The sequence below is a fragment of the Bradyrhizobium sp. 2TAF24 genome (genome assembly GCF_052115025.1).
GTDB lineage: Bacteria > Pseudomonadota > Alphaproteobacteria > Rhizobiales > Xanthobacteraceae > Bradyrhizobium_A.
In genome coordinates, this window is record NZ_JBFRFW010000012.1 from 1 (window position 1) to 54388 (window position 54388).

A 54388-nucleotide genomic window follows, 5' to 3' on the forward strand; every position below is an offset into this window, starting at 1 on the left:
AGGCCGATCGCGGCTGACGGGCAATACGGCGTGTTCTTCGCTGCCCATCAGGTCGCCACCATCGACTTGACGGGCTCAAAAAGTGTCGGTGATGTCTCCGAACGGGTGTCGGCCATGTCCCCGGACTGAACATCAAGTCCGGCAATGACACCGTGGGGATGAAGCGCCCCGACAATACTATTGCCCTCACTCGAACAACGGCACCTGGGTCATCTGCGGCACCAGCACGAGGCCCCTGTCGGTGATGCGGATTTCGGGGATCACCGACAGCGGGATGAGGTTGAAGCCCATGTAGGGAATGGTGCAGCCAGCCGCGCGCCATTCGACCTTGAGCTGCTTCACTTCCTCCGCAACCTCCGTGATGCGCTTGTCCGAGAGAAGGCCGGCGATCGGCAGCGGCACCAGCGCTTTCACCGCGCCGTCGGCGACGACACAGACGCCGCCTTGACGCTCCTTGATCGCAGCCAGCGCCACCTGCATGTCGGCCTCGTTGGTGCCGGCGATGATGATGTTGTGGCTGTCGTGGCCGACGCTGGAGGCGACCGCGCCGCGCGTCAGGCCGAAATCCTTGAGCAGGCCATGGGCGACGTTACCCGCGGACTTGCCGTGCCGCTCCACCACCGTGACGAAGCACAGGCCATGGCGATCGAACAGCTCCTGCCAGTCGCGTGCCGGCGTGATCGCGACCTTGTCGTGCACCAGCGTGATGCCGGGCAGCGCGGTGCGGATGGCGTTGACGGTGCACGCGCCCGCCGGCAGCTCCGGCGTCAGGCGCACATGTTGCGGCAGCTTCACCGTGGCGTAGGCCGCCCTGGGGTACTGGTAGCGCTGCGACAGCGCGGCATCGAGCAGCGGCGTGATTTTGCCGTCGTCGACCACGAGTTCGCCGCCATACCAGGTCGAGCGCGGCTTGAGGTCGTCGCCCATCAGCACGAGGTCGGCGCGGCGGCCGCCACCGAGACCGCCGACCTCGTTCTCGGCATTGAAGCGCGTCGCGCCATGCAGCGAGCCCATCGCCCACGCCTGCTCCGGCGACATCCCCGCCTTCACCGCCTCGCGCACCACCCAGTCGAGGCCGAACTGCAGGAGGTCGTCGGCGTCGCGATCGTCGGTGCACACGGCGACGCGCTTGTGGGAGGCGCCGAGCTCGGTGATGGTGCGGATCGCCTGCGGCAGGCTGTGCCATGGCGTGGTCGGCGGCCCGCCGCGCAGGAACAGCCAGACGCCGGCTTCCAGCAAATCGTCGGCGATGTCGCGGTCGATCGCTTCATGGGTGTCGGTGACGCCGCTCGCGGCGTAGGCCGCGACGAACTCGCGGCCGTAGACATGGCCCGACACCGGCCGCCCCCGCGACAGCGCCGCGGCAAGGATGGCATGGCTGCGCTCATCCCCCATGGCGACCGGCACGAAATCCATCTTCTCGCCGAGCGCCACCGCCTCGGGCCAGCGGTCGAACAGGCCGGCGATCTTGTCGGCAGTGAGGTCGCCGCCCGCGGTCTCCAGCGCCGCCGAGGTCGCCGGCACGGTGCTCGGCACCGTCAGGAAGATCGACAGCGGCGCCTGCCTTGCATCTTCGAGCATGGCTTCGACACCGGCGACATCCATGACATTGCCGATCTCATGGCTGTCACAGAAGATCGTGGTGGTGCCGTTGAGCAGCGCCGCCTCGGCATAGGCGCAGGCCGTGACCATGGATGATTCGATGTGGAGATGCGGGTCGACGAGGCCCGGCGCGATGATGCCGCCAGCGACATCGCGGACCGTCGCGCCGCCGCCATTCGCCTTGTGCGCGCCGGCCGGCTTGACCGCGGCGATGCGCCCGCCGCTGATCCAGACCTCGCGGCCCTCGAAGATGCGCTCCGAATAGGTCGACAGCACCCGCGCGCCGGTGATGACAAGGTCGGGAACCGCCCGCCCGGACGCCACGTCGGCAAGGCGTCGGGTCATGGTGTGCAGCGGCTGGACGGAGAAACGGGTCAGCCTGGTCATGGAGACACCTCGCTCGTCGGAACGCTTCGGGGATCGGAACTCCGGCGACAGCATTCAATCATCGCACGGGCGGAACAAGCACAAAATTTGGCGCCGATGTGCCCCGATCGGCGGCGGCCGCCCGCGCCCGGACGCGCCGGCGACATCACGCCGCCTCGCGCATTCGTGACCGCCATCATCATGACATGGACCATGACATGGCCCGCCCCATCACCTACAGAGACCGCTCGCGCCACCCGCCTCCGCAGTTCCCACCGCCGACATGACACCTGCCACCTACGCGCCGCTGCTGCGCAAGATCCACTGGGCCACCGCCGTCCTGTTCATCGCCGCGATGCTGATCGGGCTGTATTGCGGGCTGCAGGAGGCGGGCACATCGCCGCGCCGCGAGTTGCTGGAGCTGCACAAGTCGCTGGGCGTCACGCTGTTCGCGCTCGCCATCCTGCGCGTCATCGTGCGGCTGTCGACCCCGGCGCCGGCGGAGCCGGCATCGTTCGGCCCGCTGGTGCGCCTCGCCGCCCGGCTCAACCATGCCGCGCTCTATGTCATCCTGTTCGCCATGCCCGTCACCGGCTACATGTTCTCCTCCGCCGGCGGCTACTCGCTGAAATACTTCTGGACGTTCAGCTGGCCGCGCCTGTTCGCCGGCAACAAGGCGATCGCCGAGGCCGGCGAGATCGCCCATGGCCTGCTCGCCTACATCGTCTATGCCGTGGTCGCGGTGCATATCGCCGCGACGCTGTGGCACGCGCTGGTCAAGCGCGACGAGACGCTGGCGCGGATGTGGCCGACGCAGCCGGACGCATAGACGCCGGACCGCCGCTGCAGCGCGTCAGTGCTTGAACGGAAACGGCTCGGCGCTGTCGCCGGCGAGCAGCAGTGCGGCACCTGGGTCAATGTCCAGGCGGCGCCGGTCGGCGTGGGATCGAGCACCCACACCATGTCGAAACGGTCCGGCCAGTCCGGCACCTTCAGCGCCGCGTCGATCAGCTTGACCATCACCGGAATGGCATGGTGCTCCCATGACACCAGCACGACGCCGGTCGTCTTCAGGATCGCCGCCACCGCCTGCTGCGTCTGGTCGAAGGTCCAGTCGGTGTCGAAGGTCACCTTGCCGCTGGCTTCCAGCAGCTTGACCAGCGGCTTGACAGTCTCTTCCGGCCGCCGGCTGCCGGCCTTGACCTTGTCGTCGCCGGCCGCCGTGTCGTCCTTGTTGTCGTCCTTATCCTTATCCTTGTCCTTGGCCTTGCAGGCGAACACCGTGGTCGGCTGCGAGATCAGCGTGTAGGGCGGCACCGGCGCCGGACCGCCGGGGCGCGGACAGAAGAACCGCGCCAGCGCTCCGGCGCGCTCCCAGCCGCGCACGATCAGGCTGTCCTTGTCTTCCCTGCCTTTCGCGGTGACGCCGACGGCATCGCCGCCCTTCTCCGGCTTCTCGCCATGACGGATGAACATGATGCGGCTGGGGGCCATGGTCTTCTCCTCGCGTTCGGCGGCGCGCGGCCGCGCGATGCCGCGCTTGCGTCGGGATCAGGACAGGCGGCGCCGGATCAACACGGCGCCCGGAATTCAGGCAATCGGCTTGAGATCGAAACAGAAACGACAGCAACAGATGAAGACGACAAACGGATGAAAGGCCTTCGGACCGCCCGGGCGGCAACAGCCGCCCGACGACGACCACGCGTCGAAACGTAGCGGATTTCGCAGACGTTGGGTACGGCGCGGCGACATCACGAGGCGCGCCGAGCGAGACCCGGATGTCCCTGCGCTCATCCAGGCGACGGCAATCGCGACCGCCGTAGCCGTTCATCCTTCGCAGATCGCTTGCGCGCGCCTCTGGAGGACGGATCGGAGCCGGTTCGCGACGCCGCCGGAACGGCGCGTCAGGTGATCAACCGTCCCTGCTCCACCGGAATGACGCCGCCGAGCGCCGCGCTGAGCTCCTGAGCGACGTCGCGCACGATCTTGCCGAGCAGCGGCAGCCGCTCGGTCGGCACCCGCGCGGTGGTGCCGGACACGGAGATGGCGGCGAACGGCTCGCTGCGGTCATCATAGACCACCGCGGAGACGCAGCGCAGGCCGATCACCGCTTCCTCATCGTCGATGGAATAGCCCTGCTCGCGGATGGTCTGCAGCATGCGGCTGAGGTCGCTGGCGCGGACGATCGATTTCGCCGTGAGCTTGGGCATGCCCTGGCGGCGGATCACCGCATGGACGTCGTCCTCGGAATAGGTGGAGAGCACCGCCTTGCCGAGCCCGGAGGCGACCATCGGCGCACGGCCGCCGACCTTGGTCACCGAGCGCATGATCTCGCGGCTCTCGACACGGTTGACGATGACGATGGCGCCGTCGTCGACGACAGCGAGATTGGCGGTTTCCTTGGTGAGGTCGCGCAGCTTGCGAAGAAACGGCAGCGCCTGGGCGGCGAAGCTGCGGCGGCGCAGGAAGGTGGTGCCAACGGAGAAGCACTTGGCGCCGATATGCCAGGTCGACTCGCTGCGATCGAACTGCACGAAGCGGCGCTTTTCCAGCGTGGTCAGCAGACGGTGCACGGTGGACGGCGACAGCCCGCTGCGCACTGCGAGATCGGTGAGGCGGTAGCCTTCATCATCCTCGGCCAGCGTCTCGATCAGCAGCAGCGCACGGTCGACCGACTGCACCCCGCCGTCGCGCGGCTCGGCGTCCGGCTCGGGCGCGACATCGCGCGCCACGCGGGCGTCGGCCGGCTTGCGCTCCGGCCTGCCCACTGGCCTGATTTTCGGTCCATTCTTCTTCATTGCCACCTGCCTCCCGTTGCCAGATGTGAAGGTCGCACTGAATTTTATTGTTATCGGTCGCAGGGCCCTTGGTCCCCTCTCCTCATGGTGAGGAGGCGCGTCAGCGCCGTCTCGAACCATGAGGCCACAGGCCTCGGCCTCATCCTTCGAGACGCAGGCTGCGCCTGTTCCTCAGGATGAGAGGCCTGGCAGAACGCGCCTCCTCACCATGAGGCGTGGAAGCCTCGGTTACGACGCATCAGACTACGCCAGGTCCAACCGCAAGACCTGCCGCCGTTTCGCGAAGACTTTCCAAAAAAGCCGGAGGATGCCGCCCGGGGATCGATGTGGATCCGGAGGCGGCATCCATGATGCAGTGCGGTAGCGGCCGCAACGCGCGGCCGCGCCGCGATCAGAGCAGGCCCGCGCCGCGCGCCCACTTGTACTTGGCGCCGAGCACCTCGACCGGCAGTTCCGTCGAGTAGGCATAGGCCGGGATGCCATTCTGGTAGAGATATTCCGCCGCTTCCTCGACCTCGACGTCGCCGGCGAGCGAGGCGACCATCGGCTTGACGAAGCCCTTGGCCTCCATCTCCTTCTTCACCTCGACCATGTTGCGGGCAAACACCATCGGCGGGGTGACGATGGTGTGCCAGTAGCCGAGGATCAGCGCGTGGATGCGCTCGTCCGACAGGCCGAGCTTGACGGTGTTGACATAAGTGATCGGCGGTTCGCCGCCGGTGATGTCCACCGGGTTGCCGGCGGCGCCGAACGGCGGGATGAACTTGCGGAACGCGGCATCGAGATCCGGCGGCATCGCCATCAGCGACAGGCCGTTGTCGACCACCGCGTCGGACAGCAGCACGCCCGAGCCGCCGGCGCCGGTGATGATCAGCACGTTCTCGCCCTTCGGCGTCGGCAATACCGGCACGCCGCGCGCGAACTCGAGGAGCTGGCGCAGCGAGCGGGCGCGGATGACGCCGGACTGCCTGAGCACGTCCTCGTAGATCTTGTCGTTGCCGGCGAGCGCGCCGGTGTGCGACGAGGCGGCCTTCGCACCAGCAGAGGTGCGGCCGGCTTTCAGCACCACCACCGGCTTCTTCTTGGAGACGCGCTTGGCGGCCTCCGCGAAGGCGCGGCCGTCCTTGAGGTCCTCGCAGTGCTGCGCGATCAGGTTGGTGTTGGGGTCCTGCTCGAAGAACGCCAAGAGATCGTCCTCGTCGATATCGGACTTGTTGCCGAGGCCGACGATCGCCGAGACGCCCATCTTGGCCGAGCGCGAGAAGCCGATGATCGCCATGCCGATGCCGCCGGACTGCGACGACAGCGCGGCGTGGCCCTTGACGTCATAGGCGGTGCAGAACGTGGCGCAGAGGTTGGCCGGCGTGTAGTAGAAGCCGTAGATGTTCGGCCCCATCAGGCGGATGTCGTACTTCTTGCCGACCTCGACGATCTCGGCCTGCAGCTCCGGCGCGCCGGCCTCCGCAAAGCCCGACGGGATCAGCACGGCGCCCGGGATCTTCTTCTCGCCGCACTCGGTCAGCGCCGCGGCGACGAACTTGGCGGGAATGGCGAACACCGCGGTGTCGATGACGCCGGGCACGTCCTTGACGCTCTTGTAGGCCTTGTAGCCGAGAATCTCGTCGGCCTTGGGATGGATCGGATAGATCTCGCCCTTGTAGCCGCCATTGATCAGGTTCTTCATCACCGAATTGCCGATCTTGCCGGCTTCGGCGGACGCACCGATCACCGCCACGGCCTTCGGCATCATGATGCGGTTCATCGCCGCGACGATCTCCTCGGTGGAGCGCGGCGCCGGACGCGGCTTGTAGTCGAAGTCGACGACGATGCGCACGTCGGCGGCGATCGCGTCCTTTTTGGTGGCGAACACCGGGTTGAGGTCGAGCTCGACGATCTCCTGGAAGTCACTGACGAGTTGCGACACCTTGACAATGACGTCGGCGAGCGCCTCGCGGTTGACGGGATCGCCGCCGCGTACGCCCTTGAGCATCTCATGGGCCTGGATGCCGTCGAGCATCGACAGCGCGTCCGCATGGCTCGCCGGCGCGAGGCGGAAGGTGACGTCCTTGAGCACCTCGACCAGCACGCCGCCGAGGCCGAAGGCCACGAGCTTGCCGAACGAGCCATCGGTGATCGATCCGACAATCACCTCGGTGCCGCCGGCCAGCATCTGCTGCACCTGCACGCCCTCGATCCTGGCGTCGGCCTTATAGTTCTTCGCATTGGCGAGGATGGTGTCGTAGGCCTTCTCGGCATCCGCCGCGGTCTTGACGCCGACGATGACGCCGCCGGCCTCGGTCTTGTGCAGGATGTCGGGGGAGACGATCTTCATCACCACCGGAAAGCCCATGCCGGCGGCGATCTTCGCAGCATCGGCGGCCGAGGCGGCAAGACCCTCCTGCGGCACGGGAATGCCGTAGGCGTCGCAGACCAGCTTGCCTTCGGGCGCGGTCAGGCTGGTGCGGCCATCGGCCTTCACCCTGTCCAGCACCTTGCGAACGGATTGTTTGGCGTCGTCTGCGTGATCGATCTTGCGCGCTGCGTCCTGAGCCATGTGGCGTCCTCCTGTGGCGTCCGTTTTGCGGTGCCTGGGACGCGCGAGCCGCGGACGGCCTCTCCCCCGCGCGATCGACGACACATCCGCACGGACGGGAGCACGTCCCGCCGGCGAACCGCCCAGGCGAACCGGTTTCGATCACGGACACCGCTGCGCCGCTGCCGGCCAATCCCCGCGGCAGCAGCGGCATCCGCTATGTCTGGCATTTGGCATACCAAGAACAAGCTTTGTCAAGAGCAATTGCGGCTTGACTTCGCTGACAATCGAGGCAAGTTGACATTGTGGCATCTGGCATGCCAAGAACATAAGATGCAAGGACGTGGTATCCTTCCCTCAGACCTGACAGGGGGAATGATTCACATGAGTGACGAGAAGAGCAGCAGCAGGGGTCAGCCGACCGTGGCAGTGGACGCCGATATCCCGATCATGCGCATCGCGCCTGAGACGAGCTTCAAGACCAAGGCCTACGACGCCTTGAAGGAAGCGATTCTCAAGATGGATATCTACGCCACCCCGGAGCCGGTGATGCTCGACGAGCGCGCCCTCTCCGAACGGCTCGGCGTCAGCCGCACGCCGATCCGCGAAGCCATCGCCATGCTGGAGCAGGATGGCTTCGTGAAGACGGTGCCGCGCCGCGGCATCGTCGTGGTGCGCAAGAGCAAGACCGAAGTGGTCGACATGATCCGCGCCTGGGCGGCGCTGGAGAGCATGGCGGCGCGCCTCATCACCACCACCGCGCGCAAGAAGGACATCTCGGCGCTGCGCAACTTCTTCAAGGACTTCGGCAGGGATCGCCTGCCGCAGGACAACATCGAGGAATACTCCCGGGCCAACATCCTGTTTCACCAGGCGCTGATTGCGCTCAGTGAATCCCAGGTGCTGGTCGACATGACCAACGACATCCTGCTGCATGTGCGCGGCCATCGCCAGCTCACCATCGGCCGGCAGGAGCGCATCGCCAACTCGCTGCCCGAGCACATGGCGATCATCGCCGCGCTCGAGGAGCGCGACACCGAGCTCGCCGAAAAGCTGGCGCGCGACCACACCTTGGGCCTTGCGTCCTATGTGGAAGCGCACGGCGACGAGATCTTCAGTTAAGCCACCAACCACAAAGACGTACAGGGATCAGGGAGACGCCGTGATGTTGAACACCGTTGCCAAGGATGAGGCCCCGGCAGCCGAGCAGGAACTGACCGACGGCTTTCATCTCATCATCGACGCGCTCAAGCTCAACGGTGTCGACACCATCTACGGCGTCCCCGGCATTCCGATCACCGACTTCGGCCGCATGGCGCAGGGCACAGGCATCCGCGTCATCTCGTTCCGCCACGAGCAGAACGCCGGCAACGCCGCGGCGATCGCCGGCTACCTCACCAAGAAACCCGGCATCTGCCTGACGGTGTCGGCGCCCGGCTTCCTCAACGGCCTCACCGCGCTCGCCAACGCCACCACCAACTGCTTCCCGATGATCCTGATCTCGGGCTCGTCGGAGCGCGAGATCGTCGACCTGCAGCAGGGCGACTATGAGGAGATGGACCAGCTCGCGATCGCCAAACCACTGTGCAAGGCCGCGTTCCGCGTGCTGCATGCCGCCGACATCGGCATCGGCGTCGCCCGCGCCATCCGCGCAGCGGTGTCCGGCCGCCCCGGCGGCGTCTATCTCGACCTGCCGGCCAAACTGTTCTCGCAGACCATGGAGGCGAGCGCCGGCGCCAAGTCGCTGGTCAAGGTGATCGACGCCGCGCCGGCGCAGATCCCCGCCCCCGACGCCGTCAAGCGCGCGCTCGACGTGCTCAAGTCGGCGAAACGCCCGCTGATCATCCTCGGCAAGGGCGCGGCCTATGCCCAGGCCGACGACGCCATCCGCACCTTCGTCGAAAAGAGCGGCATTCCCTTCCTGCCGATGAGCATGGCCAAGGGCCTCCTGCCCGACACCCATCCGCAGTGCGCCGGCGCGGCGCGCTCCACGGTGCTCAAGGAGTCCGACGTCGTCATGCTGATCGGCGCGCGGCTCAACTGGCTGCTGTCGCACGGCAAGGGCAAGAGCTGGGGCAAGCCGGGCTCGCAGAAGTTCATCCAGGTCGACATCGAGCCCAAGGAGATGGACAGCAACATCGAGATCGCGGCCCCGCTGGTCGGCGACATCGGCTCCTGCGTCTCCGCGCTGCTCGCCGGCATGGGCGACAGCTGGCCGACGGCCCCCGCCGACTGGACCGGCGCGGTCAAGACCAAGAAGGACGACAACATCGCCAAGATGGCGCCGAAGCTGATGAGCAACGCGGTGCCGATGGACTATCACGGCGCGCTCGGCGCGCTGCGCACCATCATCAGGGAGCGGCCGGACGCCATCCTGGTCAACGAGGGCGCCAATACGCTCGACCTCGCCCGCGGCGTCATCGACATGTACCAGCCGCGCAAGCGCCTCGACGTCGGCACCTGGGGCGTGATGGGCATCGGCATGGGCTTCGCCATCGCCGCCGCCATCGAGACCGGCAAGCCGGTGCTGGCCGTGGAAGGCGACAGTGCGTTCGGCTTCTCCGGCATGGAGGTCGAGACCATCTGCCGCTACAACCTGCCGGTCTGCGTGGTCGTCTTCAATAACAACGGCATCTACCGCGGCACCGACGTCAACCCGAGCGGCGGCGCCGATGTCGCCACCACCGTGTTCGTCAAGGACGCGCGCTACGACAAGATGATGGAGGCGTTCGGCGGCATCGGCGTCAATGCCACCACGCCCGACGAGCTCAAGCGCGCGGTCAACGCCGCGATGGACTCCGGCAAGCCGACCCTGATCAACGCGGTGATCGACCCGACCGCCGGCAGCGAGAGCGGCCGTATCGGCAACCTCAACCCGCAGAGCGTGCTCAGCAAGAAGAAGAAGTAGGAGGCACGGCGCGAGCCAAATCTTCTGCGTCACCACCGGGCTCGTCCCGGTGACCCACGTCTTCGGAGCGTTGCCGCAAAGACAGACGTGGATGGCCGGGACAAGCCCGGCCATGACGAACACTCCCTTGTCGTTCTCAGAGAATCAAAGCCAATCCAGGAGGTAGTTCAACCATGACCCAGGCGCTGAAGGGCGTTCGCATTCTCGATTTCACCCACGTCCAGTCGGGCCCGACCTGCACGCAGCTTTTGGCATGGTTCGGCGCCGACGTGATCAAGGTGGAGCGTCCCGGCGTGGGCGACATCACCCGCGGCCAGCTGCGCGATGTGCCGAATGTCGACAGCCTGTACTTCACCATGCTCAACCACAACAAGCGCTCGATCACGCTCGACACCAAGAACCCCAAGGGCAAGGAGGTTCTCACCGCGCTGATGAAGAGCTGCGACGTGCTGGTGGAGAACTTCGGCCCCGGCGTGCTCGACCGCATGGGCTTTCCCTGGGAGACCATCCAGCAGATCAACCCCAAGCTGATCGTCGCCTCGATCAAGGGCTTCGGCCCGGGGCCGTACGAGGACTGCAAGGTCTATGAGAACGTCGCGCAGTGCACCGGCGGCGCCGCCTCGACCACCGGCTTCCGTGACGGCCCGCCGCTGGTCACCGGCGCGCAGATCGGCGACAGCGGCACCGGATTGCATCTCGCGCTCGGCATCGTCACCGCGCTGTACCAGCGCACGGTGACCGGCAAGGGCCAGAAGGTGACGGCGGCGATGCAGGACGGCGTGCTCAACCTGTCGCGCGTCAAGCTGCGCGACCAGCAGCGCCTCGCCCACGGCCCGCTCACCGAGTACAGCCAGTATGGCGAAGGCGTTGCGTTCGGCGAGGCCGTGCCGCGCGCCGGCAACGACTCCGGTGGCGGCCAGCCCGGCCGCATCCTCAAGTGCAAGGGCTGGGAGACCGACCCCAACGCCTACATCTACTTCATCACCCAGGCGCCGGTGTGGGAGAAGATCTGCGACGTCATCGGCGAGCCGGAGTGGAAGACCCATCCCGACTATGCCAAGCCGGCGGCCCGCCTGCCGCGCCTCAACGAGATCTTCGGCCGCATCGAGCAGTGGACGATGACCAAGACCAAGTTCGAGGCGATGGAGATCCTCAACAGGGACGACATCCCCTGCGGCCCGATCCTGTCGATGAAGGAGCTCGCCGAGGACCAGTCGCTGCGCAAGACCGGCACCGTGGTCGAGGTCGAGCATCCGACGCGCGGCAAGTATCTGTCGGTCGGCAACCCGATCAAGCTGTCGGACTCGCCGACGGCCGTAACGCGCTCGCCGCTGCTCGGCGAGCACACCGACGAGATCCTGAAAGAGGTGCTCGGCTTCTCCGATCACCAGGTCGCCGAAACTCACAAGTCCGGCGCGCTCGACCCGCCGCAGAAGGCCGCGGCCGAATAAGCCGCAGACGATCGCCAAACAGCATGACGCCGCCGGACTCTTCCGGCGGCGTTGTTGCTCCAATGACCGCGGCATCACGCGGAACATGGGTCAGCATTGCATTCTTGACGCCCGCGCCAGAAGTGCTTTGCTGATCCTCGCGCTCCTGAGGGGAGCATTGATCGGCGTCGCCACAGCGCCGATCCGCTCAACGAACGTCGGAGGTGCTGGATGACGCCACCGGGTCCTACCGGCGCAGAGATCGCGGACGCAGTCATTCGGGCGTCCGCGTAGCGGCATCCACGAATCGCACGCCGGGAGCGGCCGACGGGGCCGCATCAGTGAGGCAAGGCCCACCTTGGTCCCCTCCCGGCGCGAATACGATACGGCATGCGGGACATCTTCCTTGGCGCACGCCGCTTGCATTTCCCCTTCTTCAGCGAACTTCCCCCGCCAGCACACGATCCGGCGATGACGCGAGCGCTGCGGCGACGGCCGTGGCACGACGTTGCCAGGCCGTGACGCAAGGGCGGCTGATCCTTCGGGATCGGTCGAAGCATCGGCCTCCTGCCGCGCGCTAAAGCGCGCGTCGACATGTGGAGGATGCGATGCTGACACCAACGATGATCCTGGAGGACATCTCCTTTTCCGGCGGCGTGCCCAGGACGGACGCGATCGAGCGCACCATGACGCTGGCGGGCACCCCCGCCGGCGCCGACACGGCCTGGGAGCCGATGCTGCTGGTGCGTGCGCAGGCGAGCGCGGCGACCGACCCGCACCGCCCCGTGCTCTATGTCCACGGCATGTCGTTCCCGTCCGCCAGCTCGATCATGTTTCCCTTCGACGGCGGGTCGTGGGCCGACCAGTTGAACCAGTCCGGCTTCCTGGCATGCGCATTTGATTTCGCCGGCTTTGGCGGATCAGAGCGTTATCCCGAGATGATCGGAACGGCGCCGCCTGCGGGCGAGCCGCTCGGTGCCGCCGACGACGCCGCACGGCAGATCCACCGCGTGGTGCGCGCCATTCTCGCTCACACCGGCGTTGCCAGGCTCTCGATCATTGCCCACTCGTGGGGGACCATCGCGGCCGGTCTGTTTGCCACGCGCTATCCGGAGCTGGTCGACCGGCTGGTGTTCTTCGGCCCCATCACCCAGCGCCGGCAACTCGCCGGCGTGCCGGAGCTCGGCGCGTGGCGCCTGCTGACCGTCGCCGAGCAGCACGCGCGATTTGTCGAGGATGTTCCGCCCGGCTGCCCGCCGTTGCTGCTGGAGCGCGACTTTCCCGCCTGGGCGACACGCTACCTGAGCTCCGATCCGACCAGCGGGACGCGCAGCCCGCCGTCGGTCAAGACACCGAACGGCCCCCTTGCCGATGTCATGCGGGCGTGGAGCGGTTCGCTGGCCTATGATCCCGGAAAGATCCGGGCGCCGGTCGCCATCATCCGCGGCGCGTGGGACAGCCTGTGCACCAGCGACGATGCCGCATGGCTGATGGCGGCGCTGACGTCAGCGCCCGACAAGCGCGACATCACGATCGCCAGGGCAACCCATCTCATGCATCTGGAAGAGAGCCGCCACGACCTCTATCGCGCCACCAGCGACTTTCTCAGCGAAAGGGAGCAGCCATGATCGCCGTGATTTTCGAAGTCTGGCCGGCGGCCGGCCGCAGGGACGATTACATGGCGCATGCCGCGCGGCTGCGCGACGATCTCGAGCACATCGACGGCTTCATCTCCGTCGAACGCTTCCAGAGCCTGACCGATCCCGACAAGCTGCTGTCGCTGTCGATGTGGCGCGACGAGGCGGCGGTCGCGGCCTGGCGCAACCAGCCGAGACACCGCGCCACCCAGGCCGCGGGCCGCGGCGGCATCTTTCGCGATTATCGGCTGCGCGTCGCCGGCGTGATCCGCGACTACGGCCTCACCGATCGCCGCGAGCAGGCGCCCGACGACAGCCGCGCCGCGCATCCGCCGCGCTGACCCTGCAGCACGGCGATCGCATGGGCGAACAGCCCGGCCGCGTGGGCCGGTCAGGACTCTTCGGTGGAGGATTGTGCGCCGGCGGGCCCTTCGGCCGTGCGCCGGCCTTCGGACGCTTCCAGGATGCGGGTCAGCGCCTGCTCGCGCTCGCGACGCTCGTCGTCGTCGCGCAGCTCGCGTTCCTGCTTCTCGAATTGATCGAGCGCCCCGCGAACCTCATCCATAAAGTTCCCACGTGCCGAAGGCGTACGCGAGCGGCGTTCAGTCATGCAGCATGTCCCTGTGTTGCAAAACCGTCATGAAAACCAATTCGGGCAAATGTGGGGGAGACCGCCCGCTATGTCGACCATTCCCGGGCGGTTTTCAGGCACACGCACCATCAATGCTGTTTTCGTTCCATCCAAAGTGAAGCAAAGAGAATATATCGACTGTTTTTCCGATTAAGTTTGGAAGATCATTTTTCATCGAATGGCAGGCAACGCGGACGCGCCGCCGGAGCAGACCACCGGTCACAGTCGACATTCCTCTTGACGAGACAGACCTGTCTTTCTATATCGACATCATGAGCACCTCAGCCCTCTCCCCTGATCCCCGCACCCGCATCCTCGAGACCGCGGAAGCGCTGTTCTATCGCCATGGCATTCGCAGCATCGGCGTCGATCGCCTGATCGCCGAGAGCGGCGTCGCCAAGGCGACGTTCTACCGGCACTTTCCCTCCAAGGACGACCTCGCGCTCGCCTTCATCCGGGAGCGCGACGCCTCCTGGCGTGCCTGGCTTGCCGCCACCGTGGCGCGGCTTGCCGCCGAGCCGCAGGCGCGGCCGCTGGCGATCTTCGACGCGATCCGCGAACGCTTCGAGGATCCGGAGTTTCGCGGCTGCGCGTTCTCCAACTCGATCGCCGAGGTCGCGCAGGGCGACAGCGCCGTGCACCAGGCCGCCGCCGAGCACAAGCGCGCGGTCACCGCGATGATCGCGGCCTACCTGCGCGACGCCGGCGTCGCCAGCGCGGACCTGCGCGATGAGCTGGCGCGCGCGCTGATGCTGCTGCTCGACGGCGCCATCGCCACCGCCGTGCGCGAACAGAGCCCGGCCGCCGCGGGCGACGCCCAACGCATCGCCGCGACACTGCTCGCCGCCCGCCTGTCCTGACTTTTCACCACCGAAAGGATCTGACCATGTCCCCCCGTTTCGCCATGCTCGACGCCACCACCGCCGACAGCGCCGTCCAGCCGCTGCTCGCGGCGACCCAGAAGCAGTTGGGACGCCTGCCCAACCTCTACAAGGCGATGGCCAACGGCCCGGCCGCGCTCGCCGGCTATCTCGACTTCCGCGCCGCGCTGGTCGGCCCGTCGGCGGTGCTCGACACCAAGATGCGTGAGCGCATCGCGCTGCTGGTCGCCGAACTCAACGGCTGCGAATACTGCGTCTCCGCCCACAGCTTCCGCGGCGGCAAGATCGGCCTGTCGGCGGACGAGCTGGCGCGCACCCGCCGTGCCCACTCGGAGGATGCCGCGGTCGATGCGGCGCTCGCGTTCGTGCGCGATGTCGTCGAGCAGCGCGGCGACGTCAGCGACGAACGCCTCGCCGCGGTGCGCGCCGCCGGCTGGAGCGATGCGGCGCTCGCCGAGATGGTCGCCCATGTCGCGCTCAACCAGCTCTCCAACCTGTTCAACCACGTGGCACGGCCGGAGCTCGATTTCCCGCGCGTGCCGGTGGGAGCGCCGCACGGCGACGCCGCCGCATGAGCACGCCGGTGCGCCTTCAGGAGCGCGCCCTGCCGGCGATCACGGCCGCCGGAGGCGCGCTCGCGACCCTCGGGGCCTGGCAGATCGGCGCGCTTGCCGGTTTTCCGGCCCTGCCGGCCCCGGTCGCGGCCGCCGCGCTGGTGGTGCTCGCCGCCCCTCACGCCCCGGCCGCCCGGCCGCGCGCGGTGGTGCTCGCCCATCTCGTCTGCCTGATCGCGGGCGGCGTCGGCGCGCAGTTGCCGCTCGACGCCAGCCTTGCCATCGCGCTGGCGGTGGCGAGTGCTGCCGTCACCATGCTGATGGCGCGCGCGGTGCACGCGCCGGCGATCGCCCACACGGTGATCATGATCGTCGCGGTCGCGCCGGGGATTGCGACACTGCGCTATGCGGCGGCGACCTTCGCCGCCGTCGGCGTCGTGCTGGCCCTGCGCGCCGCGCTGCTGCGGATGGTGCCCGCGCCCTGAGCGATCAGGCCGGCGCGGCCGCGAACGACAGCGTGTGCGCCACCTCCGGCGGCACGCCGCCCGCCAGCACCTGACGATACGCCGCCTCGATCGCGCCCTTGCCGACGCCATGACTGACGCGCAGCCAGCGGTCGGTATCGGTGACGAATGCGCCCCACGCCTGCGCAAGCCGCGTGCGCAGCTGGTCGGCGCCCCATTCGGTGCGGCGACGGACGATGTGGTCGGGCGTGAAGAACCATTGCGGCGCGGGGCCCGGCAGCGCGTCCTGCGCCGCCGCGCTGTCCCAGTGGGTGGCGCCGACGCGGATGCTCTCAGCGATCGTATCGCCGAGATGGCGATGCACGGCGGCGAGCACCTGCTGATCGCCGGCGATATCGATGACCACCGCCTTCGCGTCCGCAGGCAGTGTCGCGATGGCATCATAGGTCACGACGTCGTCGTAGCAGCCGGCGCGGGCGACGAAGGCGGCATTGCCCGGCGACGTCAATCCGACGAGGCGGACGCCATCCGGCTTGTCCTGCGCCAGCAGGAAGGCGAGCCCCATCGCCGTCTTGCTCGAGGCGCTGGAGATGATGATCTGCCGCGCGCCGAAGCAGGCGCTGTCCTGCAGATGCGCGGCGAGAAAGAACGACAGGGCGAACAGCGGCCGCAGCACCAGGTGCTGGTCGGCGCGGGCGGGATCATAGCCGCGGTCGTGATCGAGCCTGGCATATTCGTTGTAGGTCTGCGGCAACACGGCACGGTGCGGCTGGGCGTCGATAAAGCCGGCGCTGCGCACGCGGTCCGGCGTCACCACAAGGTGGCTCGCCATCGGAAAATAGCCGTACACCCGCTCGCCCTCTACCAGCGACGCATGGCGCGAGCGCACGACCTCGCCGATGCCCCACACCGGGATCTGGCCCCACGGCTCCTCCGTCGGGAAGAAGCGCCAGTACCGGATCTGGCTGTCACCGCCGAACTTGGCGTAGGTGATGTTGTTGGCGGTGAGCGCGAAACGCAGCTGCCGCAGCTCCGCCTCCCCGTCCGCAAGGTCGGCCGGGCGCGCGGTGTCGCGCCAGCACCAGTCCGCGAGGTGATCGCGCTTCACCAGGAAGGCCGAGCCGTGGTCGCGCGGTGATCGCGTGACAGCATCGGACACAGGTGCACGGACGTCGGACATGGCGGACCTCTTTCGGCTGGCGCAGCGCTCGGCCACCGCACATCCTGCTCCGGACTGCTCCGGATCACGCGGCGAGCTTGAGCCAGCCTAGGTGGACGCCTATCATTCCTCAAATGAATTGATTGAATGGCCGGCCATCAGCTCCATGCATCTGTCCCGGATCGACCTCAACCTGTTCCTGGTGTTCGACGCCATCTACAGCGAGGGCGGCGTCACCGCCGCGGCGCGGCGGCTCAACCTGACCCAGCCAGCGATCAGCCACGCCCTGGCGCGGCTGCGCGATCAGCTCGGCGATCCGCTGTTCACGCGCCAGGGCCGCAGCCTCGCGCCGACACCGGCAGCGCGGCGCATGATCGGCCCGGTGCGGCTGGCGATCCAGGGCCTGCGCGGCACCCTCGCCGGCGCCGGCAGCTTCCAGCCGGCGACCGCGCGGCACAGCTTCACCCTCGGCATGCGCGACCTGCTGGAAACCTGGCTGCTGCCGGAGCTCGCCACACGGCTGCACGCAGCGGCACCGCAGATCGATCTCGCGGTGGTCAAGGTCAGCCGGCGCGAGCTCGAGATGGAGCTTGCCGCAGGCACCATCGATGCTGCTGTCGACGTGCTGCTGCCGCTGTCGCGCGCGGTGCAGCGGACGCGGCTCGCCGACGAGCCGCTCCGTGTGCTCGCGCGTCGCGGCCATCCGCGCATCGGCAAGCAGCTGACGCTGAAGCGCTACCTCACCGAGGACCATGTCATGGTCTCGGCCCGCCGCCGCGGCCTCGCGCTGGAAGACCTCGAGCTCGCCCGCGACGGCCACCAGCGTAATGTCCGCCTGCGCTGCCAGCACTACTTCGCCGCGGCACGCGTGGTCGCCGACACCGACCTGCTCTGCACGCTGACGGCTCCCGTGGCGCGCATCCTCGGCGAAGCACTGCCGCTGCAGGTGCTGCGCTTTCCGCTCACGACGCAGCGCTTCGACCTGTTCCTGTACTGGCACGGCCAGGCCGAGGCCGATCCCGCCAACCGCTGGCTGCGCCAGACGGTATTGGAGGCCGCCCGGGCGGCGGCCGGTGCCCGCCCCTGATCGCCCACCTCAGGCTCCGGCGGACGTGGTTCGCCTCCTCCACCCATCACTTACCGCATCGCAACAGATGGATGCTGCCATGCAGAAACGAGGGTTGATGTGGCATCTGGTATACATTAATTCATTCCCATGACGCCGGGCACCCCGGCCACACCAACACACGGGAATACCGCGATGTCCAACACCACCTCACTCGGCAGCCTGCCGTCGCAGAGCCTGTTCGGGCGCCTCAAGACCCTGATCGAGACCGCGCTGGACCGCGTCGCCCTGATCGCCGCGCGCAACGGCGACGTGCCCCCCTTCGGCCTCTGAGGCCACCGATTAGCGTCGACGCCGCAATGGCTTGACGTTGATCTGCGGGCCGCTTGGCGGCTCATTCTTTCCTCCCGAGACGGCCCTCTCCTCCCTGGGCAGTCTCGCGACCTGGGCCCCGGATTTCCGGGGCCTTTTTCTTGTGTCGCCGGCCATCCGCACAGCGGCGGAAATCGCCTCTTGCATATTGGTATATGGCATACCAATATGCGGTCGACGCGCGGCCATGCCGTGGGTTATTCGGCCCTGATTGTTCTGATTTTCTTCCCTGACTTCAAAAGCCCCGATGTTTCGGGGCTTTTTTTCTGCACGCGCACACGAAGGCCGGCGGTAACCGGCACCCGCTGAGGCCCCGGCTGCCGACGCCCCCGCGGACACGATCGGTCAAAACCTGCTTGCAAATTGGAATATAGTATACCAGTCTTCGCGCGGCAGCGCCGGCTTCAAAGCCATAATCAAACGCGCACCGGAGGAAACATGACTGTCAACCAGCAATCGGCACCTGTGCCCGTTGAAGGCGGCGCTTTCCGCTGGCTTCAACTTGCGATGGGCATCGTGTGCATGGCGATGATCGCCAACCTGCAATACGGATGGACGCTGTTCGTCGACCCCATCGACGCCAAGTTTCACTGGGGCCGCGCCGCCATCCAGTTCGCCTTCACGATCTTCGTCGTCACCGAGACCTGGCTGGTGCCGGTGGAAGCCTGGTTCGTCGACCGCTATGGCCCGCGCGTCGTCATCATGTTCGGCGCGGTGATGATCACGCTCGCCTGGGTGCTCAACTCCTTCGCGAGCTCGCTGCCGATGCTGTACGTCGCCGCCGTGGTCGCCGGCATCGGCGCCGGCTCGGTGTACGGCACCTGTGTCGGCAACGCGCTGAAGTGGTTTCCCGACCGCCGCGGCCTCGCCGCGGGCGCGACCGCCGCGGGCTTCGGCGCCGGCGCGGCGCTCACCGTGGTGCCGATCGCCTCGATGATCGCCAGCAGCGGCTATCAGCAGGCGTTCCTCACCTTCGGCATCGGCCAGGGCCTCATCGTGTTCGTGATCGCGCTGTTCCTGCGGCCGCCGTCGCAGGCAGTGCCGGTGCGCAAGAAGAAGCTCAACCTGCCGCAGACCAAGGTCGACTTCATGCCGTCGCAGGTGCTGCGCAAGCCGGTGTTCTGGCTGCTCTATATCGTGTTCGTGATGGTCGCCTCCGGCGGCCTGATGACCGCGGCGCAGATCGCCCCGATCGCCCACGACTACAAGATCGCCTCCGTGCCGGTCAGCCTGCTCGGCTTCCAGATGGCGGCGCTGACCTTCGCGATCTCGCTCGACCGCATCTTCGACGGCTTCGGCCGGCCGTTCTTCGGCTGGGTGTCGGACAACATCGGCCGCGAGAACACCATGTTCATCGCGTTCGGAACGGCAGCGGTGATGCTGCTGACGCTCGCGACCTACGGCCAGAACCCGGTGGTGTTCGTGCTGGCGACGGCGGTGTACTTCGCGGTGTTCGGCGAGATCTACAGCCTGTTCCCGGCGACCTGCGGCGACACGTTCGGATCGAAATTCGCCACCACCAACGCCGGCATGCTCTACACCGCCAAGGGCACGGCATCGCTGCTGGTGCCGCTCGCCAGCGTCGCGGCGGCGACCTGGGGCTGGCAGTCGGTGTTCGTGATCGCGGTGGCGCTCAACGCCACCGCGGCGCTGCTCGCGGTGTTCGTGATCAAACCGGTGCGCGCCGCCTTCATCAACGGCCACCAGGATGCCAGCGCCACCGAGAGCGGCGTGCAGAAGGCGAAGATCGCTTAAAGACGATCGTCGTCGCGGCGCGATCTCCTGATCCCGCCGCCCCTTGCGACAGGCGCGCACCGAAAGGTGCGCGCCTTTTTTGTCGGGGCGAACAGCGCGCTGACGCGTGCGACGGAATGAACCGATCTTCGCGAAGCCGCACGACGCGGCCTGCCTTGATCGGGTCATGAGCGGAACGGGACATGCGCCGGCAGCAGAGTCCGATGCGATGCGCAGCTCTTCTCCCGCCGCCGCACCGATCCCCGCCGCGCGGCTTGACAGCCGCGCCATCTTGCGTTCTGGTATACAAAATACATAATGCCAATTGTCGCTCTGGACGCGCCGCGGGCGCGCGCCGGCGCGGCCAACAGCGGCGGAGGGAGCGAACGCATGAACATTCACGAGTACCAGGGCAAGGCGATTCTGAAGGAGTTCGGCGCGCCGGTATCGCCGGGCGTCGCGGCCTTCACCGCCGACGAAGCGATCGCCGCGGCGCGCACGCTGCCCGGCCCGGTCTATGTGGTGAAGTCGCAGATCCATGCCGGCGGCCGCGGCAAGGGCGCGTTCAAGGAGTTGCCCGCCGGCGCGAAGGGCGGCGTCCGCATCGCGCGCTCGGTGGCCGAGGTCGGCGCGTTCGCAAGCGAGATGCTCCACCACACGCTGGTGACGGTGCAGACCGGGCCGCAGGGCAAGCAGGTCAACCGTCTCTACATCGAAGACGGCTCGGAGATCGCGAAAGAGTTCTACCTGTCGATGCTGGTCGACCGCGCCACCTCGCGCGTCGCTTTCGTGGTCTCGACCGAGGGCGGCATGGACATCGAGGAGGTCGCGCACACGACGCCCGCGAAGATCGTGACCTTCTCGGTCGATCCCGCGACCGGCGTGATGGCGCATCACGGCCGCAAGGTCGCGACCGCCCTCGGCCTCACCGACGATCTTGCGAAGCAGGCCGAGCGGCTGACGCTGCAGCTCTATGCCGCCTTCGTCGCCAAGGACATGGCGATGCTCGAGATCAATCCGCTGGTGCTGACGAAACAGGGCGAGCTGCGCTGCCTCGACGCCAAGGTCAGCTTCGATTCCAATGCGCTCTACCGCCATCCCGACGTGCTGCGGCTGCGTGACCTCTCCGAGGAGGACGACAAGGAGATCGAGGCGTCGAAATACGATCTCAATTACATCGCCCTCGATGGCGAGATCGGCTGCATGGTCAACGGCGCTGGCCTTGCCATGGCGACCATGGACATCATCAAGCTCTATGGCGGCACGCCGGCGAACTTCCTCGACGTCGGTGGCGGCGCCACCAGGGACAAGGTCGCCGCCGCCTTCAAGATCATCACCGCCGATCCCAACGTGCGCGGCATTCTGGTCAATATCTTTGGCGGCATCATGCGCTGCGACGTCATCGCCGAGGGCGTGGTCGCCGCGGTGCGTGAGGTCGGACTTAAAGTTCCGCTGGTGGTGCGGCTCGAAGGCACCAATGTCGAACGCGGCAAGACGATCATCGCCGAGTCCCGTCTCAACGTCGTCTCCGCCGACGATCTCGACGACGCGGCGCAAAAGATCGTTCGCGCCGTGCGCAAGGAGGCCGCGTAAATGTCGATCCTGATCGATGCCGACACCAAAGTGATCTGCCAGGGCTTCACCGGCAAGAACGGCACCTTCCACTCCGAGCAGGCGATGCTCTACGGGACGAAGATGGTCGGCGGCACTTCGCCGGGCAAGGGCGGCTCCACGCATCTCGGCCTGCCGGTGTTCGACACCGTGGCGCAGGCGCGCGAGGCGACCGGCGCCGACGCCAGCGTGATCTATGTGCCGCCGCCGGGCGCGGCGGATGCGATCTGCGAGGCGATCGACGCGGAGGTGCCGCTGATCGTGTGTATCACCGAAGGCATTCCGGTGAAGGACATGGTGCGCGTCAAGCGCGCGCTCGACGGCTCGGCCTCGCGCCTCGTCGGGCCGAACTGTCCGGGCCTGATGACCGCCGGCGAATGCAAGATCGGCATCATGCCCGGCAGCATCTTCAAAAGAGGCAGCGTCGGCGTGGTGTCGCGCTCGGGCACGCTGACCTATGAGGCGGTGTTCCAGACCTCGCAGGTCGGCCTCGGGCAGACCTCCGCGGTCGGCATCGGCGGCGATCCGGTGAAGGGCACCGAGTTCATCGACGTGCTGGAGATGTTCCTCGCCGATCCCCGGACGGAGTCGATCGTGATGATCGGCGAGATCGGCGGCGCGGCGGAAGAGGACGCCGCACAGTTCATCAAGGACGAGGCGAAGCGCGGCCGCAGCAAGCCGATGGTCGGCTTCATCGCCGGCCGCACCGCGCCGCCCGGCCGCCGCATGGGCCATGCCGGCGCCATCGTCTCCGGCGGCAAGGGCGATGCGGAATCCAAGATCGCGGCGATGGAGGACGCAGGCATCCGCGTCTCGCCCTCGCCGGCGCGGCTCGGCGCCACGCTGCTCGAATTGTTGAAACACTAGTGCGACGCTCGCCCCCCACGTCTGCCGCCGCAATGCCCGCGCTCCCCCCGGCGCGGGCATTCGCGTTGCGACGAGGCGTTGAGACGCGCGTGTGAGAACTCAACGTTGTCTCTCAGCACCTCTCCTCGTCCTGAGGAGCCCGCGCAGCGGGCGTCTCGAAGGACGAGGCCACGTGACGAAGCCACCGCGTGCACGCGATGCCTCGGCCTCATGGTGCGAGACGCGCGGCGGTGCGGCGCTCCTCACCATGAGGAAAGGCGCTACGCCATGGCACGCTGCGCTCCCACCCAAAACGTCAGCCTTCCTGCCCCTTCCCCTTTTGACAAAATGACAACCCCACGCCGCCTGAACCACGTTGACTTCTGGCATAATGTATACCAATACTCATCCCCGTCGGACTGAACCGGCCGGCTCCATGGCCAGCCCACGCGAGGGAGGTTGAAATGAAAGTCGGTGACATCCTGCGCACCCGGAAGGGCACCCGCATCGCGACGGTGCGCATGAACGAGACGGTGGCGACCGCCGCCGAGCTGCTGCGGGCCAACAACGTCGGCGCGCTGGTGGTGAAGGACGTTTGCCGCACCGAAGGCAATGTTGCGGTCGGCATGTTCTCCGAGCGCGACGTGGCGCGCGCGGTGGCCGAGCACGGCCCGGCGGGCCTGACCATGAAAGTCGCGGCGCTGATCTCGGTGCAGCAGCTGGTGTCCTGCAGCTCCACCGACACGCTGGAGCATGTCCGCGGCCTGATGCGCGACCATCACATCCGCCACCTGCCGGTGATCGACGAGCACAGCCTGATCGGCGTCATCAGCATCCGCGATCTCGAGCTGATGGGCGACGCGGCGTTCGTGCCCGCCGCCACCCTGACGCCGGCGGCGGTGGCCGCCTCCGCGCCGCAGCTGTAACGGCGGCGCGGCCGACCTGTGAGCCCCGGACCACCTCCGGGGCTCAACCAACAGCCGCGGCATGGCTCATTGCAACACCCACAGGATTTCGAGGCGTTAGGACACCCCATGAAGATTTGCATCTACGGCGCGGGCGCGATCGGCGGCTATCTCGGCGTCAGGCTCGCGGAAGCCGGCGCCGAGGTCAGCCTGGTGGCGCGCGGCGCCCATCTCGCCGCCATGCGCGAGAGCGGCCTCAAGCTGCTGACCGGTGACGAGACGCACGTCGTCCATCCGCGCTGTACCGACACCGCCGCCGAGCTCGGCGTGCAGGACTATGTCATCATCTGCCTCAAGGCCCATTCGATCACCGGCACGCTGGACGCGATGAAGCCGCTGATCGGCGACCACACCCGCGTCGTCACCGCGGTGAACGGCATCCCCTACTGGTACTTCTACAAGCACGGCAACGAATTCCAGAACGTCACGCTGGAGAGCATCGATCCCGGCGGACGGCAGTGGAAGGAACTGGGGCCGCAGCGCGCGATCGGCTGCATCGTCTATCCCGCGACCGAGCTCGAGGCGCCCGGCGTCATCCGCCATGTCTATGGCGACCGCTTCCCGATCGGCGAGCCGTCCGGCGAAATCTCCGCCGATGTCACCAGGCTGTCGGAGATGTTCGCCAGGGCCGGCCTGCAGGCCCCGGTGCTCGACCGCATCCGTGACGAGATCTGGCTCAAGCTATGGGGCAATGTCTGCTTCAATCCGATCAGCGCGCTGACCCACGCCACCCTCGACGTCATCGCCTCCGATCCCGGCACCCGCGCGGTGGCGAAAGCGATGATGCTGGAGGCGCAGGCCATCGCCGAGCGCTTCGGCGTCAAATTCCGCGTCGATGTCGAGCGCCGCATCGAGGGCGCGCGCAAGGTCGGTGCCCACAAGACCTCGATGCTGCAGGACCTCGAGCGCGGCCGTCCGATGGAGATCGATCCCCTCGTCACCGTGGTCCAGGAAATGGGCCGGCTGACGCAGATCCCGACACCGGCGATCGACACCGTGCTGGCGCTGACGGCGCAGCGCGCGAAGGTCGCAGGATTGTATTGAGGCCAGTCCGTGAGGGGTGCAATGCCCCCTCGCCCTCCACCACCGTCATGCGCGGGCAGCGCGATCCGTCTTCGACGGATCGCCATGACTAAGGTCACCCGCGCATCCAGCTTGCTTCGCAAACGACGGTGCAGAAGAAGCTGGATTGCCGGGTCAAGCCCGGCAACGACGAAATTCAACAGCGCCGCGCGAGGACATCTCCATGCCCCACTGGGTCCGCTTTCGCCACGGCGACACCGTCGGTTTCGGCACGCTCGCCGATGGCCACGTCACCGTGCATCACGGCGACATGTTCGACAGCCCTCGCGCCAATGGCACGCGGCTGCCGCGCGCGGATGTCACGCTGCTGGCGCCGACGACGCCGTCCAAGGTGATCGCGCTGTGGAACAACTTCCACGCGCTCGCCGCCAAGCTCGGCGTCGCCGAACCCAGCGAGCCGCTGTATCTGCTCAAGGCGCCCTCCTCGGTGACCGATCCCGACGCCGCGGTCGGCCGCCCCTCGTCCTATGACGGCCGCATCGTCTATGAGGGCGAGCTCGCCATCGTCATCGGGCGGACCTGCAGCAACGTCGGCCCGGACGACGCTGACGCCCACATCTTCGGCTACACCTGCGTCAACGACATCACCGCCGCCGACATCATCACCCGGGACTCAACCTTCGCCCAGTGGGCCCGCGCCAAGGGGTTTGACGGCTTCTGCCCGTTCGGCCCGGTGATTGCGACCGCCGTCGATCCGGCGACACTGGTGGTGCGCACCGTGCTCGACGGCGCGGAGCGGCAGAACTATCCGATTGCCGACATGATCTTCAGCGCGCAGCAACTGGTCAGCCGCATCTCCCATGACATGACGCTGCATCCCGGCGACATCATCTGCTGCGGCACGTCGCTGGGCGTCGGCGCCATGAAGGCGGCGGTCAGCACCGTCACCGTGGCGATCGACGGCATCGGTGAGCTGACCAACACGCTGCATCAACCGGCGATCGCCTGACGGACGGCGTCAGGTCGGCCGACGCGCCGGCATCGGCGCCTGCAGACGCAGCATCAGGCCGGCGAGGCCCCGGATCGGCGCCGTCGCCACGCGCAACACCACACGCCCCGCCCAGTGGATCAACGACCGCAGCGGCAGCGCGGCAGCGTAGCCACGGCGCAGCAGCGCGGCGCCGCCGGCCACTCCCCGCGCGGCGAGCGGCGCGAGCCATCGCCGGACCATCGCCATGCCGGGCAGGACGACGACGTCGCGCAGCGTCACCATGATGCGCGTGGCCACCGCCCGCATGCGGTCGAGCCCGCGCGCTGCCGGATCATAGATTTCGCTGACGACGCAGAGCACGCGATACGCCAGGCACCCGAACAGATAGGCTGCGAGCGCCGGCAATGCCCCGATGAATATCAGGCTGAGCAGGCGGTGGGCGATCTGTTCGGCGGACAGCAGCGTATGCAGCGACGCGACGATCAGGCAGAGCGACGCGATGAGACGTCCGATCCGGTAGCCCGAGCTGCCCCATCGCCCGACGCTCTCGGCGGCCTCGGATCGTTTCGGCTTCTCCGGCACCAGGCGGCGCACGCCGAGATAGCATTCTCTCGTCTTCACCATTGCTGGTCCCCAAACCAGAATGACTGTCCTGCAGATTAGCAGCACAGACTAAACGGCTGGTTACGCAAACGCGCGGCGAAGCGTGCGCGTGCAGCGCTCTGCGAGACATCTGCAGCCACAATCGGCGCGGCGCACAGGTGTCCCGCGTGCGATGATGGCCCGTTGGCCGGTGCTGAGGATTTCAATCCTCAGCACCGCACGCGGACAGGCGGCAGGTGTCAGGTGTCAGGTGGCTAATGTCAGCCGCCGTATCCGCCGCTGCTGCGGCCATTGGCGTTTTCACCGGCGCTGTTGGAGCCGCTCATCGAGTTGGCGTTGTTGCCGCCGGCCGCTGCATTGCCGCCGCTCATGTCGGGCAGCGGCCGCTCGATGCGCGGGTCCGGCATCGGCTGCACCGGCGCGCGCGGCTGCGCCGCGTGATGCGCTTTGGTCTCCGCATGGCCGGCGACCGCAACCGGGGCGAGCGCGGCCACGAGGCCGGCAAGCGCGGCTGCGCAAGCCAGGCGTTGAGGCGTCATCGTTCTGGTCATGGCGATCTCTCCCTGCTCCGCCCCTGCGCCCGTCGCCGGATCAAGCCCGGGGCATGCTTCGCTCGAAAACGCGCTGGCCGCGTGCCGGCGCGCAGTGATTCATGCCGTGCCGAGCCGCGGCCGTCCGGCCTCAACCGGCCGCCTTCTCCACCGGCAGGTCGTGCAGGAAGCCCGCCAGCATGCGGCGGCTGCGGGTCAGCGCGCCGATCCGCTCGTCGAGCTCGCGCACCTCGCGGGCGAGGCCGGCACGCAGCGTGGCGCACGGCGTGAACTCCGGCTTGTCGCTGAGCAGGCAGGGCAGCAACTGGCGGATGGCGTCGAGCTTCAGCCCGGCCTCGCCAAGCAACCGGATGCGCCGCACCGTCACCTCGGCGGCGGCATCATAGTCGCGATAGCCCGCGCCGGTGCGGGCCGGCGCCAGCAGCCCTTCCGTCTCGTAGTAGCGCAGCATGCGCACGCTGACTCCCGTGCGCCGTGACAGCTCGCCGATCTTCATCCGCGCCCTCGCCTCCTGCCGCCATCGGGCCGCTTGACCCTGACAGCGCTGTCAGACTCTAGCATCGCGCACCCTGACGGCCAACCCCATGAGGATACCAGCCATGAAGCTCTACCGCCTGACCCGCGACGCCGACGGTGCCCGCCCCACCCTGACGGAGGCGCCGCTGCCCGAGCCCGGACCGCACGACGTGCGCGTGCGCATCGAAGCCGCGAGCCTCAACTACCGTGACCTGCTGGTGCTCGGCGGCGTGGCGCAAGGCGCCGGCGACGGCCGCATTCCGCTGTCGGACGCCGCCGGCACGGTCGATGCGGTGGGGGCGAATGTGCAGCGCCTCGCGGTCGGCGACCGTGTCGCCGCCACGTTCTTCCGCGACTGGACCGACGGCCCGTTCCAGGCCCGCTACATGAGCTCCGCGCTCGGCGGCAGCGCCACCGACGGCGTCCTCGCCGAACATGTGGTGCTGCCGGAGCATGCGTGGGTGCGTGTGCCCGCAACGCTCGACGCGTTGGAGGCCGCGACCTTGCCGTGCGCGGCGGTGACCGCCTGGCATGGGCTGATCGCCCGCGGCGGTGTCAGTGCCGGCGACACGCTGCTGGTGCAGGGCACCGGCGGCGTTGCGCTGTTCGGCCTGCAGTTCGCCGTGGCGCTCGGCGCGCGGGTGATCGTGCTGTCGTCGTCCGACGACAAGCTCGCGCGCGCCAGGGCGCTCGGCGCCACCGACCTCGTCAACTACCGCACCACACCCGACTGGGACGCCGCGGTGCTCGACCTCACCGGCGGCCACGGCGTCAGCCATGTGCTGGAGCTCGGCGGACCGCAAACCTACCAGCGCGCGCTGAACGTCGTCGGCGCCGGCGGCAAGATCGCCCAGATCGGCGTGCTCACCGGCTTCGGGCCGCAGCCCAATCTGGCGCGGCTGCAGAGCATGAACGCCGACATCATCGGCGTCACCGTCGGCTCGCGCGCGCATTTCGAGGACATGCTCGCCTTCATCGCGGAGCGGCAAATCCGGCCGGTGATCGACCGCGTGTTCGCGTTCGATGCGGTCGGTGACGCCTACGCCCACCTGCGCGCCGCGAACCATGTCGGCAAGGTGGTGATCCGGGTTGGGGGGTAGGAGGCCCCAACAGTCCGGTTCATTGCGAATCCGAGCACATCCAATGCGTCGATCCTGGGCGCCCTCCGGCGGTCCGATTTATTTGCGAGCTCACTACACCCAGTGCGTCATTGCCGGACTTGATCCGGCAATCCAGCTTTCCTGCGACAAGCAGAAAAGTTGAAGCTGGATCACCGGGTCTCGACGCTTCGCGTCGGCCCGGTGATGACGCCGAATATGTGGAACGCCTAAATCTCGGATAGCTGCCGTCACGACGACGTCTTCCCTCATCCTGAGGAGCGGCGCAGCCGCGTCTCGAAGGATGAGGCCGTGACGCCACGGCCTCATGGTTCGAGACGCGCGGCGGTGCCACGCTCCTCACCATGAGGGTCTTGCGTGATGCGGAGACCGCCACGCGACCACAGCGTCATGTTCTGCGCGGTCGCGTTGGCGCGGCGCCATCACGACGATGCCCGGCTCAATCCGCCGACGGCAGCCGGCGCATGGTGAACTCGATCATGTCGCCGGGCAGCTCGCGCCAGTTCTCGACCTCGCTCATGTACGCCGCCTTGGGATAGCGCGCGAGATATTCCTTGGCCTTGGCGCGGGCCTCGGTGCGCGGCAGCAGGAAGCTGTCGCGCTTCATGCCGTCATTCCACGTGCTTCGCTGGAATCGCCGCTCGGCAATCTGGCGCGCGACATCCTCTGGCTTCTGGTAGCGCATGACACCGTCCTGTCCGTTGACCGCCTCCCTGGTCTTGTCCCGCCGCGGACGGCGGGCTGCCAGGTGATTTTCTGTCGACACGCGCCCGAAAGCGGCGGCCCGTTGAGCTGATGACGTCGGCTAGCGGCCGGACGCCTTGCCTCGCGGCTGGGACGCTGATCTTCGGACTGCGGATACCGGCTGCACGCGCGGACGCGCGACTGCAGGCGCGCCGGCCGACGCGCCGCGCGCGCTCTGGCGCAGCGCGTCACGCAGGTCGATCGGCACGCCGTGCTTGTTCAGAAGATCGGCAAACGCCTCGTCGGCGAGCTCCTGCAGCGTCGCCATGCGGTCGCTGCCGAGCTGCTTGAGCTTGCTGAAGGTGTCGTCGTCGAAATCGATCAGCTTGCGCATGGTCATCCCGCCCGCGCCGCTTTCTTCGCCGCCGCCTTGCCCCTCGCCGCCGGCTTTGGCGCAGCCACTGCGGCCGTGTCATTGGCCTTGGCTTTCGCCTTGTCGCTGGCGGCGGCTTGCGGCGCGCCCTCGGCGTCGCCGAGCGAGGCATCATGCGCGGCGGGATCGCCTTCGAGCTCCGGCGGCGGCGCGGCCTTCAGCGCCCGGCCGGACTTGTAGTTGCGATGCTCCCACTCATGCCGGTCGATGCCCATGGCGCGGCTCCGTCAGCCCGCCTTGCGCTGGCGGCCGCCGGCCCGCGGCGCGGGCTTCCTGGCGACCTCGCGCCCTGCTTCCTTCGCCGCGGCCGCCTTGCCGGCGCCCTTGCCCGCGATTGGGAACAACATCTCCTTCTGGCCCTCGATGCGCTTGCGCGGCTTCTTGCCCTTGGCCGGCTTTTGGGCTTTCGCCGCCGGCTGCGCCTTGACGTCGTGGCCGAGGCTCTTGCGCAGCGCATCCATCAGGTCGATGACGTTGCTCTCGCTGGGCGCCTTGCCCCGCGTGATCGGCTGACCGGCCTTCTTGCGGTTGATCAGGTCGATCACCGCGCTCTCGTACGCATCCTCGAACTTGTCCGGCGCGAAGTGGCCGGACTTGCTCTCGACGATATGCTCGGCGAGGTCGAGCATGTCCCTGGTGACTTTCACATCCTGGATGCCGTCGAAATACTCGTTCTCGTCGCGCACCTCGTAGGGGTAGCGCAGCAACAGGCCCATCAGGCCCTTGCCGCGCGCCTGCAGCGCGATGATGTGCTCGCGGTTGGTCAGCACCACACGCGCCAGCGCCACCTTGTCCATCGCCTTGATGGTCTCGCGGATCACCGCGAAGGCGTCATGGCCGACCTTGCCATCAGGCACCAGGTAGTAAGGGCGCACCAGATAGAGATCGTCGATCTCCGCCTTGGGCACGAACGTATCGATCTCGATGGTGCGGCCGCTCTCCGGCTGGATGGCGTCGAGTTCGTCCTGCGTCACCTGGATGTAGCTGTCGGTATCGACCTTGTAGCCCTTGACGATGTCGGCGGCGGCGACCTCCTCGCCGGTCTCGGCGTCCACCTTCATGTACTTGATGCGATGGCCGGTGGCCTTGTTGATCTGGTTGAAGCTGATCTTCTCGGACTCGGAGGTGGCCGGATACAGTGCGACCGGGCAGGTCACCAGCGACAGACGCAAAAAGCCTTTCCAGTTCGGACGCGGCGCCATCTGAAAACTCCAAACGCAACACGCTACCAATCGATCAGTGCCGGGCTGGTTCCCGTCGATCCCGCTGCCGTCATGCTACCCTTTCCTGTGCAACAGTCGATAGGATCAGTCGTTTTTTGCGTGCCGGCTGGTTAAGGCCGGAACAGGCCGGGAACGTTGTGCCGTTTCGGGGACGTGAGCGGCTCACTTGCGCTGCCCAGCACCTTGACTTGGCCGCCTCGAGCGCGAAAGAGAAGGCCTGTTCGCCCGCCCTCCCGCCTGCCCCGCCTCAACTGCCCCGTTCATGTTCCTGCATATCTTCTTCATTCCGGGCCAGTGGCTGCTGGCGCGCTTCAACCGGCTCGACCAGGCCCGCCACCCGCTGATCTGGATCATGGCCCTCGCTGTGCTGATGACCGTGCCGGCGCTGCTGCTGCGCGCCGCTCACCACGAGGAGGGCACCGTGATCGCGCTGGCGCGCGGCGCGCTCGAGGACGGCCACTGGCTGACGCCGTTCCGCTATGGCGCGCGGTTCGCCGAACGGCCGGTGCTGCTGTCGTGGATCATCGCCACCCTCGGCGCGGTGGTCGGCGAAATCACGGTTCCGCTGGCGCGGCTGCCGCACATCGCCTTCCTGATCCTCGGCGGCGTCATGGTCTATGACCTGGTGAAGCCGCTCGGCGGCAAGGCGGCCGGCCTGTTCGGTGCGCTGTGCTGGCTGGCAAGCCCGATGGTGGCGCAGAAGGCGATCACGGCGGAGCCCGACGTCACCACCTCGGTGCTGCTGTTCAGCGCGTTCTGGTTGTGGTGGACAAGCACGGCCGCGGGCCGGCTGACGCTCGGGCGCTGGCTGATGATCGGCGCGCTGATGGGAATTGCCGGCCTCGCCAAGGGGCCGCAGCCGGTCGCCTATGTCACTCTCGGCGTCGGCATCGCGCTGCTGGTTCGGCGCGAGATCGCGCAGCTGCCCGGCTTCGTGCTGGCGAACGCGATCGCCGGGATCATGGTCGGCGCCTGGTATGTCGCGGTGGCGATCCCGTCCGACGTCCATGGCTGGGCGGTGCATTCGCGGCTGCTCGACCTCGGCCACGTCCAGCTCGTGCGCGACCATCTCGATTTCGTCGTCAGCCTCGTCGCCGAGTGGCTGCCCGGCACGCTGCTGCTGGGGCCCGCGCTGGTCATCCTGTGGCGCGGCGCCAGGGGCCTCGACGCCGAGCTGCTGCGCGCGGCGCTGATCTATGCGCTCGCCTGCTCGCTGGTGCTGCTGGCCTGGCCCGGCGGCGTCGCCACGCGCTATGCCATGCCGGCCAATCCGGCGCTCGCGGTGATGTGCGGCGTGATGTTCGCGCGCTGGCGCGGGCCGCATTCGCGGGTGATCGTCTCGACGCTGGTGATCGGCGGCCTGATCGCGACCTATGTGGTGGTGCTCAGCTGGATCGTGATGCCGCTGATGCCGCGGCTGTTCCAGGACGCGCGCATCGCCGGTACCGCCGTGCAGGCGGTGCGCCGCGATGTCGCCGGGCCCGTTTATGTGCTGCCGAGCTCGGCGGAGCACAACATGCTGGCCTATGTCGCCGGGCCGATCCGCGAGGTGCCGATGGCCGCGCTCGCCACCCTGCGCGGCCCCGCGCTCGCGGTGGTGACCCCGCAGGAGCGCGCCGCGCTGGCGCAGCTGGCGCCGGACCTGCCCTGGCACGAACGCACCACCGTGCAAGCCGGCGGCACCGCGCTCGGCGTCTACGAGATCGCGCCGTGATGCGCGTCTGCCGGCAGCGGCGCTGAAAACGATAAATGGCCCGGCACGCCGAGGGGGGCAAGGCGTGCCGGGCCAAGTCGGGAGGAAAGCAGACAGCCGGTCTGCCAGCGGATCCAAATCGATCGCCGATGTCGAACGCCCGTCAGGTCATCTCGCTCCAGCCTCTCGGCGCGGCGCGCCCACTGTCGTGATCATGATGTAATGCTGCGGGTGATTCGATCGATCCGGCAAAGCGCTGTCCTCGCGGCGCGCCATGATACCGCCCGGGCGCGGTTGCTGCGGATCGACGGCACGGCCGGCGCAATTGCGGGACGGAGCACACAGAGCCACGGGCGTCATCGCACATGGCCATGTCAATGCTTGCTGATCGCCAGCCAGATCAGGCCGAGCACGCCCGTCACGATGATCGTCACTGCCGCCCCCAGCCCCTTGCGCTTGACGGTGTCGCTGGCCTCGCGCCAGGCGCGCAGATGGGCGAAGTCCTTCTGCACGGCGATCACCGCCTCGGGATCGTCGGCGTTGACGCCGAGCGCGAGGAAGAACTCCTTCACCGTCGCCCGCGCCGTGGCCTCGGCGATCTCGCGCACCTCGTGGCTTTCCGTCATCCGCCTCTCCTGAAGATGCGCGTCACCCGCTCGACCGCCGTGGCGCCGAAGTACGACACCACGATGGTCTGGAACACAGCCCAGAAATTCGGATCGAGCCGGTCGGTGCTGCCGAGGCCCAGCACCTTGTCCCACACCACCACCTTGAAGGCGAAGATGATGAAGGGCGCGGCGAACAGCGGGCGGATGATCGCGGTGTACCAGCGGCCTTGTTCGGCGATCAGCAGTTTCGTGGCATCCGCGCGCGCGGCGATCTCGGCGCGGATTTCGGCTTCGGCGAGCTCGAGCGCCTTCTGGTCCTGACTGTCCAGCGACTGCAGCCGCGCCTTGTAGGCGTTGAGCAGCCCGGCGATCAGCGGGCCGCCGAGAAATGACAGCAACGCGCCCCACATGGTCAGGCGCCCTTGCGCAGCGAGCGCAGCCGCGCGATCAGCGTGATGAGCGAGATGCCGAGCAGGATGCGCCCCACCGTTCGGGTGTCGCCGATCGCCGCCGTGAGCTGATCCCTCAGCCCGGGATCGCCGAGCGCATCGCCGATGCTGTCGATGGCCTGGAAGACCATGCCGGTGACCGCAAGGGCGTAGGACCAGGCGACCGTGAGGGAATGCAGGCATGCCGCCTTGAGCTTGCGCCAGATCATGGCCGCGCCTCCTGTTTGCGATGCTTGATGAAGAACACGATCGCCGCCGCAAGGCCCGCGACGACGACAACCACCAGCGCCGCCCTGGTGCCGGACGACAGCCCCGGCCACCACGCGCCGGCGCCCGCCGCGGCCGTGGCGGCGGCGATCACCGCGGGCGTTTTCGGTTTCGGCGACGGACGGCCAGCCGCGCGCCGCGCTGCGGGCACGGCCGATGGCGTGGCATCGCTGTGCCCGAGCGCCGCCGCCACGCCGGCGTCGATCTCGGCCATCGCCAGCAGCAGCCCGGCGCAGCCGAGCTGGGCGTCGACAGCGTTGGGATCGTAGACGCCGTCCCGCACATACTTGCCCCGGCTGTACTGATCGGTGCCCGACCACACGTAAGGCGACGGCTGGCCCATGCCGGCGTAGCCGAGGCCGTTGTAGTGCTCGAGCAGGGTCAGGAGGCCGCCGGGCGACCAGTCTTTCCATCGCGCGGCATGCGGCGGGCAGTCCACCAGCGCGTCGACCGCCGCCGCCGCCCATGACGGAAACGGCCCGCGGCCTCTCGGCACATGAGTGCTGACGCGATTCCACGGATCGCCCTGCGCCAATGATGCGTCCCAGCGCTGCGACGCCTCGCGCTCATGAATCACCGCGATCACGAACCATGGCACGCCGGTCTGCCTGGCGACGGCGAGGTAGCGGTCCCTCGCCGCCACCAGCCGCCGCGCCACGGCCCGGAAGGCCAAGCCGCGATCGGCCAGCATGCGGGCGACCGCCCAGCGCCGCGCATTGGCGGCGGTGAGTGCACTCAGCGCCACCATCACAGCCCTCGCTCGATATCGGCCTTGATCTTTTCCCTGATCTTTTCTTTGGCGCTGGCGGCCGCGCCGCGCGCCCACGCGCGGATCCTCGGCCACGACAGCCCGGCGAGGACGCCGAGCGCGAACAGCACCACCTCACCGGCAAGAGCGGCTGAAGTCATCGTCGTTTTCTCCATGAAAAAAGCCCCCGAACGGGGGCCTCACTGGGAAGATGCCGCCTTGATCGGCGGCGGGTTGCAAGTATGATTGCAGGGCTATCAGGCGTTGAAATGTTGCAATTTGTTTCTTAGACTGCGTCACAATGTTGCAGCGTTATTCATGGGCCTTTGACGATGGATATGCCCTCGCTCCGGCGGGCGATACGCACGCGCGATCTCCATCCCGACGCCGGGTCACGAACGCTGCGCCGGACCGTCGGCTCGGGCCGCGACATGCGAGCCGCGGGACATGCGCGCCGCCGGCACGGCGATAGCAGCGACGGCCGCGGCGTGACGAACGTCCGCAGCGATGCACGCCGGCAGGCCGCGCCCGACCATCGCCGCGACAGCTCATGAACGGCTCGGGACTGCCAGTCGCCACCGGTGCAAGCCATGCCCGACAACACCAGGGACCGGCGTGAGCTGTGCCAGAACTTTGACGGTTGAAGCCTGAGTCACGATCCATGCCTTTGAAGGAATTTGACGACCGCCTGATTGTCGAGGACATCGAAGCGGCGGTGAAATCACCGCAGGTCCGCGGCATCCTGAAGGCGCTGCTGATCGGCCTGATGATGCTGTTCTCGGTCAGCACCCTGAACGGCTCGACCTGGAAAGCGATCGCCGCCGGCGCCGTTTTCTTTCTGGTCGGAAGCTTCAACACCTGGCGCAGGTACCTGGAGCTGCCGGTGTTCGTCATTTTCTGCATCGCGACGCTGTATCTGTGCAACAACCACATCCTGCAGGATGTCGTATCCGCGATCGCTCACATCAGGCAGCTGATCACGGAGTAGACGCCGTGAACGCAAGGCCCGTCAGCCCAAAGCCACAACGGCGGGCTGACGGGCGCGCGCGTCACGCCTGGATCAAACAGAAGCTTCGTTGACGCCGGTCGATGGCGACTGCGCCCGGCCGACCGTGAGCCATCGTCCCAGCCGATTGAACGGCATTTCGATCATGGCCCACGAAAGGTAGGCCACAGGAACAGACAGCAGGACGACGGCCAGCGAGCACGCCAGACCAACCTCGATCGGATGCGCCCGCGTGAACTGCAGCGTTTCAGCCCTCGCGCAAATGATCTCCACGAAGATCATGTTGAAGAGATAAAAGCTGTAACTGATCCTGCCGAGGAAATGCGAGATCGGCCGGGCCAGCCATCTGCCGAGCGCTTCGGCCCGCCGATGGTAGATGAGCGCGATCAGCACGGCTATTGCCAGGTGCTGCAGCGTCGACCTGAGAAAGACGACCAGGACCAGAACAACGATCCAGGACGATCGCGGCAGCATATTCGCGACCCACGCGCCAATGCGCGTCGGCACCAGGGTGCCAAACGCAAAGCACAGCCACGCTCCCTCGAAGTAGGGAAACGCCGCCTGCACCGCCGGGATCTTGAGAAGCAGCGAAATCGCGCCCGCAGCAACAACGAGCCCGACCTCTCCTGCGAAGCGATAGCCTGCGAACACCAGCAGAATGAACGCCGGCGCGATCATTTCGGCATTGAGCGTCCAGGTTGCGCCGTTGACCTGAAACCTTGCCAGCGCGACATTCTCGGCAAGCTGCCGAAGGGTGATCTCTCGGACAAGGATGGGAAAAACGATGGCACTGGCCACCAGGCAAACGATCAGCGCCGGATAGATCCTGAAAAAGCGCCTGACATAGAACCGGACCGGAAGCGTCCGCACCGGCTCGTTGTCGGCGATCAGGCTCTTGAACAGAACGGCGCCGCTCAGCGTGAAGAAGATGAAGACCGCCGTCAGTCCGTTGAAGACCGTGAAGAACAACTTTGACATGACGCTGTAGGCGTCATGCAGGCTGTGCCAGCTGGCGGAATGGATGCGCTGGATCTGGGTGGGCTCGACATAGAGGACCGTATGGAAAATCGCGACCACGAGCGCGGCCCAGCCCCGCAGTCCGTCCAGTTCGCCATTCCTGACGTTCACGTTCGCGCGCCCCGCCGTGGCTTCCGTCGCCTCGTCATGCCCCACCCTCCCGACGGGCGACAGCCCCCGCAACGGGAGCGTGATGCGACAGATGAGAGGCCGGCCCCAGCTGGGCGAGATAGGCCAGCAGCTTCATCTCCCGCCGCCCCCGCGTCACCGTATCAAGCACCAGGCCGGAGCTCACCGCCAGCATGGCAAGGATCATGAGGCCGGTGGACAAGACGGCCGTCGGCAACCGCGGCACGATCCCCTCCTCGAGATAGGTCACCGCCAGCGGGATCGAGAGCGCAACGGCGCTGACGGCCAGCACGACCCCGATCGTTGAAAAGAAGCGCAGCGGCTTTTCCGAGCGATAGAGCTTGATCATGGTGTTGAGGATGCGAAATCCGTCACGCCAGGTATTGAGCTTGGATTGAGAGCCTGCAGGCCGGGCACAGTACGGCGTTTCGATCTCGGCGACCGGCAGCGAAAGCTCCAGCGCATGCACCGTGAGCTCCGTCTCGATCTCGAACCCGTCGGAAAGCACCGGGAACGACTTGATGAAGCGCCGGGAAAAAACGCGATACCCCGAGAGAATGTCCGTGAACTGCTGGCCGAACACCGAGGCAAGGACGCCGGTCAGGACGCGGTTGCCCAGCCGGTGGCCACGGCGGTAAGCCGCTTCCTCCTGGCCGACCCGCAGCCCCACCACCATATCGAGGCGCTGATCGCACAGCAGAGCGACCATTCGCGGGGCGCTCCGGGCGTCATATGTCGCATCGCCATCGACCAGCACATAGATATCCGCGTCGACGTCAGCGAACATGCGCCGCACGACATGGCCTTTTCCCTGCCGCCGCTCATGGCCGACAATGGCGCCGGCCTCGCGCGCGACCATCACCGTGCGGTCGGTGGAATTATTGTCGTAAACATGGATTTCGGCGCTCGGCAGCGCCGCACGGAAATCCGTGACGACCCTGGCGATGGCATGCTGTTCATTGAGACATGGGATGAGCACGGCCACCCGTGCGGCCGGAACCGTCATGCTCTCGCACCATCAGCATAAAGCCGCTCCGCATCGCCGAATGACGCGAGCATGATCCATGACGACAGCATCGCCGCCGGCATCAGATAGTAGGGCGTGTAAAGTTGGTGCGTGAAGAAGAAGGCCGCGCTGACGATACAATTCACGATGGCGACCAGCGCCGCGGCCTTGATGCTCGGCAGCTGCGTCCGTGAATAAAGCAGCACCGCACCGACCAGCCCGAACATCAGCAGCCCGCCCTGGGGGTTCTGCATGTAGTAGAGCGCCGCGCTGAACGTCAGATCGGGCGGCGACGCATCGACAGAGCTGTAGGTCGTCGCGAACGGACTGCCTGCGTTGATCCAGTTGGCCGCGAGGGTCGGCGCTGCGCCGACGACAATCGCGATCACAAGCAGCGCGGTCTCGCCCTTGAAGTGCGCAAAACGGCAGCGCACGAGCTCCCGCAGGCACCCTGCGCCAAACCCGGCCGCCAACAGAATATTGGCGATCCGCAGATCGGCGCCGATGCCGAGCAGAAGGCCGATGACTACCGCGGTGACCAGCCGCCACCTGTTGTGCGGCGAGAACAGCAGCGGTGTCAGCACCCCCAGCAAGGCACAGACCGCCATCGACGGAGCGGCGGAATAACTGGCCTTGACCGGATTGACCATCAAATAAACCGAGAGCGCGCCGAATATCCCGCTTGCGATCAACAGGGCAACAGACCTTGCACGAAAGGTCAGGAGCAGCGCGACAGACAACACGACGAGCGTGGACGAGATGTAGAGACCGGCAGCCTGCCGGCCTTCAGGAAAAAGAGCGAGCAGCGCTCCGGTTCCCGGAGGATATTGCAGAACCCATGTGTTGTTGTCCGCAATGAAGGTATGGGTGATCGGCCTGTCCGGATCGCTCCAGGCAAGATGCTGGATGCTGAGGACCGCGTTCCTGAAGAAATGATCGTCGTCCCGCCTGATGTCGGTATTCAGGCCGGCGATGCCGAAGCGCTTGAACAGGTGCGCCTGCCGCAAATAGCCGAGGTCATCAAAAACGCCGCGCCGCTCACCCCAGTGCGCCGCCGACCAAAACACCCCGCAGGCCAGCAAGACGCAGAGCGCCCCGCAGGCCAGCCTCAATGTCAAAAATCCATGCCTTCCACGATTGCCAATAACATCCGACACTGCAGAAGCCCCCTGCAATCTATCGCATAAGCACTCCAAACCAGCCCATCATCATCGCGGACTTCTGCCTCAGCGTCATCCGGCACAGCAACGCTTCAACCTACTCCAGGAACAACGGAATTTACAACCACGGCGAGCTCGAATAAAGAAATGCGCGCGTAACGATCAAAAGTCGGACACTGACGGACCAGACGGAAAGCGACGGCTGCAACGATGCGCTCGCGGCGAGGAAGGCGCCTGCGCATTCGGAGACGGTGTATCACCAGGCGTCGTCAGCGCTTGAAGAGGCGCGGCCTCGGCGGGCTGTTGTGCAACGTCTCTGACGGCTATCAGCCGGGCAGATACCAAGCGCACCCAAGCGCCGCATTGAAGGTACGCCGGGATCAACGCGCCGGGCGGCAAATCAATGCTCGGCATGGATCAGCACGGCACTGAAACTGCCGATGCCTGGCATGCAGGAGCCGGTATTCACCGTTGATGGCGCTCGCTGACGGCACTATAGGACATTGAAATATCGCAAATTACTTCCTAGGTTGTCCCGCTCCCAGGAGACAACCTAGTGCCCGTCGCGATCGTCAATTCCCTGTTCAAGCCACCCAGCGGCGAGGATGTTGCCGCAGCACGGAACGTCGGGCATTTCTATGGGATCGACCTCCTACGCGGCCTCGCTGCTGTCGCTGTAGTGATCTGGCACTATCAGTTCTTTTTCCAAGCTGGCCCGCTCAAGCCGACAGCAGCGCCAGCCGATATCGACCGGACCATCCAGCCGCTGTACTCATTCCTGTGGCCGATCTACGAGCACGGTCACTGGGCGGTGCAGCTCTTTTGGATGATCTCAGGTTTCGTGTTCGCCCATATCTACGCCGGCCATCGCACGACGCTCCCCGACTTCGCGCTACGCCGCTTTGCACGACTATACCCGCTGCACCTTCTCACGCTGATCGTGGTAGCCACCCTGCAGGGAGTAAGCTGGTGGCTCACCGGCGGGTATCAGATCGCGACACGCAATGATCCCTATCATTTCCTTCTGCAACTCTTCATGGCGTCGCAATGGGGACTGCAGGATGGCGTCTCGTTCAATGTTCCGGTGTGGTCCGTGTCGATCGAGGAGCCGATCTATCTGCTGTTCTTCTTCACCGCGGGCGCCATTTTCTCACGAGGCATACTCCGGCCTCTCGTTCTGACCGCCGTCGCTACTGTGTTGACGCACGCGCTGCGCGCTGAGACGCCAAAGCTGTTCGCAATGTGCGTCATGTTCTATTATGCCGGTGTCTGCCTATATTTCCTTGCGGGCAAGCTGCGCAGCCATCTCCCCCTCACCGTCCTGATCGCTGCGGCTGGAATCGGCTCGGCATTACTCCTGTCCGAGCTGCGGATCGCCGGCCGCGCGCTTCCGCCGTATGACGTGGGCCTCGTGCTATTTGCGCCCATGATCTTGTTGCTTGGCGTCACGGGCTATCGGGGAGCCGCCAACGTTGCTGTATCAAGCTTTCGATGGCTCGGCGACGCTACCTATTCGATGTATCTATGGCATTTTCCGCTGATCGTGCTTGGCTGCATCATCCAATGCACGACCGCGTCAGGCGACGGCATCTTACGAAGTCCGCTCACGCTGGCGGCGTGGGTCGCCTGCATGATCGTCGTCGGCGTCCTGTCCTTCCGCTGGATCGAGCGCCCCGCACAAACCGCAATTCGAAAGATCGGCGCTAAATCACTCGCAAGAGCATCGGCAGAACGATCGTTGGCTGCACCGTCCAAAGAGCAGCCTGCGGAGTGACGTTACCGTTGATCGACGCCGTCACACCCGGGATGCTGTTGCTGCTGGGGTTAACGACGACGGTTCGCGGCGTGCCGCCCGCATTTAGTGCCATCACGGTTCCCGCACCGCCCCCCGGGGGCAAAGGCATCGCCTGAAACTGCTCGCCGATGCTGGTGCCTGTCGAGGTAAAGGCGCGGTTGTCCGTGACGGTCACTCCGAGCTGCACGTTCGGCAGATTGGCCTGCGCAATGGCAACGTTCTGGTTTCCACCTTTCGCCCCGTAGGCGGTGCCAGTGATGCCACACCCGCCCGCCGTAAGCAGCCCGAGCACTGACGATCCCCCCATGCCGTCAAGACCGGCGATGACCCGCCCGCGCAGATCAGGGACATTGAAGGTTGTCGAGCCATCGCCGGGCCCATAAGCCGTGCCGACAGATGCGAAAAGATTGGCGTAGATCGTGCGCGAGATCGGCTGTCCATAGGGGAACACGAACGCGGAGTTCGGCGGGGTCCCGATGATGTACGGCATCAGCCCCCCCAGCGGCACGCTGAACGGATTGCCGGCCAGCCCGCGCAGGATGAACTCGTTCGCGCCGAAGAAGTAGGTCGCCACATAGGGCGTGCCCTGCACCAGCGTGCCGGACGGCAGGTCGACACCCGGCTGATAGTGGATCGGCGCGGCAGGAAGCCCGTCGACCGACAGCGTGCAGGCCCCCGTATTCGTCAGGTGCGGCACGAACGCAATCTGCTGGCTGTCGAGGTGGCCCGCGCTGTCGAAGCCCTGATACGACGTGAGCGAATATGCCGATGCGCCGCCCGTCGCGAGGTTCGCGCCGGCAATGTCGTCACGGTACTTCGCCGCCGCCGCCATCATCGCGCGCGTGCCGTCATTGAGCGCGGACGGGCTCATGCCCTCGGGAAAAGGGCAGCTCGGATCGGCGTTGGCGTTGTTCGCCGCGGTGCGGCTCCATTTCCAGAAGGTCATGCTCTGTCCTCTCGACTGAAGATCAAATTGGATTGTCGATGCACGAACACCGGCGCCCCGCGCCGGAGAGGCCGCACTGCCGCACGTTTTCCGCGTCGCAAAAGACAACATGTCGCATGCGGCGGTGGGCGCACCGCGCATCGTCGCCACAATCCCGCCGCGCCGGCGCGGCCAGATGAAGCGGAAATCAGCGGTCCAAGGGAGGCCGCGCCATGAACACGACGCCGCGCACGTCCGCCCCAGCCAGGCCGCCGACCGGCCCGATCGCCGCCGTCTTTCTCATCGCCTGGTCCGGCGTCGTCATCGTCGACCTGCCGGCGCTGCTCGTCAGTATCGCCGCCACCGCGGGAATCCTGCTCACGGCGTCATTCGTTGTCATCCCGGCCACGAGCGCCGTCCATCACCTGATCGTGGATCCCGACGCCAGGCCGCTCGCGATAATCCTTGGACTGTGGGCAATCATCGTGCTCGTGAATGTCGCCTGGGAGATCAGGCATCGCATCCGCGTCAAACAGCGACGGTCGCGCCTCCGAACCCCTGCGGACGACCGACGAGCATCGCCATGGGCTTGATCGCCATCACCTGGTCCATCGCCGCGCCGCTGCTGTTTCTGTGCGGCCTTGCGTTCGAGTGGTTCACCTTTCCCAGCAGCTGGCCCGGAATGGTCATCTATGCCGTGGCCATGCTGTGCTGGTATGCGTCGCTCGCCTGGGTCTACCGTGCGTTCTTCCGATGGGCCGAAGCGCACTGGCCGCGGGCGACGATCATCCGTCAGATCCTGAGTGCGGTGCTGGCTTCTCTGCTCGCGATAGGCAGCAGCAGATCATAGAACCAGATGCTCCCAATAATGCATGCACCGCTTTCCCTCGCAGACGCGATCGACTTGAACGGAAACCGGGACACGCGGAAGTTCGAGCTGCCCAGCCCCGGTGAGAGTTGAGCTATGAGACAGAGCACCCTGCAGCAAGAACCTGCCACCGACGCACAGCGCCCTGCGGAGCCACCAGCCTGGCTCATCCACCATCAGGTACGGGATGATGTCCTCCATCCCGACGACGTGTACGGACTTCCGCCCGAGGGCTTCATATCCTACTACGGACGCATGACCCTCAGCTTCGTGATCGAAGCAGCGAAAATTGCGACCCGGCTCGTTTTCGAATCGCTGTTCTGGGTGGTGTTCGCACTGATCAGCTTGATTGGGCGGTGAGATCAATAACCATAGAGCCGCTGCTGTCGCCTCATCATATCGAACACATCAGGCCACATCCAATGGCGAAATTTATATAGGCCGCCGCCGCCCAACCCACCTGTAACCATTCCAAGCGCGGCATCCTTTGTACCTTCCTCCAGTCGATCACTCCAATCTCCGTCCGTTCTAATCGCGCCGGCAACTCCGTGCTTTATTGCCCCATTCAACATTCCCAGTCCGACAGCACCGGCGAGAGTTGCTGCTTTAGGGATTCCAAAGACCTTTGTTACCGGCAGTGCAAGCCCCGCAACCGTCCCAATTGCTTGGCCAGCCAGAGCCCTCTCGGGATACTCCTTCTTGTATCTCGACATACCCTCTCGCTCTTCCGCCAGAAATCGAGGATATGAATCCTGATAGCTTCCCCCATGGGAGTATTCATTGACCGCTCTTGCGGCAGCTAAGATCTGATTCCATGTCCCCATCGTGAGCCCGTCCATAAGAGGCCCCGTGAAATTTGAAGACAATGCCCCGCTGCGGTCCGTTCGATTTTCTGCCGCAACTGGAGCATTTTCTCCGCGTTTCACCCAGTCGCGGCGAACCGCCAACTCATCACGATACGCGCTGCTTGGGTTTTCGCCATGTTGCAACGCATCCGACATCGCATCACGAAAAGCGAGGACCTGATCCGTTAGACCGTGCGTGCCCCGACTCCACATGACATCATCCGCTGTCGGTGGGGCCCAATCTCGGTGACCTCGAAATGCCGTCGCATTGGCGATCTCGTCATAGTTGTTCCGATGGCCATCACTCAACATTTTTTCCCAGACCGCGCGATTAATTTGCTCACGCGTCGGTGCCGGAGCGGGCGCAGCACGCGCTGCGAGCTCCGCTTCGTAGCGCGGATCAAGGCGAATACTTCCGTCCCCAGCACGCCCCATGACCACACCACCGAACTGAGACGCACTATTGTTAGGAAGCCAATCCTCGATCTTACGAGGCCCCTCGGGAAGCGGCGTGGCACGGAATCTGTTCAAATCTCGAATCGCCGCATCGGACCGTTCGTCGAAGCTCGGCATTCCCGGTCCGGCAAACCCGAATGGCGCGGTACCCGCTGAAAACACGGCATCACGATCTAAACGCTCGCGTAGCGTCGCTTGTGGCGGCCTCCTTGCGAAGGCGGAAGCGAGCTGCGTTTCATACCGTGGATCGAGGCTAAGGCTGCCATCTGGAGCGCGATCGACACGAACACCGGCCGGTGGAAACGAGGCATTGCTGTCGGCATCCAACAGATCGTCGAACATCAGGGCGCGATTTGACGGCGTGGGCATGGCATATCCTTTAGGTTCACCCGATTGCGAAAGCCGGGCGCGTGAAATGACGTGGGAGGCTAGATTCCCGAGGCATCAATGCCGTAAGCGCGCAGCCGGGCGATCACCGCCCCACGGATCTCGGGGTGAGCTGCAACTGCTGCCTTCGCGTTGGCGATCGTGGCCGCTACGACGCTGTCTTGCGGTCGACCGTTCGCCGATTGGCTCGGAAATGCTGTTGCGCCCGCCGCGCGACCACTTTGCGGTGGAGCATTGCCCGGAGCCGGTGCGCCATTTGCCGGTGGCCCCGAAGGCAAGCGACCGGAGCCGAACGGAAACGGCCTAGCCTCGCCCGTTTGCGTATCGAACGCGCCGTAGATGGGTTGGCCGCCGCTGTTCCTGCCGATCGTCGAGGCCGTGAAGCGTTCCTTGCCGTAGTATCGGTTGAGCAGCTGTTGCAGAACATCAGGGCTGCGCGCCGCGGCGGCAACGTCTTCCGGAGAGGCACCTCTGGCAAGCAGTGCACGCGCAGTGAGCGTCTCCGGCGTCTGTCCCGTCACCAATCCCTGAACACCGTTCGATACCGCGCCGAGAAAGCCCTTGGCGTTGGCGAAGCCCGACAGTCCTGCGAGTAGACGATCGCCAAGACCCGGGCTCGCCGCCTGAGGCTGAGGTCCGCCGGGCGGCGACCCCGCTGCGGGCGAACGCGGAGGCATCGGGGCTCCATCGACAGGATCAGGCGCATTCGGAGCCGGCCCGGTCGGGGCATTCAATCTCGGCGCCCCTGCGTTGGCCGGCGCGGAGGTCGGGCTGACGACATTGGTCGCTCCGGACTGCGCCGGTATCGCCAGTCCAACGCCAAAGCCCTCCGGCTTCGGCGAGCCGTAGGCACCGAAATCAAATGACTGCCGCCCCAGAGCCGTCGCGATGCCGGGGTTCGTCTGATCCGGCACAGGGAACGGGGTGTAAGGCTCGGAAGGCCCGCGCGTCAGCCCGGGCGCACTGTCCGCCGCCGTTCGGGCATCGATCTGATCCCAGATCGCCCGAGGATCGGCCTGCGGGTCAGCCGCCGGAAATCCTCCACTCGTCCCACCCCAGGTCCAGGGAATTCCGCTTTGCGTGTACAGATCATCAAGCAGTCCCATTGCTCACCCCCACAAGAATTTGCTCAGGTTTCCCAGTCCGCCAGCGATCGTTGCGAATTGCTGCGCACCCGACATCTGGCTGTTCGTCGTGGAATTCCCCGTCTGTGTGCCGAACGCCTGCGCCACCGGAGAGATCGATCCCAGCAGCGTCGCGAGATTTTGCATCGGGATGCCGCGCCGCTGCGCCTCCGCGGCGAGTTGCTGGTTGGCGCCCCAGTTGTTGGCGTCGAGCGCGGCGGAGCCGACGCCGGCGCCGGCCTGGGCGTTGGCGTTGGCGGCCTGCTGGTTCTGGTTGAGAAGGCCGTAGGTGCTGTTGCCGGCGCCGTAGAGGCTGTTCGCGGCGTTGAGCTGGTTGGCGACGTCTTGATTGTATTGCCCGGCGATCACAGGGGCTGTGCCCTGGGCGATGCCGCGGCCCAGCGCCTGCAGATTGGCGGCCGAACCGTCACGCCCGGCGGCGGCGAACTGCGAGTTCACCTGGTTGCTGACGTCCTGCCGGATCTGATCGAGCTGGCCCTGCAGCGCGGTGTTCTTGCCGATCATGCTGCCGTTGGCATAGGGCGCCAGCATGCCCTGGTAATTGGCGAGGTTGGTGCTGATGTTGCCGTCATTGGCTTTGGCGCCACCGCCGTTCAGCAGGTTGGTGGCGACGTTCCCAATCGCGCCGGCATAGGGATTGCCGGCCGCCGCATTGCTCTGCAGCGTGTTGAGGGCGTTGTTCTCGGTTGGTGTCGGGCCGGCGTTGGACGCCTGGCCGCCGAGCTGTCCCAGGATGTTGTCGATCGCCCCCTTCGCCGGCGCGTAAGGCGACGCCTGCGAGGTGCTTTGCGTGGTCTGTTGCGAACTGCCGCCCATGTCAGAGCCCTTTTTCCAGCGTGATCCATTGCGTTGCGTAATCGGCGAACACGCGCTGCCAGCCGCGCCGCCCGTCGATGCGCATCGCACAGCAGCCGAGGTCGCGGGCGTAAGCCTCGATCGGCGCCAGCGCCCGCGGCCACCGCACGGCGCGCGCACCGCCACAGGCGACGATGCGGCAGATCTTGCCCCGCGGCACGATCACCACTTCCGTCACCGCAGCGGCGCGGATCGCCGCGCCGTCCCACAGCACCCACAGCAGCATCTCCTGCCGATCGAGGCAGCCGCGCAGCGTCGGCAACGTCCAGTCGCCGCAACGCTCGACCGCCGCTCGCAGGAAGCCCTCGACATGCGGCCAGATCACTGCGACGCGCTCCGGCGGCACGCAGAGCGTTTCAGCCGAGGCAGACATAAAAGAACGTCCGATCCGTCTGCGCGTTGTTGGCATGGGTGATGGTGAACGACCTGTTCGCCACCGTGCTGATGAACAGCGTGCCGTTCTTGACCTCGGCGGCGGCGTTGGCACTGGCCGGCGTCAGGAACACTGAGCTGCCGGCGGCGCAGTTCGGCGCGCTCACCGTGGTGGTGGCGGCGTTCGCCGCCAGCGTCACGGTGCCGGCGGCGTTGGTGCGGCCGGCGCCGAGTTGCTGGATCGCCAGCGCATAGCGCGACAGGTCTTTTTCCTGCGTCGAGACGCTGAACAGCTTGGGGATGGCGGTCATGGCCTGCCTTATCGCTTGCCTGTCGCGATGGTGTCGGGCTCGACGCCTGCGATGAACGACCACGCCGTGCCCTGGGGGATGCGCACCTTGTAGCGGCTATAGCGCGTGTCCTTGAGCAGGTCGCACTTGCCGGTGATCGGGTTGATCAGGATCTCGGCGCCTGCCGTCACCGCCTGCTGCTGGGTCTCGCGCGCCGAGGCCGAGCCATAGAGCGTCGGCGCATCCGTCACCGGGCGGAAGCCCCTGATCTTGAGCCGCCGGCCATCCGTGCCCTGCTCCGCGCTCTCCAGCGTCGCCTCGAGCAACGGGCCGCGGAAGAAATTGAGCATATGGCCGGGATCGAACGCGGCCAGCTCGATCGGGTTGGCGGATGCAAAATTGTCCAGCGACTGCGTCATGGCGTCGACCGAACCGCCGACCAGGCCGCCGCCGGCATAGGCGTTGGCATAGGCCGACTTCTGCAGGTCGACATGGGTGGCATCGACGACCGTGATCCACCAGTTGCCGTTGGCCTCCGTGGTGCCGGTGACGCCGGACAGCGACACGAACGGCCGGCCGGCAAGCGCCGCGGTGGATGCCACCTGCACGCGGACGAGGCCTGCGCCGTTGTTGGCCGTGCCCTGCACCGCCATCGCGCCGGGCGCGATCGCGTCGAGGCCTTCCAGCGTCAAGCCGGGCTGCGCCACCTGCAGCAGGTATTCGCCGCTGACCTTGATGGTGGTGAACTTGTCCAGCACCCAGTCGTAGCACAACAGCTTGTCGAACTGGTTGGTGGTGCCGTTGACGCTCTTGTAGGCCCAGAGGATGCGCGAGCTGCGCGGATCGGCGCTGCCGAGAAACAGCTGCAGGTTGTTGGTGTCGAGGTCGGCCAGAAACGTGCGGTCGACGCGCTCGCGGCCGATCGGCACCGGGAAGCCGCCGGGATCGATGCGCTGGAAGCCTTGCGAGGAATAGAAGAACACATGTTCGCCGGCGCGCACCAGCGAATATGGCCCGAACAGGCCTTTGTCTTGTGATAATCGCTCGATCTGGAAAATGATCGGCGAGCCCGGGATATAGGTCATGCGGCGGATGGCGTTGTCCTGCAGGATGACGCCGGTCTCGCCGCCCGCGACGCCGCGCACGAAGCCGCCATCGGGCAAGTCCTGATAGTCCGCCTGGTTGACGCCGGGCGTCCACGACGTCGGGCCGTTGATGTCGTTGAGGCCGGACCACTGCACCCGCTGCGGGTTGGAGAGCAGCCCCGACAGCACCACGAAGCGGCCGACCACGTCGATATAGCGTGCCGGCGGCGGCGAGCCGTTGAGATTGGCGAACGCGATCGAGGTCGTGATGTCGTAGACCTGCGGCACGGCGTTGGCCTGCACCGCCATCACGAGGTTGTTGAACTGGGCAAACCGCCACTGGTCGGACGGCGGCACCGCCGAGTACGACACCCCGCCCTGCGACACCCTGGTCCAGCCGAAGGTGATGTTGTTGAGCACATAGAGGTCGGTCGCGGTCGCCGCGAACACCACCACGGAGCCATCCGGCTTGAACGCCTGGAACGCGCCGCGGCACTGGCCGCCGAGCGCCTGCGACAGCGCCAGCAGGCTCGGGAACGGGCCGAAGCCGTCCGCGCGCGGCACCACGTTCTGCGCATCGCGCTCGGTCGAGGCCTCGTAGTCCGAGACGTCGGGGCGGTATTCGCCGAAGGGGATCAGGGGCATTGAGTCACCGCGCATATCAATTGGCGAGAGCACAGCGCGACCCCCACCCACGGCGTCATGCCCGGGCTTGACCCGGGCATCCAGCTTGCTCGCAGCACAACGCGCGCTGTTGAAGCTGGATCACCGGGGCAAGCCCGGTGATGACGCAGAATGTGTGGAAGCGGCTCGGCCTCATGGTTCGAGACGCGCGGCGTTGCCGCGCTCCTCACCATGAGGAGGTAGCTAGAAGTCCGTCCCCTGGATGATGCCGTTGGACAGGCGCGACGAGCTTTCGCTGCGCAGCGCCGCGATCAGGTCCGGCAGCTTGGCCGTCATGCGCTGCATGCCGTCGGGATCTTCCAGCACGTCGGTGTAGAGCAGCAGCTTTGTATGGGTGCGGATCAGCTCTTCCGCGTCCGTGGTCCAGGCGTTGACGTCGGTCGGGTTGACCAGCGGCGGCAGCTTGTAGTGGATGTGCGGCCGCAGGGTGTAGACCGCGGTCGGCACCGGCCACAGCAGGATGGACTGGTCGATATAGGTGAAGGCACGCGGCTTGCCGCCGCCGCTCATGCCCCCCGCGATCACCTCGAAATCCGCCGGCTCGTAGCGGTCGAGCGGATAGATGCTCTGGCCCTGCGGGATGAACAGCGCGTCAATCTTGACGATGTTCGGGATCACCGCGAGGTCGCTTGCGGTGTACGCCTGCTGGCCGACGACGGTCTGGAACGTCTGGCTCCGCGTCACGTTGAACCAGAACCGTTGCCGGGCGTAGAACGCGATCGCGTCGCCGACCGCGCTTGCGATCTGGCTGGTCAGGTCCGTGCGCGTCAGGTCGGTCGCAATGCGCGTCTGCAGGTCGGAGAGCGTGGTCATGGGGAGGCACCTTCACCGAAGGAGCGGCCGGCGGCTCGATGGCCGCCGCGCCGAAATGCAGCAGGAACAGCGCCGCATCCATTTACTTGGTCCACCACTGCCCATCGGTGAGGCAGTAGAAGATCGCGGGCGTGGTGTTGCTGACGGCGGTCAGCGGGTTGTTCTGGCCCAGCGTGTTGATCTGGTCGCCGCCGACCGCGCCGCCCTGCGCCTGCGCCGCCGGATACACCGCCATGTTCTGGACGCCATGGTTGATGACGTCGACCTGCATGCCGGCCTTGGCCGGCGGCAGCACCGCGGCGTCGCCGGCATTGGCGACGGTGGCAAAGCCGACCTGCGAGGCGAGGATCGGCGTCGCGCCCGCCTGGGTGTGCACCGTCGAGGCGGTCAGGCCATCCTGATAGGAGAAGGTCTGGAACGCGCCGCCGCCCGACGAGGTGTAGCCGGTGCCGAGGCCCTCGGTGTACCAGGCGCCAGCGGTGTGGCAGGCGTAGATCACGACCGATCCCCGCATCTGCGACACGCCGGTGGCGGCCGGGGAATCGTCGACGGTGTCGCCGCCTGCGCCAAACACCTGCATGGCGTTGGCGCCGCGGTTCGTCACCACGATGGTCATGCCGGGCTGCGACGGCGGCAGCTTCACCGAGTCCCCCGCCGTCGCCACCGTGACGATGCGGTTGAGCTCGGCGGCGAGCTGGGTGGCGTTCGCCTGGCCGCCGCCCGCGTTGGCGATGATGTTGTCGGCGGAGGATTCCAGCAGATAGCCGACCTTGAAATATTCCGACTGGGATTCGCTCTTGGTTCCGGTGATCGTCACCATGGATGGGGTTCCTTGAAATGAAGGGAAAGCGCGCCGTCGGCGGCCTCTCCTCATGGTGAGGAGCGGCCCGTCAGGGCCGCGTCTCGAACCATGAGGCCGAGGCGGTGCGGCGGCATCTCGCCGGTCGCGAGATGCCGCAGACGTCCGGGCCTCATCCTTCGAGACGCCCGCGTTGCGGGCTCCTCAGGATGAGGGGAGAGGCGATCACAGGTCGTTGTTGGGGATGAACTTCACCACCACGATGGCCTGCCCGGCGGTCGCCGCCGCGCCGGTCTGCGTGTACGTGACATTGAGCTGGCTGTCGGCGGCGAGCGGCCCGAGCGCGGCGCCGGTCGGCGCAATGTTCTGGGTCAATGCAACCGCGCCAGGCGCAGCCGCACCGCCGGCGACCACGTTGGCGTTGGACGCGCCGAGGCCCACGCTCAGCACGTTGGTGGTGGCCGCGTTGAACGGCGTCACCACCTGCACGTCGGTGCCGATGATGAGGGCGCCGGCCGGCAGCCACTGCTTGGTGTTGCCGTTGGCAACGTTCGGGTCGTTGAAGTTGACGGTGAAGCGCGCATAGCCCACCTGCTGGCTGGTGTTGCGGCGCGCGGTCGAGCCGGGGATGCCGGTCGTCATGGCGGATGATCCTTGTGATGGAAGGGAGAGGGAAACGCTGGTCACGCGGGACGCGGGCGACACGCGCCCGCGCCGTCAGGCCCGTCGCATGCCGCTATCGCGGCATGCCATGGGCGTCAGTGCGCCGTGGCGTAGGTGGTGGCGACGATGGTGCCGAAGTCGAGGCCGTTGAACACCGTCTTCTTCACGCCCCAGATGGTCTGGGACGAAATGCCGAGCTCGCGCTCGTAGTCGAACAGCTCTTCCACCCACTTGTAGTTCACGCCCTCGGAGAACTCCCTGCCGAACGCGAGCGCGCCGGCCTGGGCGCCGCAGAACACCGCACGGCGGGTGCTGGTCTGCTGCGTGCCCGCGTTGGAGATCCCCATGGGGATGCGGTTGGAGCGGTGCAGGATGACGCCGTTGTACTCGCCGAGCGCGCCGGTGTAGATCGGGCTCTTGGAGCCCGCGCCGCCGGCCAGCGCCGCCTTCTGGATGTCCAGCCACTGGCCCGAGCTGGTGGAGGTGCGCAGGTCCGTGATCTGGTAGTCGTGCAGGAACATCAGGAACTTGTTCTCGCCCTGCACCTTGATCGGCCGGATCAGCGGCGTCGCGGTGTACGCCCGCTCGACACAGGTGTCGATGAGCGCGAGGTTGAACGTCTTGGTGTTGTCGCTGTTGATCGTGGCGTCGTCGGTCGCGCCGCCGCCGCGCACGATGCGGGTCGGCGGTGCGACGGTGTTGTTGCCGGCATAGCGCATGTCCGTCACCAGCGTGTTGCCGGCGAGATGGTTGAACATGGCGGTGTCGAAGCGGTTGGAGAACCAGTCCTTCAGCCCGAGCTTGCCCTCTTCGCGCAGGCTGAACGGCACGCGCTGCGCGTCGATGGTGTTCTTGTTGCGCACCCGCACCGCGTGCGCCAGCTCGTTGATGATCACCTTGTCGGAATAGGTGGTCAGCGATTCCTCGTTGCCCATCAGCGTCTGCGCCTCGGTGACGCCGTCGCCCGACAGCTGCATGCGCAGGCCGAAGGTCACGGTGTCGCCGGCATTGGTCGAGGTCTCGGTCTTGAGGTGGATCATGTTGTCCGATCCGGTCCCCATGAACTTGCCGAAATACGTCTCTTTGAGGGCTTCAGCTGCGAGCTTCTTCGCCCACAGCTTGTTGGAGAGTGAGTCGTTCACTCCATAGGTCGTGGATGCCATGGTGGCAGGTCTCCGAATTGATTGATGTGAGGTGCTGGATGTGCACGCATCACGCCCGCGCGTGGCGCATCACCGCGTTTGACGCCCCGGTGGCGGGCGAAGGCGCTTAACGACCGCCAGTCGAAGAGATCGAAACGGAACGTCGAACCATAACCGATATCAGCAGGAAGTTAGCTGCACCCGAGCCCGCTTTACGGAAGCGGGTACGTAGGCTCGAATGTGCCAGCCGGCGGACGTAGCAATGTCGGAAGATCGCGAATATTGTAAGGGCCAAAGCCCATCGTCGCGCTCAATACCGGCGCGCCAATGTTTGCAGAACGCCCCTGTAAGAGTGCCGCTGGGTCGACGCCATAGCCCCGTCCGGACGGGCTCCAGCCAATATTGACTCTCTGCCCTCCCAGCGCAATTGAGGGACCCGTAAGGTACTCGCGTACATTGCTCGCACGTCCGACAGTCACTGAAGGCGTCAGATCAGGCGTCGACACGGCGAATTGCGGATAGATATTGCCGTCTGTATCGACACAGGCTCCCCACCGAACCCGAATGGCGTCCAGGTGGCACAACCGAAAAGACCTGCACGCAACGCTTTATCGAAATCGCTCATTCCATCCTCGCTCGCGCCAAGAGATTTCAAATTGAGCTGGGAGCAGCAGCTGCGCTGCGATAAGGCGAAATAAGCCGACCGGTCGCTGCAAGCGGCCAGTTGCTAGACGGCTGTGATGACGAGCAGCATTCGGTCGGCTAGTCTATTTTTTGGGAGGCGCTATGAAAGTCGCGGTATTGCCTCCAGCGCTTCCAGGTCGCGTAGCCGAGGCCAAGGCTCGCTGCCGCCGCCGCGACCGCGCGGCTCAGATCATCCGCGACGAACGAGCCGATCGCGAGCAGAACAAATCCAAGCAGGAAGCAGGCGAAGGCCCGCAGGTAGCGCCGCCGCGCCAGGTCAGGGACCTGCCGATTCCAGATGTAGATATCGACGGCGAAACCATAGGTGTTTCGATCCTGCCGGAAATCGAACGGCAGCGCCGGTTCCGCCTGCCGAAACGCCAGCGTCAGCTGCACCGCGCCGACCAGCCATATGACCAGAGCCGCAGATGCCAACAGCGGATACATTCCAACGCCCCATCCGGCTACGGCACACAACGAAAGGCCGCACCACGACATGAAGGTGGCGCAGCCGTCCGGCCGGATCAAGTCGTCGTCGAGGCAAGTGGCCCCGGTTCGTCGTAGCGCAGCATCCCCACGAGCTGCGCTACGACATGTCGTCGTGTCAGCCCCTTTCGTTCAGTGCACCGTCGCCAGCGGCACCACGGCGGCGAGATTGCCGGCCGGATCGAAGGCGCAGATGCAGAGCCCCGCGAGCATCGCTTGCGGCATGCCCTTGGCGAGCCGGGCCGCCAACGCACGTCCACGCCGCATCGCCCCGTTGGGCTTCAGCCAGAACTCGCCAGCGGGCCGATCGAAAGAGGTCAGGTCGGTCAGTTCAAAGCTGAATTTTTGCATCGTGGTTTCTCCCGCGCCAACAACAACCCATGCAAATGAAGGCCGTTCGTTGACCGGGAGTTACTATCCCCGTTGTCCACAGGGCTACCGCCCGGAAAGACGCAGGTTAGCGCATACCAGATCGCCGCCGGCCACATCGCTGGCGCCGGCGGAGCAGACCGCACGCGGACCGTTCACGGCGCGACATCCGGTTCCCGCAGCGTGGACAATGCCGGCAGCCGCGCGGTAGGCTTTCTATCCGTTCGCCGAGACAGAGCCATGACGTGGATCGACGAATTCCGGAACGGCTGGCGAGGTCTCGCGGAACCGTCGAAGACCCTGGCCATCGGTTTCGCCGTCGCCTGTCTCGCCGTCTGCACCGCGCTGCGGCTCGGCCTGTCGCTGCTGCGTCCTGACCTGCCGTTCACGCCTTATGTTCCCGCCGTGGTGTTCGCGACCGTGCTCGGCGGCGCCTGGATCGGTGCGGCTGCCGCGCTCGCCGGCGCCCTGCTCGGCTATCTCCTGCATTTCGGCCCCGGCCCGGCCGGCGGCGCCAAATTCGCGCTCGCGGCGGTCTATCTTGCGACCTGCGGCATATTCGTGTGGGGCGTCGCGCACTATCGCCGCATCCTCGCCCGCCATCGCGCCGTCACCGATCGCCTGATGGCGGAGGAAAGCTACCGCAAACTGGTCGTCGAGGAACTGCAACACCGGTTGCGCAACAAGGCCTCCACCATTCATGCCGTGGCGCGCCAGGTGCTGCGCGACCATCCCGAGGCGTGGGCTCGCCTCGATGGCCGCATTCGCGCGCTGTCGGCGGCCGACAGCCTGATCGTCCGCGCCGACACCGGCGGCTGTGCGCTGCGCGACCTGCTGGTCTCGGAGCTCGAGCCCTACGGCCATGTCCGCTACACCCTGACGGGCGACGCCATTGCGCTGCCGGCGAAACTCGCCGTCAGCCTCGCCCTGATCTTCCATGAGC

Annotated in this window: 59 protein-coding genes and 1 pseudogene (1 of these 60 cut by a window edge); 26 read left to right on the forward strand and 34 right to left on the reverse strand. The window is 66.5% G+C overall.

What is annotated here, in order from left to right:
• A pseudogene (locus AB4Z37_RS18720) lies at positions 1-129 on the forward strand (IS481 family transposase); the annotation flags it as partial.
• A 57-nt stretch (positions 130-186) separates the two neighbouring features.
• On the opposite strand, the gene AB4Z37_RS18725 reads toward AB4Z37_RS18720, so the two are convergent.
• The gene (locus tag AB4Z37_RS18725; RefSeq protein ID WP_441518247.1) at positions 187-1989 is read right to left on the reverse strand and encodes an adenine deaminase; all 1803 of its coding nucleotides are present in this window, start codon (positions 1987-1989) and stop codon (positions 187-189) included.
• A gap of 262 nt (positions 1990-2251) precedes the next feature.
• Between AB4Z37_RS18725 and AB4Z37_RS18730 the strand changes: the two genes are divergently transcribed.
• Complete coding sequence (locus AB4Z37_RS18730; RefSeq protein ID WP_441518248.1) at positions 2252-2797, forward strand: cytochrome b; 546 nt, start codon at positions 2252-2254, stop codon at positions 2795-2797.
• Here the strand turns inward: AB4Z37_RS18730 and AB4Z37_RS18735 are convergent.
• The 3 genes from AB4Z37_RS18735 to AB4Z37_RS18745 all read right to left on the reverse strand — a co-directional run bounded on the left by AB4Z37_RS18735 (position 2695) and on the right by AB4Z37_RS18745 (position 7320).
• On the reverse strand, positions 2695-3462 hold the full coding sequence (locus AB4Z37_RS18735; protein WP_441518249.1) for a hypothetical protein: 768 nt from the start codon (positions 3460-3462) through the stop codon (positions 2695-2697). The two genes, AB4Z37_RS18730 and AB4Z37_RS18735, sit on opposite strands and share 103 nt — an antisense overlap.
• Before the next feature lie 410 nt (positions 3463-3872).
• Positions 3873-4766 (reverse strand): IclR family transcriptional regulator, encoded by an 894-nt coding sequence (locus AB4Z37_RS18740; RefSeq protein WP_441518250.1) that lies wholly within the window; start codon positions 4764-4766, stop codon positions 3873-3875.
• A gap of 391 nt (positions 4767-5157) precedes the next feature.
• Entirely contained in the window at positions 5158-7320 is a 2163-nt protein-coding gene (locus AB4Z37_RS18745; protein WP_441518251.1) for an acetate--CoA ligase family protein, read from the reverse strand.
• A gap of 363 nt (positions 7321-7683) precedes the next feature.
• Here AB4Z37_RS18745 and AB4Z37_RS18750 point away from each other — a divergent pair, with 363 nt between their 5' ends.
• The 5 genes from AB4Z37_RS18750 to AB4Z37_RS18770 all read left to right on the forward strand — a co-directional run bounded on the left by AB4Z37_RS18750 (position 7684) and on the right by AB4Z37_RS18770 (position 13615).
• A complete protein-coding gene (locus tag AB4Z37_RS18750) occupies positions 7684-8421 on the forward strand; it encodes a GntR family transcriptional regulator (protein WP_441518252.1) in 738 nt (245 codons plus the stop codon).
• Positions 8422-8464: 43 nt separating this feature from the next.
• Positions 8465-10207 carry an oxalyl-CoA decarboxylase gene (gene oxc / locus AB4Z37_RS18755; protein WP_441518253.1) on the forward strand — a complete coding sequence of 581 codons (1743 nt, stop codon included), beginning with the start codon at positions 8465-8467 and terminating at the stop codon, positions 10205-10207.
• Positions 10208-10380: 173 nt separating this feature from the next.
• Positions 10381-11658: a formyl-CoA transferase gene (frc, locus tag AB4Z37_RS18760; RefSeq protein WP_441518254.1), complete on the forward strand. Its 1278-nt coding sequence runs from the start codon at positions 10381-10383 to the stop codon at positions 11656-11658.
• Positions 11659-12245: 587 nt separating this feature from the next.
• Positions 12246-13265, forward strand: coding sequence for an alpha/beta hydrolase (locus tag AB4Z37_RS18765; protein WP_441518255.1), 1020 nt, complete (start codon positions 12246-12248; stop codon positions 13263-13265).
• The gene (locus tag AB4Z37_RS18770) at positions 13262-13615 is read left to right on the forward strand and encodes an antibiotic biosynthesis monooxygenase family protein (RefSeq protein WP_441518256.1); all 354 of its coding nucleotides are present in this window, start codon (positions 13262-13264) and stop codon (positions 13613-13615) included. Before AB4Z37_RS18765 ends, AB4Z37_RS18770 begins: the two co-directional genes overlap by 4 nt.
• 50 nt (positions 13616-13665) lie before the next feature.
• On the opposite strand, the gene AB4Z37_RS18775 is transcribed toward AB4Z37_RS18770, so the two are convergent.
• Positions 13666-13884, reverse strand: coding sequence for a hypothetical protein (locus AB4Z37_RS18775; RefSeq protein WP_441518257.1), 219 nt, complete (start codon positions 13882-13884; stop codon positions 13666-13668).
• A gap of 293 nt (positions 13885-14177) precedes the next feature.
• On the opposite strand from AB4Z37_RS18775, the gene AB4Z37_RS18780 reads away from it, so the two are divergent.
• From AB4Z37_RS18780 to AB4Z37_RS18790, 3 genes are read left to right on the forward strand one after another with little or no spacing between them, the layout of a single operon-like run.
• Entirely contained in the window at positions 14178-14765 is a 588-nt protein-coding gene (locus AB4Z37_RS18780) for a TetR/AcrR family transcriptional regulator (RefSeq protein WP_441518258.1), read from the forward strand.
• A gap of 26 nt (positions 14766-14791) precedes the next feature.
• Positions 14792-15361: a carboxymuconolactone decarboxylase family protein gene (locus tag AB4Z37_RS18785; protein WP_441518259.1), complete on the forward strand. Its 570-nt coding sequence runs from the start codon at positions 14792-14794 to the stop codon at positions 15359-15361.
• Positions 15358-15825: an HPP family protein gene (locus tag AB4Z37_RS18790; protein ID WP_441518260.1), complete on the forward strand. Its 468-nt coding sequence runs from the start codon at positions 15358-15360 to the stop codon at positions 15823-15825. The genes AB4Z37_RS18785 and AB4Z37_RS18790 overlap by 4 nt, the downstream gene beginning before the upstream one ends.
• A gap of 4 nt (positions 15826-15829) precedes the next feature.
• Here AB4Z37_RS18790 and AB4Z37_RS18795 read toward each other — a convergent pair whose 3' ends face one another.
• A complete protein-coding gene (locus tag AB4Z37_RS18795; RefSeq protein ID WP_441518261.1) occupies positions 15830-16984 on the reverse strand; it encodes a DUF2855 family protein in 1155 nt (384 codons plus the stop codon).
• 145 nt (positions 16985-17129) lie between these two features.
• Here AB4Z37_RS18795 and AB4Z37_RS18800 point away from each other — a divergent pair, with 145 nt between their 5' ends.
• The 8 genes from AB4Z37_RS18800 to AB4Z37_RS18835 all read left to right on the forward strand — a co-directional run bounded on the left by AB4Z37_RS18800 (position 17130) and on the right by AB4Z37_RS18835 (position 25589).
• Entirely contained in the window at positions 17130-18050 is a 921-nt protein-coding gene (locus AB4Z37_RS18800; RefSeq protein ID WP_441518262.1) for a LysR family transcriptional regulator, read from the forward strand.
• A gap of 174 nt (positions 18051-18224) precedes the next feature.
• Positions 18225-18362 carry a hypothetical protein gene (locus AB4Z37_RS18805; RefSeq protein ID WP_441518263.1) on the forward strand — a complete coding sequence of 46 codons (138 nt, stop codon included), beginning with the start codon at positions 18225-18227 and terminating at the stop codon, positions 18360-18362.
• 477 nt (positions 18363-18839) lie between these two features.
• Positions 18840-20156 (forward strand): oxalate/formate MFS antiporter, encoded by a 1317-nt coding sequence (oxlT, locus tag AB4Z37_RS18810; protein ID WP_441518264.1) that lies wholly within the window; start codon positions 18840-18842, stop codon positions 20154-20156.
• A 369-nt stretch (positions 20157-20525) separates the two neighbouring features.
• The gene (sucC, locus tag AB4Z37_RS18815; RefSeq protein WP_441518265.1) at positions 20526-21728 is read left to right on the forward strand and encodes an ADP-forming succinate--CoA ligase subunit beta; all 1203 of its coding nucleotides are present in this window, start codon (positions 20526-20528) and stop codon (positions 21726-21728) included.
• Positions 21729-22613, forward strand: coding sequence for a succinate--CoA ligase subunit alpha (gene sucD, locus AB4Z37_RS18820; RefSeq protein WP_441518266.1), 885 nt, complete (start codon positions 21729-21731; stop codon positions 22611-22613).
• 443 nt (positions 22614-23056) lie between these two features.
• Entirely contained in the window at positions 23057-23518 is a 462-nt protein-coding gene (locus AB4Z37_RS18825) for a CBS domain-containing protein (protein WP_441518267.1), read from the forward strand.
• Positions 23519-23626: 108 nt separating this feature from the next.
• Positions 23627-24601: a 2-dehydropantoate 2-reductase gene (locus AB4Z37_RS18830; RefSeq protein WP_441518268.1), complete on the forward strand. Its 975-nt coding sequence runs from the start codon at positions 23627-23629 to the stop codon at positions 24599-24601.
• Positions 24602-24803: 202 nt separating this feature from the next.
• Entirely contained in the window at positions 24804-25589 is a 786-nt protein-coding gene (locus AB4Z37_RS18835) for a fumarylacetoacetate hydrolase family protein (RefSeq protein ID WP_441518269.1), read from the forward strand.
• A gap of 9 nt (positions 25590-25598) precedes the next feature.
• Here the strand turns inward: AB4Z37_RS18835 and AB4Z37_RS18840 are convergent, their stop codons facing one another.
• From AB4Z37_RS18840 to AB4Z37_RS18850, 3 genes are all read right to left on the reverse strand, one after another.
• Complete coding sequence (locus AB4Z37_RS18840; protein ID WP_441518270.1) at positions 25599-26165, reverse strand: hypothetical protein; 567 nt, start codon at positions 26163-26165, stop codon at positions 25599-25601.
• Positions 26166-26434: 269 nt separating this feature from the next.
• A complete protein-coding gene (locus AB4Z37_RS18845; protein WP_441518271.1) occupies positions 26435-26725 on the reverse strand; it encodes a hypothetical protein in 291 nt (96 codons plus the stop codon).
• A gap of 130 nt (positions 26726-26855) precedes the next feature.
• Complete coding sequence (locus AB4Z37_RS18850) at positions 26856-27221, reverse strand: MerR family transcriptional regulator (RefSeq protein WP_441518272.1); 366 nt, start codon at positions 27219-27221, stop codon at positions 26856-26858.
• 103 nt (positions 27222-27324) lie between these two features.
• On the opposite strand from AB4Z37_RS18850, the gene AB4Z37_RS18855 reads away from it, so the two are divergent.
• Positions 27325-28341 carry a zinc-dependent alcohol dehydrogenase family protein gene (locus tag AB4Z37_RS18855; RefSeq protein WP_441518273.1) on the forward strand — a complete coding sequence of 339 codons (1017 nt, stop codon included), beginning with the start codon at positions 27325-27327 and terminating at the stop codon, positions 28339-28341.
• 457 nt (positions 28342-28798) lie between these two features.
• Here AB4Z37_RS18855 and AB4Z37_RS18860 read toward each other — a convergent pair whose 3' ends face one another.
• The 4 genes from AB4Z37_RS18860 to ku form a co-directional block, all read right to left on the reverse strand.
• Positions 28799-29044, reverse strand: a complete 246-nt coding sequence (locus tag AB4Z37_RS18860) for a hypothetical protein (protein ID WP_441518274.1) — start codon at positions 29042-29044, stop codon at positions 28799-28801.
• A 120-nt stretch (positions 29045-29164) separates the two neighbouring features.
• Positions 29165-29437: a hypothetical protein gene (locus tag AB4Z37_RS18865; protein ID WP_441518475.1), complete on the reverse strand. Its 273-nt coding sequence runs from the start codon at positions 29435-29437 to the stop codon at positions 29165-29167.
• 2 nt (positions 29438-29439) lie between these two features.
• Positions 29440-29691, reverse strand: a complete 252-nt coding sequence (locus tag AB4Z37_RS18870) for a hypothetical protein (protein ID WP_441518275.1) — start codon at positions 29689-29691, stop codon at positions 29440-29442.
• A gap of 12 nt (positions 29692-29703) precedes the next feature.
• On the reverse strand, positions 29704-30678 hold the full coding sequence (ku, locus tag AB4Z37_RS18875) for a non-homologous end joining protein Ku (RefSeq protein WP_441518276.1): 975 nt from the start codon (positions 30676-30678) through the stop codon (positions 29704-29706).
• Between the two features lie 283 nt (positions 30679-30961).
• Here ku and AB4Z37_RS18880 point away from each other — a divergent pair, with 283 nt between their 5' ends.
• A complete protein-coding gene (locus AB4Z37_RS18880) occupies positions 30962-32413 on the forward strand; it encodes an ArnT family glycosyltransferase (protein ID WP_441518277.1) in 1452 nt (483 codons plus the stop codon).
• 353 nt (positions 32414-32766) lie between these two features.
• On the opposite strand, the gene AB4Z37_RS18885 is transcribed toward AB4Z37_RS18880, so the two are convergent.
• From AB4Z37_RS18885 to AB4Z37_RS18905, 5 genes are read right to left on the reverse strand one after another with little or no spacing between them, the layout of a single operon-like run.
• A complete protein-coding gene (locus AB4Z37_RS18885) occupies positions 32767-33018 on the reverse strand; it encodes a hypothetical protein (RefSeq protein ID WP_393013486.1) in 252 nt (83 codons plus the stop codon).
• Positions 33015-33410: a hypothetical protein gene (locus AB4Z37_RS18890; RefSeq protein WP_441518278.1), complete on the reverse strand. Its 396-nt coding sequence runs from the start codon at positions 33408-33410 to the stop codon at positions 33015-33017. The genes AB4Z37_RS18885 and AB4Z37_RS18890 overlap by 4 nt, the downstream gene beginning before the upstream one ends.
• A 2-nt stretch (positions 33411-33412) precedes the next feature.
• Positions 33413-33658 carry a hypothetical protein gene (locus AB4Z37_RS18895; protein WP_441518279.1) on the reverse strand — a complete coding sequence of 82 codons (246 nt, stop codon included), beginning with the start codon at positions 33656-33658 and terminating at the stop codon, positions 33413-33415.
• The gene (locus AB4Z37_RS18900; RefSeq protein ID WP_441518280.1) at positions 33655-34464 is read right to left on the reverse strand and encodes a hypothetical protein; all 810 of its coding nucleotides are present in this window, start codon (positions 34462-34464) and stop codon (positions 33655-33657) included. The genes AB4Z37_RS18895 and AB4Z37_RS18900 overlap by 4 nt, the downstream gene beginning before the upstream one ends.
• Positions 34464-34625 (reverse strand): hypothetical protein, encoded by a 162-nt coding sequence (locus AB4Z37_RS18905; RefSeq protein WP_441518281.1) that lies wholly within the window; start codon positions 34623-34625, stop codon positions 34464-34466. Before AB4Z37_RS18905 ends, AB4Z37_RS18900 begins: the two co-directional genes overlap by 1 nt.
• Before the next feature lie 500 nt (positions 34626-35125).
• Between AB4Z37_RS18905 and AB4Z37_RS18910 the strand changes: the two genes are divergently transcribed.
• Positions 35126-35452 carry a hypothetical protein gene (locus AB4Z37_RS18910; protein ID WP_441518282.1) on the forward strand — a complete coding sequence of 109 codons (327 nt, stop codon included), beginning with the start codon at positions 35126-35128 and terminating at the stop codon, positions 35450-35452.
• A 72-nt stretch (positions 35453-35524) separates the two neighbouring features.
• Here the strand turns inward: AB4Z37_RS18910 and AB4Z37_RS18915 are convergent, their stop codons facing one another.
• Genes AB4Z37_RS18915 through AB4Z37_RS18925 form a run of 3 tightly spaced genes read right to left on the reverse strand, consistent with a single transcriptional unit; the run spans position 35525 to position 38779 of the window.
• Entirely contained in the window at positions 35525-36598 is a 1074-nt protein-coding gene (locus AB4Z37_RS18915) for an acyltransferase family protein (RefSeq protein ID WP_441518283.1), read from the reverse strand.
• A 34-nt stretch (positions 36599-36632) separates the two neighbouring features.
• Entirely contained in the window at positions 36633-37622 is a 990-nt protein-coding gene (locus tag AB4Z37_RS18920; protein ID WP_441518284.1) for a glycosyltransferase family 2 protein, read from the reverse strand.
• Complete coding sequence (locus AB4Z37_RS18925) at positions 37619-38779, reverse strand: hypothetical protein (protein WP_441518285.1); 1161 nt, start codon at positions 38777-38779, stop codon at positions 37619-37621. Before AB4Z37_RS18925 ends, AB4Z37_RS18920 begins: the two co-directional genes overlap by 4 nt.
• Positions 38780-39338: 559 nt before the next feature.
• Here AB4Z37_RS18925 and AB4Z37_RS18930 point away from each other — a divergent pair.
• Positions 39339-40556 (forward strand): acyltransferase family protein, encoded by a 1218-nt coding sequence (locus AB4Z37_RS18930; RefSeq protein WP_441518286.1) that lies wholly within the window; start codon positions 39339-39341, stop codon positions 40554-40556.
• Here AB4Z37_RS18930 and AB4Z37_RS18935 read toward each other — a convergent pair.
• The gene (locus AB4Z37_RS18935) at positions 40486-41523 is read right to left on the reverse strand and encodes a phage tail protein (protein ID WP_441518287.1); all 1038 of its coding nucleotides are present in this window, start codon (positions 41521-41523) and stop codon (positions 40486-40488) included. The two genes, AB4Z37_RS18930 and AB4Z37_RS18935, sit on opposite strands and share 71 nt — an antisense overlap.
• A gap of 212 nt (positions 41524-41735) precedes the next feature.
• Between AB4Z37_RS18935 and AB4Z37_RS18940 the strand changes: the two genes are divergently transcribed.
• The 3 genes from AB4Z37_RS18940 to AB4Z37_RS18950 all read left to right on the forward strand — a co-directional run bounded on the left by AB4Z37_RS18940 (position 41736) and on the right by AB4Z37_RS18950 (position 42730).
• Positions 41736-42095 carry a hypothetical protein gene (locus tag AB4Z37_RS18940; RefSeq protein WP_441518288.1) on the forward strand — a complete coding sequence of 120 codons (360 nt, stop codon included), beginning with the start codon at positions 41736-41738 and terminating at the stop codon, positions 42093-42095.
• Positions 42086-42352, forward strand: coding sequence for a hypothetical protein (locus tag AB4Z37_RS18945; protein WP_441518289.1), 267 nt, complete (start codon positions 42086-42088; stop codon positions 42350-42352). The genes AB4Z37_RS18940 and AB4Z37_RS18945 overlap by 10 nt, the downstream gene beginning before the upstream one ends.
• A 114-nt stretch (positions 42353-42466) precedes the next feature.
• A complete protein-coding gene (locus AB4Z37_RS18950; RefSeq protein ID WP_441518290.1) occupies positions 42467-42730 on the forward strand; it encodes a hypothetical protein in 264 nt (87 codons plus the stop codon).
• Between the two features lie 2 nt (positions 42731-42732).
• Here AB4Z37_RS18950 and AB4Z37_RS18955 read toward each other — a convergent pair whose 3' ends face one another.
• The 12 genes from AB4Z37_RS18955 to AB4Z37_RS19010 all read right to left on the reverse strand — a co-directional run bounded on the left by AB4Z37_RS18955 (position 42733) and on the right by AB4Z37_RS19010 (position 53427).
• On the reverse strand, positions 42733-44040 hold the full coding sequence (locus AB4Z37_RS18955; protein ID WP_441518291.1) for a hypothetical protein: 1308 nt from the start codon (positions 44038-44040) through the stop codon (positions 42733-42735).
• Positions 44041-44099: 59 nt separating this feature from the next.
• On the reverse strand, positions 44100-45164 hold the full coding sequence (locus AB4Z37_RS18960) for a hypothetical protein (protein WP_441518292.1): 1065 nt from the start codon (positions 45162-45164) through the stop codon (positions 44100-44102).
• 3 nt (positions 45165-45167) lie between these two features.
• On the reverse strand, positions 45168-46019 hold the full coding sequence (locus tag AB4Z37_RS18965) for a tail fiber domain-containing protein (RefSeq protein WP_441518293.1): 852 nt from the start codon (positions 46017-46019) through the stop codon (positions 45168-45170).
• A 1-nt stretch (position 46020) separates the two neighbouring features.
• Complete coding sequence (locus AB4Z37_RS18970; protein WP_441518294.1) at positions 46021-46431, reverse strand: hypothetical protein; 411 nt, start codon at positions 46429-46431, stop codon at positions 46021-46023.
• Entirely contained in the window at positions 46415-46741 is a 327-nt protein-coding gene (locus tag AB4Z37_RS18975; protein WP_441518295.1) for a hypothetical protein, read from the reverse strand. The genes AB4Z37_RS18970 and AB4Z37_RS18975 overlap by 17 nt, the downstream gene beginning before the upstream one ends.
• A gap of 8 nt (positions 46742-46749) precedes the next feature.
• Positions 46750-48450 (reverse strand): hypothetical protein, encoded by a 1701-nt coding sequence (locus AB4Z37_RS18980; protein WP_441518296.1) that lies wholly within the window; start codon positions 48448-48450, stop codon positions 46750-46752.
• Positions 48451-48672: 222 nt separating this feature from the next.
• On the reverse strand, positions 48673-49302 hold the full coding sequence (locus AB4Z37_RS18985) for a phage adaptor protein (protein WP_441518297.1): 630 nt from the start codon (positions 49300-49302) through the stop codon (positions 48673-48675).
• Between the two features lie 82 nt (positions 49303-49384).
• Positions 49385-50122, reverse strand: a complete 738-nt coding sequence (locus AB4Z37_RS18990; RefSeq protein WP_441518298.1) for a hypothetical protein — start codon at positions 50120-50122, stop codon at positions 49385-49387.
• A 204-nt stretch (positions 50123-50326) separates the two neighbouring features.
• Positions 50327-50743 carry a hypothetical protein gene (locus AB4Z37_RS18995; RefSeq protein ID WP_441518299.1) on the reverse strand — a complete coding sequence of 139 codons (417 nt, stop codon included), beginning with the start codon at positions 50741-50743 and terminating at the stop codon, positions 50327-50329.
• 116 nt (positions 50744-50859) lie between these two features.
• The gene (locus AB4Z37_RS19000; protein WP_441518300.1) at positions 50860-51927 is read right to left on the reverse strand and encodes a N4-gp56 family major capsid protein; all 1068 of its coding nucleotides are present in this window, start codon (positions 51925-51927) and stop codon (positions 50860-50862) included.
• 741 nt (positions 51928-52668) lie between these two features.
• On the reverse strand, positions 52669-53037 hold the full coding sequence (locus tag AB4Z37_RS19005) for a hypothetical protein (protein ID WP_441518301.1): 369 nt from the start codon (positions 53035-53037) through the stop codon (positions 52669-52671).
• 171 nt (positions 53038-53208) lie between these two features.
• Positions 53209-53427 carry a hypothetical protein gene (locus AB4Z37_RS19010; protein WP_441518302.1) on the reverse strand — a complete coding sequence of 73 codons (219 nt, stop codon included), beginning with the start codon at positions 53425-53427 and terminating at the stop codon, positions 53209-53211.
• Between the two features lie 258 nt (positions 53428-53685).
• On the opposite strand from AB4Z37_RS19010, the gene AB4Z37_RS19015 reads away from it, so the two are divergent.
• On the forward strand, positions 53686-54388 hold the 5' portion of the coding sequence (locus tag AB4Z37_RS19015; protein ID WP_441518303.1) for a sensor histidine kinase. Its footprint extends 263 nt past the window's final position; 703 of the gene's 966 nt are visible here — the first part of the coding sequence; its start codon is at positions 53686-53688; its stop codon lies off the right edge, out of view.

What these genes read in the sequence shown, in the direction of transcription:
- AB4Z37_RS18725 (WP_441518247.1), bottom strand. Translation starts at nt 1,989, where the DNA reads ATGACCAGGCTGACCCGTTTCTCCGTCCAGCCGCTGCACACCATGACC.
- AB4Z37_RS18730 (WP_441518248.1), top strand. Translation starts at nt 2,252, where the DNA reads ATGACACCTGCCACCTACGCGCCGCTGCTGCGCAAGATCCACTGGGCC.
- AB4Z37_RS18735 (WP_441518249.1), bottom strand. Translation starts at nt 3,462, where the DNA reads ATGGCCCCCAGCCGCATCATGTTCATCCGTCATGGCGAGAAGCCGGAG.
- AB4Z37_RS18740 (WP_441518250.1), bottom strand. Translation starts at nt 4,766, where the DNA reads ATGAAGAAGAATGGACCGAAAATCAGGCCAGTGGGCAGGCCGGAGCGC.
- AB4Z37_RS18745 (WP_441518251.1), bottom strand. Translation starts at nt 7,320, where the DNA reads ATGGCTCAGGACGCAGCGCGCAAGATCGATCACGCAGACGACGCCAAA.
- AB4Z37_RS18750 (WP_441518252.1), top strand. Translation starts at nt 7,684, where the DNA reads ATGAGTGACGAGAAGAGCAGCAGCAGGGGTCAGCCGACCGTGGCAGTG.
- oxc (WP_441518253.1), top strand. Translation starts at nt 8,465, where the DNA reads ATGTTGAACACCGTTGCCAAGGATGAGGCCCCGGCAGCCGAGCAGGAA.
- frc (WP_441518254.1), top strand. Translation starts at nt 10,381, where the DNA reads ATGACCCAGGCGCTGAAGGGCGTTCGCATTCTCGATTTCACCCACGTC.
- AB4Z37_RS18765 (WP_441518255.1), top strand. Translation starts at nt 12,246, where the DNA reads ATGCTGACACCAACGATGATCCTGGAGGACATCTCCTTTTCCGGCGGC.
- AB4Z37_RS18770 (WP_441518256.1), top strand. Translation starts at nt 13,262, where the DNA reads ATGATCGCCGTGATTTTCGAAGTCTGGCCGGCGGCCGGCCGCAGGGAC.
- AB4Z37_RS18775 (WP_441518257.1), bottom strand. Translation starts at nt 13,884, where the DNA reads ATGACTGAACGCCGCTCGCGTACGCCTTCGGCACGTGGGAACTTTATG.
- AB4Z37_RS18780 (WP_441518258.1), top strand. Translation starts at nt 14,178, where the DNA reads ATGAGCACCTCAGCCCTCTCCCCTGATCCCCGCACCCGCATCCTCGAG.
- AB4Z37_RS18785 (WP_441518259.1), top strand. Translation starts at nt 14,792, where the DNA reads ATGTCCCCCCGTTTCGCCATGCTCGACGCCACCACCGCCGACAGCGCC.
- AB4Z37_RS18790 (WP_441518260.1), top strand. Translation starts at nt 15,358, where the DNA reads ATGAGCACGCCGGTGCGCCTTCAGGAGCGCGCCCTGCCGGCGATCACG.
- AB4Z37_RS18795 (WP_441518261.1), bottom strand. Translation starts at nt 16,984, where the DNA reads ATGTCCGACGTCCGTGCACCTGTGTCCGATGCTGTCACGCGATCACCG.
- AB4Z37_RS18800 (WP_441518262.1), top strand. Translation starts at nt 17,130, where the DNA reads ATGCATCTGTCCCGGATCGACCTCAACCTGTTCCTGGTGTTCGACGCC.
- AB4Z37_RS18805 (WP_441518263.1), top strand. Translation starts at nt 18,225, where the DNA reads ATGTCCAACACCACCTCACTCGGCAGCCTGCCGTCGCAGAGCCTGTTC.
- oxlT (WP_441518264.1), top strand. Translation starts at nt 18,840, where the DNA reads ATGACTGTCAACCAGCAATCGGCACCTGTGCCCGTTGAAGGCGGCGCT.
- sucC (WP_441518265.1), top strand. Translation starts at nt 20,526, where the DNA reads ATGAACATTCACGAGTACCAGGGCAAGGCGATTCTGAAGGAGTTCGGC.
- sucD (WP_441518266.1), top strand. Translation starts at nt 21,729, where the DNA reads ATGTCGATCCTGATCGATGCCGACACCAAAGTGATCTGCCAGGGCTTC.
- AB4Z37_RS18825 (WP_441518267.1), top strand. Translation starts at nt 23,057, where the DNA reads ATGAAAGTCGGTGACATCCTGCGCACCCGGAAGGGCACCCGCATCGCG.
- AB4Z37_RS18830 (WP_441518268.1), top strand. Translation starts at nt 23,627, where the DNA reads ATGAAGATTTGCATCTACGGCGCGGGCGCGATCGGCGGCTATCTCGGC.
- AB4Z37_RS18835 (WP_441518269.1), top strand. Translation starts at nt 24,804, where the DNA reads ATGCCCCACTGGGTCCGCTTTCGCCACGGCGACACCGTCGGTTTCGGC.
- AB4Z37_RS18845 (WP_441518271.1), bottom strand. Translation starts at nt 26,725, where the DNA reads ATGACCAGAACGATGACGCCTCAACGCCTGGCTTGCGCAGCCGCGCTT.
- AB4Z37_RS18850 (WP_441518272.1), bottom strand. Translation starts at nt 27,221, where the DNA reads ATGAAGATCGGCGAGCTGTCACGGCGCACGGGAGTCAGCGTGCGCATG.
- AB4Z37_RS18855 (WP_441518273.1), top strand. Translation starts at nt 27,325, where the DNA reads ATGAAGCTCTACCGCCTGACCCGCGACGCCGACGGTGCCCGCCCCACC.
- AB4Z37_RS18860 (WP_441518274.1), bottom strand. Translation starts at nt 29,044, where the DNA reads ATGCGCTACCAGAAGCCAGAGGATGTCGCGCGCCAGATTGCCGAGCGG.
- AB4Z37_RS18865 (WP_441518475.1), bottom strand. Translation starts at nt 29,437, where the DNA reads ATGCGCAAGCTGATCGATTTCGACGACGACACCTTCAGCAAGCTCAAG.
- AB4Z37_RS18870 (WP_441518275.1), bottom strand. Translation starts at nt 29,691, where the DNA reads ATGGGCATCGACCGGCATGAGTGGGAGCATCGCAACTACAAGTCCGGC.
- ku (WP_441518276.1), bottom strand. Translation starts at nt 30,678, where the DNA reads ATGGCGCCGCGTCCGAACTGGAAAGGCTTTTTGCGTCTGTCGCTGGTG.
- AB4Z37_RS18880 (WP_441518277.1), top strand. Translation starts at nt 30,962, where the DNA reads ATGTTCCTGCATATCTTCTTCATTCCGGGCCAGTGGCTGCTGGCGCGC.
- AB4Z37_RS18885 (WP_393013486.1), bottom strand. Translation starts at nt 33,018, where the DNA reads ATGACGGAAAGCCACGAGGTGCGCGAGATCGCCGAGGCCACGGCGCGG.
- AB4Z37_RS18890 (WP_441518278.1), bottom strand. Translation starts at nt 33,410, where the DNA reads ATGTGGGGCGCGTTGCTGTCATTTCTCGGCGGCCCGCTGATCGCCGGG.
- AB4Z37_RS18895 (WP_441518279.1), bottom strand. Translation starts at nt 33,658, where the DNA reads ATGATCTGGCGCAAGCTCAAGGCGGCATGCCTGCATTCCCTCACGGTC.
- AB4Z37_RS18900 (WP_441518280.1), bottom strand. Translation starts at nt 34,464, where the DNA reads ATGGTGGCGCTGAGTGCACTCACCGCCGCCAATGCGCGGCGCTGGGCG.
- AB4Z37_RS18905 (WP_441518281.1), bottom strand. Translation starts at nt 34,625, where the DNA reads ATGACTTCAGCCGCTCTTGCCGGTGAGGTGGTGCTGTTCGCGCTCGGC.
- AB4Z37_RS18910 (WP_441518282.1), top strand. Translation starts at nt 35,126, where the DNA reads ATGCCTTTGAAGGAATTTGACGACCGCCTGATTGTCGAGGACATCGAA.
- AB4Z37_RS18920 (WP_441518284.1), bottom strand. Translation starts at nt 37,622, where the DNA reads ATGACGGTTCCGGCCGCACGGGTGGCCGTGCTCATCCCATGTCTCAAT.
- AB4Z37_RS18935 (WP_441518287.1), bottom strand. Translation starts at nt 41,523, where the DNA reads ATGACCTTCTGGAAATGGAGCCGCACCGCGGCGAACAACGCCAACGCC.
- AB4Z37_RS18940 (WP_441518288.1), top strand. Translation starts at nt 41,736, where the DNA reads ATGAACACGACGCCGCGCACGTCCGCCCCAGCCAGGCCGCCGACCGGC.
- AB4Z37_RS18945 (WP_441518289.1), top strand. Translation starts at nt 42,086, where the DNA reads ATGGGCTTGATCGCCATCACCTGGTCCATCGCCGCGCCGCTGCTGTTT.
- AB4Z37_RS18950 (WP_441518290.1), top strand. Translation starts at nt 42,467, where the DNA reads ATGAGACAGAGCACCCTGCAGCAAGAACCTGCCACCGACGCACAGCGC.
- AB4Z37_RS18955 (WP_441518291.1), bottom strand. Translation starts at nt 44,040, where the DNA reads ATGCCCACGCCGTCAAATCGCGCCCTGATGTTCGACGATCTGTTGGAT.
- AB4Z37_RS18960 (WP_441518292.1), bottom strand. Translation starts at nt 45,164, where the DNA reads ATGGGACTGCTTGATGATCTGTACACGCAAAGCGGAATTCCCTGGACC.
- AB4Z37_RS18965 (WP_441518293.1), bottom strand. Translation starts at nt 46,019, where the DNA reads ATGGGCGGCAGTTCGCAACAGACCACGCAAAGCACCTCGCAGGCGTCG.
- AB4Z37_RS18970 (WP_441518294.1), bottom strand. Translation starts at nt 46,431, where the DNA reads ATGTCTGCCTCGGCTGAAACGCTCTGCGTGCCGCCGGAGCGCGTCGCA.
- AB4Z37_RS18975 (WP_441518295.1), bottom strand. Translation starts at nt 46,741, where the DNA reads ATGACCGCCATCCCCAAGCTGTTCAGCGTCTCGACGCAGGAAAAAGAC.
- AB4Z37_RS18980 (WP_441518296.1), bottom strand. Translation starts at nt 48,450, where the DNA reads ATGCCCCTGATCCCCTTCGGCGAATACCGCCCCGACGTCTCGGACTAC.
- AB4Z37_RS18985 (WP_441518297.1), bottom strand. Translation starts at nt 49,302, where the DNA reads ATGACCACGCTCTCCGACCTGCAGACGCGCATTGCGACCGACCTGACG.
- AB4Z37_RS18990 (WP_441518298.1), bottom strand. Translation starts at nt 50,122, where the DNA reads ATGGTGACGATCACCGGAACCAAGAGCGAATCCCAGTCGGAATATTTC.
- AB4Z37_RS18995 (WP_441518299.1), bottom strand. Translation starts at nt 50,743, where the DNA reads ATGACGACCGGCATCCCCGGCTCGACCGCGCGCCGCAACACCAGCCAG.
- AB4Z37_RS19000 (WP_441518300.1), bottom strand. Translation starts at nt 51,927, where the DNA reads ATGGCATCCACGACCTATGGAGTGAACGACTCACTCTCCAACAAGCTG.
- AB4Z37_RS19005 (WP_441518301.1), bottom strand. Translation starts at nt 53,037, where the DNA reads ATGTATCCGCTGTTGGCATCTGCGGCTCTGGTCATATGGCTGGTCGGC.
- AB4Z37_RS19010 (WP_441518302.1), bottom strand. Translation starts at nt 53,427, where the DNA reads ATGCAAAAATTCAGCTTTGAACTGACCGACCTGACCTCTTTCGATCGG.